This window comes from Streptomyces lanatus (genome assembly GCF_014655715.1).
Lineage (GTDB): Bacteria > Actinomycetota > Actinomycetes > Streptomycetales > Streptomycetaceae > Streptomyces > Streptomyces lanatus.
On record NZ_BNBM01000008.1, the window covers coordinates 115344 to 171609 of the forward strand.

Here is a 56266-nt window from a genome sequence, read left to right on the forward strand (position 1 = left end):
GCGCCGACGTACGGCGGCTGAGCCGGGAGCAGGCGCGGGAGTGGTGGCAGCGGCGGATCCCGGAACTGCCCAGCGCGCCCGAACTCCCGCTGGTGCCCGAGGCGGACCGCACGGACCCGACCCGGGTGACCCGCCGCCACCACTGGCTGCCGCCGCAGGAGAAGCGGCGCCTGACCGCCCGCGCCCACCAGCACGGGCTGACCCCGGCCATGGCCGTGGCGACCGCCTTCTCCGAGGTCCTGGCCGCCTGGAGCGGACAGCCCCGGTTCCTGCTGAACGTGCCGATGTTCGACCGCAGGGGCTCCCACCCCGACGTCGACCTCCTCGTCGGCGACTTCACCAGCTCGGTGCTGCTCGACGTCGACCTCGCCGGGGAGGGCTCCTTCACCGAGCACGCACGGCGTCTGCAGGACCGTATGCACACCGATGCCGCGCATGCCGACTACTCGGGCGTGGAGGTACTGCGCGACCTGTCCCGGCACAACGGCGAACAGGTCCTCGCCCCCGTCGTGTTCACCAGCGCCCTCAACCTCGGCGAGCTCTTCGACACGGGCGTACGGCAGTCCTTCGGCAAGCCCGTCTGGATCATCTCCCAGGGGCCGCAGGTGCTGCTCGACGCCCAGGTCACCGAGGTCGACGGCGGACTCCTCGTCAACTGGGACGTCCGCGAGGACGCCTTCCCGGCCGGCATGGTCGACGCGATGTTCGCCGCCTTCCACGGCCTCGTCACCCGGCTCGGCACCGACGACACGGTGTGGGAACGCCCGGTGCCGGCCCTGCTGCCGGCCGAGCAGTCGGCACTGCGCGCCAAGGTCAACGCCACCGAGGGCCCGCGCAGCCACCGGCTGCTGCACCAGGGCTTCTTCGCCCACGCCGCCGAACGGCCGGGCGCGCCCGCCCTGCTGTGGGGATCCGAAGGCGCCCTCTCCTACAGCGAGTTGGCCGACCGTGCGCTGCGCACGGCCGCGGCGCTGCGGGAGCGGGGCGTGCGCCCCGGCGACACGGTCGCGGTCAGCCTCCCCAAGGGGGCCGATCAGATCACCGCCGTACTGGGCGTGCTGGCCGCCGGTGCCACGTATGTGCCGATCGGCGTCGAGCAGCCGCCCGCCCGCCGCGACCGTATCCGCGCCACCGCCGGCTTCCGTGTCGCCCTGACCGACGGACGCCCCGTCGAGGGCCTCGACGCCCTGCCGGTCAGCGAGGCGGTACGCACCGCCCCGCTGCCGGATCCGGTGACGGTGGACGAGGAACAGCCCGCCTATGTGCTGTTCACCTCGGGCTCCACCGGGGAACCCAAGGGCGTCGAAGTGCCGCACCGGGCGGCCATGAACACCATCGACGACCTCAACGACCGTTATGGCGTGGGCAGTTCGGACCGCTGTCTCGCCCTGTCCGCGCTGGACTTCGACCTCTCCGTGTACGACGTCTTCGGGCTCCTTGGCGCGGGCGGCGCCGTCGTCCTCGTGGCCGACGACGACCGGCGTGAGGCGAGCGAGTGGGCCGACCTGGTGCGCACGCACGAGGTGACCCTCATCAACTGCGTGCCCCCGCTCCTCGACATGCTCCTCCTCGCCACCGCGCCCGGTGAACTACCCAGCGTGCGTGCGGTGTTGCTCGGCGGTGACTGGGTGGGCACCGACCTGCCGGGGCGGCTCGCGGAGCGGGCGCCGGGCTGCCGGTTCACCGGGCTGGGCGGGACCACGGAGACCGCGATCCACTCCACCGTCTGCGAGGTGCCTGGATCCGAAGTCCCGGCGCACTGGCGGTCGGTGCCCTACGGCACGCCGCTGCGCAACGTCCGTTGCCGAGTCGTCGACGCCCAGGGCCGGGACTGTCCGGACTGGGTGTCGGGGGAGCTGTGGATCGGCGGGGACGGGGTGGCGCTCGGCTACCGTGCCGATCCCTCGCGTACGGCCGAGAAGTTCACCGAGGCGGACGGGCTGCGCTGGTACCGCACCGGTGACCTCGCGCGGTACTGGCCCGACGGGACCCTGGAGTTCCTCGGGCGCCGGGACCACCAGGTCAAGGTGCGGGGCTTCCGGATCGAGCTGGGCGAGGTGGAGGCGGCCCTCGCCGGGCACCCCGCGGTACGGCGTGCCGTGGCGGGGCTGACCCGGGGGCAGGGCGTCCAGCTCGCCGCAGCGGTGGCCGCCGACGCCGGGACGGCCGAGGACGAGCTGCGGGAGTGGGCGCGCTCGGTGCTGCCGCCGCACATGGTCCCGGCCCGGATCGCCGTGGCCGCGGAACTGCCGCTCACCTCCAACGGCAAGCTCGACCGGCGTGCCGTACAGGAGCTGTGGCGGGTGGAGGGGGCGGACGGTCATCGGGCGCCCGGCACCGCCCTGGAGACGGTCGTGGCCGGTGTCTGGCGGGATGTCCTCGGCGTCGAACGCGTCGGCCTCGACGACGGCTTCTTCGCCCTCGGCGGCGACTCGGTCCTCGCCACCCTCATCGTGGGCCGGCTGCGTGAGGCGCTGGACACCTCCGAGGTGTCCGTGCGCTCGCTCTTCGCGACCCTCACGGCGGGCGGCATGGCGAAACGGCTGTCCGCCGAGGAGGAGACACCCGGGCGGCTCGAACAGGTCGCCGCGATCCAGCTGGAGATCGAGGGCATGTCGGCGGAGGAGATCGACTCCGCACTGCGCGACACCTGACAGAAGGAGGGGCGGGGTGCCCGAAGACGCCCTGCCCCTCCTGTCCGTTGCCCGTCAGTCGAGCTTCTTGAAACCGGGCTCCAGGTTGTTCAGCGCCCACGGGATGCCCAGCGCGGACGGGCTGCGCAGCTGGCTGATGGTCGCGACATCGGTGACGACATAGCGGCCGTCCTTCACCGCGGACATGTTCTTCACCAGGTCGCTGGCCTCGAACGCCTTCTTCAGGTCCGGCGTGGTGAACGCGATGACCGCGAGATCGGCGTCGAGCTTGTCCAACTGCTCGAAGGACAGCTCACCGGTCGGACTGCCGTTGACCGTCTTGATGTTCTTCACCGACGGGGTCAGGCTCATCCCGACCTGGCTCATCAGCTTGGCGGCGAAGTCCTTCTCCGAGGCGATGGTGAAGATCTTCGCCGGGGTGTTGCCGATGGACAGGCTGTACGTCTTGCCGTCGAGCTTGGGGTGCTTCTCCTTGACCGCGGCGATGCTGTCCTCGGTCTCCTTGACGACCTGCTCGCCCTGGTCCTCCTTGCCGACGGCCTGGGCGACCACCTGCACATGCTCCTGCCAGGTCTGCTGCCCCCACGCCGTCTCGTAGCCGATGGTGGGTGCCACCGCGGCGAGTTTCTTGTAGTCCTTGTCGAGGGTGAAGTCGGAGGTGGCGAGGATCAGATCGGGCTGGAGGGAGGCGACCTTCTCGTAGTCGACGGCCGTCAGCGTGTCGAGGAGTTCCGTCTTCTTCGTGTCGATCTTGCCCTTCAGCCACGGGTACACGCCGTCCGAGCTGAGGGAGTCCTTCGAGATGGCGACCGGGGTGACGCCGAGCGCGTAGAGCGCGTCGATGTCGTCCGTGCCGCCGTTGCCGATCACCACGATGCGTTCCGGTGCCTTGGCGATCTTCGTGGTGCCGAACTTGTGCTTGATGGACACCGGGAAGGCGGACGAGGAGTCCGCCTTCGCGTCACCGGAGGCGTCGGTGGAGGTGTTGGAGTCGTCCTCGACGGAGCCGCAGGCTGCCAGCGCAGCGACCAGAGTGGCGGTGAGAAGGGGGATGAGGAGCTTTCTCGACATGCGCGCCAGTAAAGCAAGGTAAGCCTTGCCTTAGCAATGTGTTTCGGACAACTTCTTTGCTTTTGACGGGAGTTGGCGATCTCTGATCACGGACGGGTGGTCAGATAGCCCCCCATCGTGCGGAAGTAGTCGGTCGCCGCGTACTCCGTGCCGTCGTCGGTGCGCAGCCGTCGGATCACCAGCCCCGGGTGCCGGCCGCTGTGGGCGTCCGCGCCCGCCACGATGACGATGCCGTCGCCCTCGCGGATGAAGATGCGGCCCGGAGTGCCGCCGTAGCGGCCCTCGGAGACGGCCGCCGAGACGATCCGGATCCGCTGCCCGCGATGGAACGTGTACGCGTTCGGATACGGGTCCGACTGGGCCCGCACGAGGCGCTCCAGGCGCTCCGCAGGCCAGCTCCAGTCGATGCGGCTGTCCTCCGCCGAGCGCTTGTGGAAGAAGCTCGCGCGGCTGCGGTCCTGCGGCTGCCACTGGGCGGCGTCCCTGCCGGACGCGATGAGGTCGAGGGACTCGCGCACGATGGGCGCGATGAGGTCGACGGTGCGGTGGAACAGGTCCGTCGCGGTGTCGGCCGGGCCGACCGCCACCGAGCGCTGCACCAGGATGTCCCCGGCGTCCAGGTCGGCGTTCATACGGTGCGCGGTGACCCCGACGCGCTCCTCGCCGTTGATGAGCGCCCAGATGATGGGCGAGAAACCGGCGTAGGACGGCAGCAGTGAGTCGTGGACGTTGAGCGTGCCGTGCGGTGGCAGGTCGAAGAGCTCCGGGGGCAGCCAGGTGCGCCAGTTGTTGGCGACGAGGATGTCGGGCCTCGACTCCCTTACGGCGTCCAGGAGTTCGGGGTCGTCGGGGCGGTTGCGCAGGAGGACGGGGACGCCGTTCTTCTCGGCCAGTTCGGCGACGGAGTCGTCCCAGATCTTCTCGTAGGCGTGGTCGCTCTTGGGGTGGGTGACCACGAGGACGACCTCGTGATCGGAGTCCAGCAAGGCCTGCAGTGTGCGGTGACCCCAGGTCTGGTAGCCGAACATGGCGACGCGCATGCGGTTCTCCCCTTCGGCGGGCTCCATTGCAAGGTAAGGCTAACCTTATCTAACATGTGGCTGCCTGAGGGAGGCGATGCCACGGTGAAGTCACCGCTCACGGGATCGGACACCACCCATGACGTCCTCGGAATAGGTTTCGGGCCGTCGAATCTCGCACTGGCCATAGCGATCGACGAACACAACGCAGGCCTTCCGGCCGACCGTCGGATCAACGCCCTTTTCCTGGAACGCCAGCCACGTTTCGGCTGGCACCGGGGCATGCTCATCGACGACGCCACCATGCAGGTGTCGTTCCTGAAGGACCTTGTCACGCTGCGCGATCCGGCCAGCGACTTCAGCTTCCTGTGCTTCCTGCGCGAGCGCGGCCGGCTGATCGACTTCCTGAACCAGAAGACCCTCTTCCCGCTCCGCGTCGAGTTCCACGAATACTTCGAGTGGGCCGCCGAGCGAGTGCGGCACCTCGTGGCGTACGACCATGTGGTCACCGCCATCGACCCGGTGCGCGACGACACCGGCACGGTGACCCACTTCGACGTGGTCTGCCGCGACCCCGAGCGCCCCGGCCGGACCGTCACCCGCCGAGCCCGCGACATCAGCGTGGCCGTCGGCCTGGAACCCCATGTGCCGCCCGGCGTCGAACTCTCCGAACGCGTCTGGCACAACAGCCAGTTACTGCCCCGCGTCACCGAACTCGCCGCCACCGGACGGCCCGTGCGCCGGGCGGTCGTCCTGGGCGCCGGGCAGAGCGCCGCCGAGACCGTCGACTATCTGCACCGCTCCTTCCCGGAGGCCGAGGTCTGCGCGGTGTTCGCCAAGTACGGCTACACGCCCGCCGACGACAGCCCCTTCGCCAACCGCATCTTCGACCCGGAGGCGGTGGATGTGTACTTCGAGGCGCCCTCCGAGGTGAAACAGTCCCTCTTCGACTACCACCGCTCCACCAACTACTCCGTGGTCGACATGGAGTTGATCGAGTCCCTGTACGCCACCGCGTACCAGGAGAAGGTCACCGGCCGGGAGCGGCTGCGGTTCCTCAATGTCTCCCGCATACGTGACGTCCGCCCGCGTGGCGACGGCCCTCTGGACGTCGCCGTGGAGTTCCTGCCCACCGGCGAGAAGCAGGTCCTGCGGGCCGACGTGCTCGTGCACGCCACCGGCTACCGGCCGCGTGACCTGGGCACCCTGCTCGGCGAGGCGGCGAAGGTCTGCCTCAGGGACGACGGCGACGCCATCCGGGTCTCGCGCGACCACCGGGTGGAGACGGCGCCCGACGTCGCCGCGGGGATCTATCTCCAGGGCAGTACCGAGCACACGCACGGGCTCACATCGAGTCTGCTGTCGACGACCGCGATCCGCGCGGGGGAGATCCACCGCTCGCTGCTGGCCCGCCGCACGGCATCCGTCTGAGCGGTCAGACCGCTTCCGCCGCGGGCACGGCGGGGCCGAAGACCGCCACCACCCGGTCCGTGGACGTCACCGCCCCGCATGTGTCCGCCACCCACTCCAGCGCGAACCCGTGGCTGCCGGAGGAGGCGTCGGCGATGGCGTCCGCGACGACGAACGGCTCCAGGTCCTGCACCCAGGCGTCGGCGGCGGTCATCAGCACCCCGACCCGGGCGAACAGCCCCGCGATCACGACCTGGTCCCGCTTCAGATCGCGCAGCCTGCTGTCCAGGCGGGTCCGGGCGAAGGCGCTGTGCTTGCGCGCGGTGAGCACGGCGTCCCCGGAGCGCGGCTCGACCTGCTCGGCGAACGCCTCGCCGTCCCGGTCGGCCGGCGCCGCGGGCCGCCGTACATACAGGGCGGGCCCGCGCTCCCCGGCGGGCACCGAGTGGATGACGGGCACGCCCGCGGCATGCGCGGCGCTCACCAACCGGCCGGTGTTCGCGAGGAGTTCGGCGACCGGCGCGCCCTCCTCCGCCAGGACGCGCACGAAGCGCCTCTGTAAGTTCAGGACCAGGACCGCCGCCCGGCCCGGGTCGAGGCTCCACCCCGTGGTGTCGTCGGGCAGCATCGCGGGGGTCGGCATGACGTACGGGAAGATCGAGCCAGGCGTCATCTCGGGTGCCCTTCGGGTGAGTTGGGAACCCTTATTAGGTTAGCCTCACCTAACTTCGATGTCTTGCCGATAACCCCTGCGAACCAGCCTCATCCCAGTGCACGGTCCAGATTGAACGCGGCACTGATCAGCGCCAGATGCGTGAACGCCTGCGGGAAGTTGCCCTGCTGCTCGCCGGTGTGGCTGATCTCCTCGGCGTACAGGCCCAGATGGTTGGCGTACGTCAGCATCTTCTCGAAGGCGAGCCGCGCCTCGTCGACCCGGCCCGCGCGGACCATGGCCTCGACATACCAGAACGAGCAGATGGAGAACGTGCCCTCGTCGCCGCGCAGTCCGTCGGGGCTCGCCTCCGGGTCGTAGCGGTAGACCAGCGAGTCGGACACCAGGTCCTGGGTGAGCGCGTCCAGGGTGGACAGCCACTTGGGGTCGGTCGGCGCGATGAACTTCGCCAGCGGCATCATCAGCACGGCCGCGTCCAGCACATCGTCGTCCTCGTGCTGGACGAACGCCTTGCGGGTCTCGGACCAGCCGCGCTTCATGATCCGCCGGTAGATCGTGTCCCGGCACGCCTGCCAGCGCGGCAGATCGGCGGGCAGACCGCGCCGGTTGGCCATCCGGATGCCCCGCTCGATCGCCACCCAGCACATGAGCCGCGAGTACAGGAAGTTCTTGCGGCCGCCGCGGGTCTCCCACACGCCCTCGTCGGGCTGGTCCCAGTGCTCGCACACCCAGTCCACCAGGGTGCAGACATCGTCCCACTGGGCGCTGGAGATGGGCTGCGCCCACTTGTCGTAGAGGTAGATGGAGTCGATCAGCGCGCCGTAGATGTCGAGCTGGAGCTGGTCGGAGGCCGCGTTGCCGATGCGCACGGGGGCGGAGCCCTGATGGCCCTCCAGGTGCGGGAGTTCGGTCTCGGTGAGGTCCGTGCGGCCGTCGATGCCGTACATCACCTGGAGCGGGGCGGAGTGGCCGTCGGCGCACGGACTGACGTACTGCGTCAGGAACTTCATGAACGCCTCGGCCTCTTCGGTGAAGCCGAGCCGCAGCATCGCGTAGACGCAGAAGGCGGCGTCGCGCACCCACACATACCGGTAGTCCCAGTTGCGTTCGCCGCCGAGCTGCTCGGGCAGGCTCGTCGTCGGCGCGGCGACGATCGCGCCGGTCGGCGCGTAGGTGAGCAGCTTCAGCGTGAGGGCCGAGCGGTGCACCATCTCCCGCCACCGGCCCCGGTACTTCGAGCGGGACAGCCAGCCGCGCCAGTACGCCACCGTCGTCGCGAACTGCTCCTCGGCCTCGGTCCGCGCACACCTGCGCGGCGACACCTCACCGCCGACCTGGTCCAGGGCGAACACCGCCGACTCGCCCTCGGACAGCTTGAAGTCGGCCCGGGTGTCCAGGCCGTCGACCTCCAGCGGGACGGTCGCGGTCAGCCCGAGCGACAGCGCCTCGGACTCGAACACCGCCACATCGCCGACCATGCGCACGGTGTGCGGCCGCCTGCCGTAGTCGAACCGCGGCGCGACACGGGTGCGGAAGGGAACCGAACCGCGCACGCACACCACCCGCCGGATCAGCCGATGCCGCTCGGCCTCCACCGACCCGCCGTCCACCGGCATGAAGTCCTGCACCTCGCCCACGCCGTCCTCGGTGAAGAACCGTGTGATCAGGACATTGGTGTCGGGGAAGTAGAACTGCTTGGTCCGCGCCGGCACCGACGCCGAAAGCTCGAAGCAGCCGCCCCGCTCCGCGTCCAGGATCGCGGCGAAGACGCTCGGGGCGTCGAAGGACGGGCAGCAGTACCAGTCGATGGTGCCCTCGGTGCCCACCAGGGCCACGCTGCGCAGATCGCCGATCAGCCCGTGCTCGGCGATCGGCACATAGCGCGTCGCCCCGGGTACGGCCGTCCCCGTCGGGGTTGTGCTCATCGCAGCCTCCCTGGCCCGCCATGCGCCTCGTTCCCCAGCCTAGGTGGAATCGGCGCGATGAGGGGGCGCATCGGAGCGCTGGCTCAGACCGTGACGACCCTCAGGCCCGCCTCCTCGAAGCCCCGCACCGTCTCCGGGTCCGCCGAGGCGTCCGTGACCAGGGTGTCCACCGCGTCGGTCGCGCAGATCCGGGCGAACGCGCGCCTGCCGAGCTTGCTGGAGTCGGCCGCCACGATCACCCGCTCGGCCCGCTCGCACAGCAGCCGGTTGATCGCCGCCTCCGCCTCGTCGTGCGCGGCGGCACCATGCGTCACATCGAAGCCGACGACGCCGAGGACCGCCACATCGATGGTGATCTGGCCCAGCACCCCGTCCGCGAGCGGCCCGATGAGCTCGTACGACTGGGGGCGCGCGACCCCGCCGGTGACCACGATCTTGAACTGCGGACGCACGGCCAGCTCATTGGCGATGTTGAGCGCGTTCGTGACGATCGTCAGCGCCGGCGAGCCGGACGCCAGATCACTGCGCACGGCCAGGGCGCGTGCCACCTCGGTGGTCGTGGTGCCGCCGGTCAGCCCGACCGCCTCGCCGGGCGCGACGAGACCGGCCACCGCCTTGGCCACCCGCTGCTTCTCGGAGGCGTGCCGGGCCGTCTTGTAGCGCAGCGGCAGTTCGTACGACACTCCGTGGACCACCGCGCCGCCCCGGGTGCGGACCAGCATCTGCTGCTCGGCGAGCTGGTCGAAGTCACGCCGGATCGTGGCGGCCGACACCGCCAGCTCGGCGGCCGCCTCCTCGACGTCCAGCCGGCCCCGCTCGACGAGCAGCTCCAGCAGCGCCTTCCAGCGGGCGTCGCGCGACATCCAGCGTCTCCATTCCTCGACCTTCGGCGACCCTAGCGCACCCAGATCCACCGGACTGCTTGATAATGCTCGAAAATCAGCGATATCTTGCAAGAAAGAGCATGAAGGTTGAATGGGAAGCCGGAGGGCGGCGGCATGACGCATGTCGAGGACGAACTGAACAGCCAGCCCGAGTGCTGGACCCGCGCCGCGGCCGAGGCGGCCGGCCTCGGCGGATCGCTGCCGGCGCCGGGGGAGCGGGTCGCGGTCGTCGGCTGCGGCACGTCGTACTTCATGGCGCAGGCCTTCGCCGCGCTGCGCGAGGGATCGGGCCAGGGGGAGACCGACGCCTTCGCCGCGTCCGAGTTCCCGCACGGGCGCACCTACGACCGCGTCCTCGCCCTCACCCGCTCCGGTACGACGACTGAGGTGCTCGACCTGCTCGGGCGGCAGAAGGGGCGTACCCGCACCGTCGCGATCACCGCCGACCCCGACACACCCGTGATCGCCGTCGCCGACGACCTCGTCGTCCTCGACTACGCGGACGAACGCTCCGTCGTGCAGACCCGCTTCGCGACCACCGCCCTCACCCTGCTCCGCACCCACCTGGGCCTGCACACCGACGCGGCGATCACCGACGCCCAAGACGCGCTCGTCGCCGAACTGCCCGAAGGGCTCGTGGAATGCGGGCAGTTCACCTTCCTCGGCGGCGGCTGGACCGTCGGACTCGCCAACGAGGCCGCGCTGAAGATGCGCGAGGCGTCGCTGTCCTGGACCGAGGCCTACCCGGCGATGGAGTACCGGCACGGCCCGATCAGCATCACCACTGACGGCACCGCGACCTGGATGTTCGGCGAGGCGCCGGAAGGCCTCGCCGCACAGGTCCGCGCCACCGGCGCCCTGTGGATCGAGGGCCGCCTCGACCCGCTCGCCGAACTGGTCCGCGCCCAGCGCCTCGCGGTCGCCGTCGCCGCGGCCCGCGACCTCGACCCGGACCGCCCGCGTCACCTCACCCGCTCGGTGATCCTCGCCCCCTGACCCGCCCCAGGAAGGAACAGGAGATGCCTCTCACGACCACCGGCGAGCTCATCACCCGTGCCGCCGCAGCCCGTTCAGCCGTCGCCGCCTTCAACGTCATCACCCTCGAACACATCGAGGCCGTCATCGCCGGTGCGGAATCGGTGAGTTCACCCGTCGTCCTCCAAGTCAGCGAGAACGCCGTCAAGTTCCGCTACGGACGGCTGCTGCCGCTCGCCCGCGCCGCCGTCGCCGCCGCCGAACGCGCCGCCGTGCCCGTCGCCCTGCACCTCGACCACATCCAGAGCGACGACCTGCTGCGCCAGGCGCCGGACGCCGGATTCAGCTCCGTGATGTACGACGCGGCCCGCCTGCCGTACCTGGACAACCTCGCCGCGACCAAGGCGGCCGCCGACTGGGCGCACGCCCAAGGCCTGTGGATCGAGGCCGAGTTGGGCCGCCTCGGCGGCAAGAACGGCGAGCCGCCGCTGGACGCCCACGCCCCGGGCGCCCGCACCGACCCGACCGAGGCCCACGCCTTCGTCGCCGACTCCGGGGTCGACGCCCTGGCCGTCGCCATCGGCAGCTCGCACGCCATGACGACCCGCACCGCGACCCTCGACCACGAACTCCTCAAGCGCCTCACCGCCACCCTGGACGTCCCCCTCGTCCTGCACGGCTCCTCTGGCGTCCCCGACGACGAACTGACCGCGGCCGTCGCGGGCGGCATCACCAAGGTCAACGTCGGCACGGCCCTCAACATCGCCATGACGGGCGCGATCCGCGACCATCTCGCCGCCCATCCGGAGGCCGTCGACTCCCGCACCTATCTGAGCGCGGGCCGTGAGGCGATGGTGCGGGCGGTGGCCGACATCATCGGGCTGCTCGGGGCTCCCTGACCGCCCTGAGCACCACGAACTTCGGGTCCCCGGCGACGAGTCGGCAGTTGCCGAACAGCCGCCGCAGCTTCACGTGGTACCCGAGATGCCGGTTCCCGATCACCCACAGCTCACCGCCCGGCTTGAGCGCACGCCGCGCACCCGTGAACATCCGCCAGGCCGTCTCGTCGGTCGTCGCCTGGTGCGAGTGGAACGGCGGATTGTTGAGCACGAGGTCGACACTCCCGGCCGGCACGCCCGCCATCCCGTCCCCGACCCGGAACTCGGCGTGCCCCGGCACCCCGTTCGCCCGGTACGTCGCCTCCGCCGAGGCCACGGCCTGGAACGACTCGTCCACGAACAGCACCTCGGCCTCCGGGTTCGCCAGCGCCACCGCCGTACCGACCACGCCATTGCCGCACCCGAGGTCGACCACCCGCCGCTCGCCGTTGACCTTCGGCAGATGGCCCAGGAAGAACCGTGTCCCGATGTCCAGCCGGTCGGCGCAGAAGACCCCGGCGTGATTGACGACCGTGCCCTTCGAGGCGGCGCCGATGCCGTCGGGGAGCGTGTAGGAGTACGGCCACGGGTTCGGGGGGCGCTTCAGCGACGGCTCGGGCGTGCACAGGATCAGCCGGGCCTTTTTCTCGGCGAGCGAGGTGCGGGTCGGGCCGATGATCCGCTCGAACAGCTGGAGCGTCGAGGTGTGGATCTCCTTCACCATGCCGGTGCCGACGACCACCGTGCCCTCGTGCACCGCGGGCGCCAGCCGCAGCAGCTGGTCCTCCAACAGCGCCAGGCTCTTCGGCACCCGCACGAGCAGGACGTCGACGCGGTCCGGCGGGGTGTCCTGCGTGGTGAGGAGCCGTACGGTGCCGGGCTCGACGCCGAGCCGGGCGAGGTTGGCCCGGGTCGCCTCCTGCGCCAGATGGGAGTCGGTGATCTGCGTCGGCCGGTGCGCCGCGAGCGCCGTGACCAGGGCGCCCCAGCGGTCACCGACGACCACGACCGTGCCGGCCAGCGGGATCTCGCTCTCCGCGAGGTGCCTGAGGAGGTACTCGTCGGAGGCGTCCCAGGCACGCAGCCTCTCGCGCGGGTCCTCGGGGAAACGGGTGAGCGCGAACTCGCCCCACGGCGTCGTCATACGGTCGTTCATGGTGCGTCCAGGCTAGCGGAACCGCAGCTCAGGGATGGTGGGGGAGGATGGGAGGTATGGACCGGGAGCTGTTCCCTCGGGAGCGTACGGAGGTCGCGCCGGGCGCGGTGCACGTACCCGACTGGCTGGACGCGGCGCGCCGGCGCGAGCTGCTAGCGGCCTGCCGCGAGTGGGCGCGCCCACCGGCAGGGCTGCGCACGGTCCGTACACCCGGCGGCGGCACGATGACCGCCCGCCAGGTCTGCCTCGGCTGGCACTGGTACCCGTACGCCTACGCCCGCACGGTCGTGGACGGCGACGGCGCCCGGGTGAAGCCGTTCCCGGGGTGGCTCGGCGAGCTGGGCCGCGAGGCGGTACGGGACGCGCTCGACGTGGCGGGGCCGGCGTACGACATCGCGCTGATCAACTTCTACGACGCCGAGGCCCGCATGGGCATGCACCGCGACAGCGACGAGAAGTCGGACGCGCCGGTCGTGTCCCTGAGCCTCGGCGACACCTGCGTCTTCCGCTTCGGCAACACCGAGACCCGGACCCGGCCGTACACGGACGTCGAACTGCGCGACGGCGACCTGTTCGTCTTCGGCGGCCCGTCCCGTCTCGCCTACCACGGCGTACCGAAGGTGTACCCGGGCACGGCACCGCCGGAGTTGGGGCTGACCGGGCGGTTGAACATCACGCTCAGGGTGAGCGGGCTGTAGGCCGCCGCATTCGCGGATCATGGGAGACTCGCCCTCATGAGCGGCAAGGCGGACCCCCGGCCGGCGGGGGAAGGGACCACCTCGAGGACGCGGTTGGACCGGGGGCGCGGTGCGCTCGGGCCCGCGTTGGAGCTCGTGCACACCGGGCGGGCGCCCACGCGTGCCGTCCTCACCGCGGAGCTAGGGGTGACCCGGGCCACGGCCGGCGCGGTCGCCGCCGAGCTGGAGGCGCTCGGACTGATCCGGGTCGACGCCCGGCCCGGCGCGGCGGCCGGTTCGCAGGGGCGGCCCTCGCACCGGCTGGCGGTCGCCGAGGACGGGCCCGTCGTCCTCGCCGCACAGGTCCACGCCGACGGGTTCCGGGCGGCGCTGGTCGGCCTCGGCGGCCGTATCGTCGCCACCGCGCCCGGCTGCGAGACGGTGGACGCCGATCCCGCGAAGGTCCTCGGCTCGGTCGTCGAGGCGGGCGCCGACCTGCTGCGTACGACGGGCCGCCGCTGCGTCGGCGCGGGCCTCGCCGTCCCGTCCGCCGTCGCGGAACCCGACGGTCTCGCCCTCAACCCCCTGCACCTGGCGTGGCCGGTGGGCGCCCCCGTCCGCCGCATCTTCACGGAGTGCGTGCGCGCGGCCGGGATCACCGGTCCCGCGTTCACCGGCAACGACGTCAACCTCGCCGCGCTCGCCGAGCACCGGCACGGCGCGGGGCGCGGCGCGCGCGATCTGCTGTGCGTGGCCACCGGGCACCGCGGCGTCGGCGGCGCCCTGGTCCTGGACGGCCGCCTGCACACCGGCAGTTCGGGCCTCGCCCTGGAGGTCGGACACCTCACCGTGAACCCCGAGGGCAGACCCTGCCACTGCGGCAGCCGCGGCTGCCTCGACGTCGAGACCGATCCGCTGGCCTTCCTCACGGCGGCGGGACGCGAACCGGGCCCCGAGGTCTCGCTGCTCCAGCAGTCCAAGGACCTGATCGCCGGCCACTACGACGACCCCACGATCCGCACCGCCACCGAGGCCCTCATCGACCGCCTCGGCCTGGGCCTGGCCGGCCTGGTCAACATCCTCAACCCGGACCGCATCATCCTCGGCGGCCTCCACTGCACCCTCCTCGACGCCGACCCCGAACGCCTGCGAGCCGTCGTCGCCGACCGCAGCCTCTGGGGCCAGAGCGGCAGCGTCCCCATCCTCGCGTGCACCCTCGACCACAACAGCCTGGTCGGCGCGGCGGAGTTGGCGTGGCAGCCGGTCCTGGACGATCCGCTGGGGGCGCTGGCCTAGAGGCTGCTCGGCGGGGGCAGGCGGAGCTCGCGGCGTACTGCGGGCGTGTCCTCGTACACCCGCCACTCGCTGACCAGCCCGTCGGTGACACGGGCGGTCCACAGGGCCGGACCGGCGAGTTCCGGGCGTGAGCAGAGGGAGTATCCGGACACGGTGACGACCTCGTTCCGTACGGACAGGTCGGTGAACACGTTGCGGTAGTCCGGGAACGCGGCGAAGAAGCCGCGCCATGCCTCCAGACACGCCCCCTTCCCCCGGACCGTGCCGCCCTCGGTGTCGATAAAGACGTGGTCCTCGGACATCAGCGGTTCCAGCTCTTGCAGGTCACGGGCGTTGATCGCGGCGTTGAAGCGCTGGACGACATCCCTTGCCTCGATCTGCCGGGTCGGCATGGCCTCTCCTCTGCTGCTGCGCGGCTCCCCTCCATGCTCGGTCGCGCGCCGGGCTTGCGCATGCCCCGTGGGGGGCTCGGTCGAGCCTGGGGCGGCGCATGCCCGGCGGTACGCTCGGAGCATGCGGATCTCCGTCTCCTCCGACATGGACGAACCCGTGGCCCGCCTCCTCGTCGCCGAGTTGCGCGAGCGCGGCCACGACGTGGCGACCCACGGCGCCCTGAGCCCCGGCGCCGACCGTCAGTGGGCGGCCTGCTCGGAGGCGGCAGCCCGCGAGGTCGCCGCCGGTACCGCGGACCAGGCCGTCGTGTGCTGCTGGACCGGCACGGGCGCCTCCATCGCCGCGAACAAGGTGCCTGGCGTACGGGCGGCCCTGTGCACGGACGCCTACACGGCGGACGGCGCCCGCCGCTGGAACGACGCCAATGTGCTCGCCCTCAGCCTGCGCCTGACTTCGGGGCCGCTGCTCAAGGAGATCCTCGACGCGTGGTTCACCGGCGAGGTGAGCGGGGACGCCGAGGACCGGGAGAACGTGGCGCGCGTGGGGCGGTTGGACGGCAGCGGGCGCTAGGTGTCTCGTCCAGCCCTGTCCCGTGCTCCGAGCGGGTCCGGTCCGAAGGGCCTGGCATAGGCTCACTCGGTGATCACCGACGACATGCCGCTCGATGAACTCGCCCGTGTCTGGGAGGAGATCCGGCAGGAGTACGACGACCCGCGCAATGACACATACGACCGGAGGGTCCTCGACTGTGCCGCGCGGCTGGCCGCCGATCCCGGCGGGGACTCGGCCTACGTCTGGACGATCGGTCTGCTGATGATGGCCCCCTACGTCGCCTGGGCGCCGGGCGACGGCGTAGTACCGGAGGCCAGAGCGGCGCTGGAGGCGGCCGACGGCGCCCTGCGCGACCGGCCCTGCGAACACGGGACGCACCCCTACCGGGAGCATGAGCCCGAACTCGACGAGGACCTCGCCCAGCAGCTGTGCGACCTCCCCGACCCGAACGCCGCATGGGACGAGAACCACCCCCGTGAGCAGTGGCTCTGTCCACGCAACGTCGCCGGACTCGCGCGGATCGCCCTCGACATCATCGAACCCGGCTCGGCACCGGACGTCCCACCCCGGCTGCCCGTGGGCGCCCAGGACGACATCGACTCGCTGTCCGCCCTGTTGCACGGCTACCCGGACCCGGGAACCGACATCAACGAGGAGATCACCCTCCAGGCGGAGGCACTGCGCTCCGCCGACCCGGCGGACCGCCCCGGACGTCTGCTGGTCGTCATGGCGGTCACCTGGTACGCCGTCTCCGACTTCGTACGGGACGCCTCCGTACTCGAGACACTGATCGCTGCGCTGGAGGCGACGCTCCCGGACCACGCCGCCGCGACTTGCGCACACGACGGCCACCCGACCCCACCCCGCAGCAGCCCGAGCGCCGCCGCACTCGGCATCAGGCTCAGCAGCCCCGGAGGACGCGCCCTCTACGAACACCACCGCACACGATCGGCTCCCCTGGAGCACCTGCTGTGCCCGGTAGCCCTGGCGGACATCACGAAGGACTCGCTGAGCGCTCTGGGCGCCCGACGCGAAGAACTCCTGGGCGGGTCCGGCCGCTAGGCCCCGTCCGTCAGGTCCCCCGCTCAGGGCGGCGGCGCCACGGTGGCGTACTGCGCCACCCCATCCCCGAACGACCAGTCGATCGGCTCGTTCTCCAGCAGATGCACGAACATGTTGCGCGGCTCGGTCCCCGCGTACGCGAGGGCGAGTTCGGCGATCCGCCGGTACAGGGCCTGCTTCTGCGCGGGGGTCCGCCCGGACCGCATGGTGATCGTGACGTGGACGAGGCCGTCGTCCCGGTGGATGCCGAGGTAATCGGCGTCGTAGCGCAGGGTGCTCCGGGTGCCGTCGTGGCCGGTCAGGATCTGGAAGCGGTCGTCCGGCGGGATCCCGATGGCGTCCACCAGGGCGTCGTGCACGGCACGACCGAGGGCGTCGAGCCGCTCGGGGTCGGCTCCCATGGCGTCGATGCGGACGAAGGGCATGCGTGAGGTCTCCTTGTCGTCTTGTCGTCACCTGCGGCGAGGTCTCGCGACCGGCTCGCCACCGCAGTCGGGGTGGATGTCTTCAGCCCGGCAATCGCTCCCGCCCCGGCTCGGACAGGTGCAGCACCTCGTACACATCGCCGTCGGCCGTGGGCGTGTCGTTCTCCCAGAGGGAGAAGTGGATCGACTCCCAACGGCTCGTGTCCACGGCGGAAGCGGCGAGAACCGCGCCCTCCTCGCAGGCCAGCCGCTCGGTCTCGCGCACCGCCTCCGCCGCGACGTCGGCCAACCGCACCCCGTCCGGCACCTGTTGGCGCCGCAGCACCGCGACCCGCGCGGGGGAGCCGCGGCCTTCCTCGTACGCCAACCCGGTCCACTGTCGGACTGACGGCCGCCCGAAGTCGTCGGCGATGCCTTGGAAGGGGCCGCCCCAGAGGAAGGAGTTCATGCCGGCCACGGTGTCCCAGAGGTAGAACGGCGCGTACTCGTTGACCGGCGAGCCGCGCACGCCGCGCTCGCGCATCAGGTACGCCTTGAGGCCCAACCCCTCCCAGCCGTCGAGCAGATGACCCTTGCCGGCGACGCGCCGACGGACGATCTCCATGTCGTAGTCGGCGGGCAAGGTGAGCCGGTACTGCATCGCATGCATCGGAGCCGCCTTCCTACCGAGCTTCCCGGCCCGGCGAGAGCAGCGAGAGCAACCCGCGCACGCCCGTGTCGAAGGCGGTGGGCGATCCGGAGGCCCGCGCCAGGACATAGCCGCCCTGCACGGTCGCGACGATCGTCGCCGCGATGGCCTCGGCGTCGAGCCCTGCTGCGAACTGCCCCTGTTCCTTGCCCTCCTCTACCAGCCCGGCGAGCCGCTCCCGCAGCCAGTCCAGCGTCTCGTCCACCGGTGCCCGCAGCTCGTCACTGGCGATGACGTCCGGGTCCATCGTCAGCCGCCCGACCGGACAGCCGCGCAGCACATCGCGCTCGCGTCGCAGATACGCCTCGATGCGCTCGTACGGCGATCCCGGCCCGTCGAGTACTCCCGCGGCGGTAGCCCGCATCTCCTCGGCGGTCCGCCGGATCGCGGCCAGCGCGAGATCCGGCTTCCCCTTGAAGTGGTGGTACATGCTGCCCTGTCCGGCGCCAGAGCGCTCCAGGATGGCTTTGGGGCTGGTGCCGACGTAGCCGCGCTCCCACAGCAGCTCGCGGGTGGACTCGATCAGTCGCTCCGAGGTGCTCATACCGTCACTGTACATACTAGTAGTTACAGAAGTCGAGTGCTTTCAGGAGCACCGCGATCGGCCCTGTCTACTCCCCGCGAGGTACGCCCACTGCCGCTGGCCGTACGACGACCCGGACCCCCCTCCGGCGCGACTCTCGAGACATCACCGGAAACAGTCCGAACCGACTCGGGAGATGACCCAAGATGCAGACCCTCGCACACTTCGCAGACGGCGGACCCGGCCCGTGGATCCTGCTGTTCCCGCTGATCTGGGCGGCAGTCGTGATCGGCGGCATCACCCTGTTGCGCCGAACGGTGTGGCGCGGACGCCGCGGCGGCCCCTGGCGCCCCGCCCAGGCCCCCGACGAGAACTCGCCCATCACCGTGCTCGGCCACCGCTTCGCCTCGGGCGAGATCGACGAGGACGAGTACTGGCGCCGGCTGTCCGTGCTGGACGAGCAGTTCGGCCGTAAGGACATGGGCAAGGGCGGTGCGGCATGACGACCACGACCGTCACGACGACCACGCCGACGGCCGCCCGGGTCGTCGACGCCGTGAAGGTGTACGGCAGCGGCGACACGAGCGTGAGGGCCCTGGACGGGGTGAGCGTCGACTTCCCGGTCGGCCGCTTCACCGCGATCATGGGGCCCTCGGGCTCCGGCAAGTCCACCCTGATGCACTGTGCGGCCGGCCTCGACACGCTCACCTCCGGCACCGCCCACATCGGCGACACCGAGCTGAGCAGCCTCGACGACCGCCGTCTGACCTTGCTGCGCCGGGACCGCGTGGGCTTCGTCTTCCAGTCGTTCAACCTGGTGCCGACGCTCACCGTCGCGGAGAACATCACGCTGCCGTTGGACCTCGCGGGCGGCAAGGGCGACCCGGAGTGGGTCGACGCGCTCATCGACGTCGTCGGCCTGCGCGACCGGCTCCACCACCGCCCCTCCGAACTCTCCGGCGGCCAGCAGCAACGCGTCGCCGTCGCCCGCGCCTTCGCCGGACAGCCCGACGTCGTCTTCGCCGACGAGCCGACCGGCAACCTCGACTCCCGCTCCGGCGGCGAGGTCCTCGGCCTCCTCGGCCGTACCGTCCGCCAGACCGCCCGCACGGTCGTCATGGTCACCCACGACCCGGTGGCCGCCGCCCACGCCGACGAGGTCGTCTTCCTCGCCGACGGACGCCTGGTCGACCGTATGGAATCCCCGACCGCCGACAAGGTCCTGGACCGCATGAAAGCCTTCGAGGTGCCGTCATGAACGCGTCCGTCCGCATCAGCGCGGCCTCCTTGCGCGCCCACAAGCGCCGTTTCGCCGGTACCTTCCTCGCGGTTTTCCTCGGTGTCGCCTTCCTCGCCGGGACCCTCGTCATGGGCGACACCCTGCGCGCCAGCTTCGACACCATGTTCGGCAATGCCACCAGCGGCACCGACGCCGTCGTCCGCAGCGCCGACGCCATCACCACGCCCGGCGAGAGCGAGGGCGTGCGCGCACCGGTCGCCACCGACCTGGTGAGCACGATCGAGCGGGCCCCCGGTGTCGCCGCCGCCGCGCCCAGCATCCAGGGAGCCGGCCAGCTCATCGCCAAGGACGGCGACCCCATCGGCGGCCAGGGCCCGCCCACCCTCGCCGGAAACTGGATCAGCGACCCGAAGCTCAACCCCTACCAGCTCGCCGAGGGCCACACCCCGCGGAAGTCCGGCGAGGTCGTCATCGACCGCGGCACCGCCGAGCGCGGCGACCTGAAGATCGGCGACACCACGACCCTGCGCACCCCGGACCCGGTCAAGGTGACCGTCGTGGGCCTCGCGACCTTCGGCGGCGAGGACGGCATGGCCCAGGTGACCTTCACCGGCATGACCCTGGCCGACGCGGAGAAGTACCTCACCGCGCGGCCCGGCGAGGCGGCGAGCATCCAGGTGCGGGCCGGACCCGGCGTCAGCCAGCAGCAGCTGGTGGACGAGCTGACTCCCGTACTGCCCAAGGGAGTCGAGGCCATCACCGGTCAGGAGTCGGCGCAGGAGAACACCGACATGATCTCCAGCCAGTTCCTGTCGATCTTCACCACCTTCCTGCTGGTGTTCTCCGGCGTGGCCCTCCTGGTGGCCACCTTCTCCATCCACAACACCTTCGCGATCGTGGTGGCCCAGCGCACCCGCGAGAACGCCCTTTTGCGCGCCCTGGGCGCCTCCCGCCGCCAGGTCACCGCGTCGACCCTGGTCGAGGCCACCGCTGTGGCGATCACCGCGTCGCTGGCCGGCCTCGCGGGCGGCATCGGCATCGCGGCGGGCCTCCAGGCCCTGTTCCCGGCGATCGGATTCCCCTTCCCCGAGGGCGACCTGGTGATCAGCGCGCTGTCCATGGCGCTGCCCCTCGCCGTCGGCATCGTGGTCTGCCTCGGCTCCGCGCTGCTGCCCGCCGTACGCGCCGGACGCACCGCGCCCCTGGCGGCCCTGCGGGAAACGGCGGTCGACACCTCCGGCGCCTCCCGCACCCGCGCCGTCACCGGCCTGGGACTCGGCGCCCTCGCGATCGCCGTCACCCTCACCGGCGTCCTGGTGTCCCCGTCCATCTGGCTGGCCGCGGGCGGCGCCGTCCTCGCCCTGGTCGCCTTCGTGGTCCTGGGTCCGGTGGCCTCCACGACGGCGGTACGGGTCCTAGGTGGCCCCCTCGACCGACTGCGCGGCGTCACCGGCGGCCTCGCCCGGCGCAACGCCCTGCGCAGCCCGAAGCGGACGGCGGCGACCGCCAGCGCCCTGATGATCGGCGTGGCCGTCGTGTCCCTGTTCACGGTCTTCGGCGCCTCGCTCAAGGCGACCATGGACCAGACCGTGTCCCGGTCCTTCGCGGGCGACGTCGCCATCAGCACCCCGTCGTTCGGCGCGGGCGGCAGCGGCCTGAGCCCCCGCCTTGCCGACGCGGTCCAGAAGCTCCCCGAGGTCGACACGGCCGTAGGCCTCGGCCGGGGCGTCGCCGAAGTCGACGGCAAGGGACGGGCGCTGACGGTCACCGACCCGGTCGCCCTGGAACGCACCTTCGACCTCGGCCAGATCCAGGGCTCCATGAGCAGCCTGAGCACCGACGGCATCGCCATCACCGAGAACGAGGCCGACAAGCAGCACCTGACGACCGGCGACAAGGCCCGCCTCACCTTCACCGACGGACGTACGCAGACCTTCACCGTCCGCGCGGTCTACGGCCAGTCCGAACTCGCCGGCGACTACGTCATCACCCGCGACGCCTGGGCCCCGCACCGCACCCAGGACGCCGACACCCTGGTCGCCGTGTCCTTCAAGGGCGGCGTGAGCACGGACGACGGCAAGGCGGCCGTCGAGAAGGTCGCCGCCCAGTACGGCAATCCCGAGGTGCAGACCCGGGACGAGTACGCGCAGTCCGCGGCGGGCGGCATCGACATGATGCTCACCCTCGTCTACGCGCTGCTCGCCCTCGCGGTGCTCATCGCGCTCCTCGGCATCGCCAACACGCTGACGCTGGCGATCCACGAGCGCACCCGAGAACTGGGCCTGCTGCGGGCCGTCGGTCAGACCCGTGCCCAGCTGCGCGCCATGGTCCGCTGGGAGTCGGTCCTGGTCGCCGCCTTCGGCACCGTCGGCGGCCTCGCCCTCGGCGGCTTCCTCGGCTGGGTGCTGGTCGAGGCCTCCGACGGCGCGAGCGACAGCGCGTTCGCCTTCGCGCTGCCGCCGCTGCAACTCGCCGTGGTGGCCCTGGTCGGCATCACCGCCGGAGCCCTGGCGGGACTGCGCCCGGCGCGCCGCGCGGCACGCCTGGACGTACTGCGGGCCATCGCCACGGAGTGACAGGGGCCCTCAACGCCCTCGGCACAGCCCCCTCACCGCCCGGTCAGCCGACAACGGCCGACCGGGCGGGAGCGTGTTCGGGCCTGCGCAGGTCGACCCGCTCACCGACCTCCGCGAACCGTCGCGCGGGCTTGTCCACCACCGCCCGCTGCAGCGGCCGCGCGGCCCCGGCCGGAACCGCGGCCAGGGGTGTCGGCAGCGTGAACCACACGACCTTCCCGGACTCGCCGTCCGGCCGCACACCCCAGCTCTCGCTGACCGCGGCCACCATCGCAAGACCGCGACCGCACGTGGCCAGCGTGTCGGCCTCCGCGACGTCCGCCATGACGGGCAGACGCGGGTCGTGGTCGCGCACCGAGACCATGAGCCGGTCGAGCAGCAGCTCGATCTCCACGGTGCACGTCTTGTCCGGCTGGGCGTGCTGGTGAACGTTGGTCAGCAGCTCGGTCACACCGAGTGCGGCGCGGTCTATCAAGGGATCAAGATGCCAGTAGCGCAAGTGTGCAGATACGATTCTGCGGACCTGACCGATCCGCGACGGCAGGGCTTGGAGCTCCACCGTGCAGTGCCTGCTTGGGTAACTGATCACGGCTGCGACTCCCCGACTGAAGAGGTCCGGAAGAACACGAAGTACGGATCCAGCAGGGTGCTTGAAGAAAACGGCCGCCTGCTGTCGTGGCCGGCGGGCTGGTTCGCAGCGTTATCGCCGGTAAACCCAGAGTGACGTGAGACCAGCGTGACGCAGGGGGTGCGGTACCGCAACTCGCAGTGACTCAGCCCTTACGCCCGGCGGCCTTCCGTACGGCCTCGATGAACCGGCGCGCCGCGGGCGGCCCGGGCTCTCCCGGAGCGGGGTCGTGCTCGCCCAACGTCAGTGAATAGCGGTTGCCGTTGAGGTCCGCGAGCGCCTTGTCGTCCGGGGCGAACCAGGGCTTGGACGCCCGTACCGCCTGCACCGGAGCGCTGTCGATCTCGCTGCCGTAGCTGGTGAGCAGCTGCACCCTGCCGTCGCTGATCCGTATCTGCCCGGCCCGGGTCAGCGAGCGCAGCCGCTTCCCGATCCGCACGCCCGTGGCCCTGAACTCCGGCTCAGCCATGCCCCGCCCCTTAGCGCCTCGGTGTGCCGGTCCGTCCCGTACGGGCCCGGCCGGCTCTGATCGTGATCCAGTGTGCCCCCGTTCGGGACCGCTGTCCCGTCCGGTGCAGTCTGCCCGCGTACCGCGTCGAGCACCAGTACGCACGTCACCCCTGGCCGGGGCGCCCGGAGCACTCGCCCGAATGCGCCCCCAAGGCCGCGGCGAAATCCTGGCCCAGGGATGCCTTTGAGGCGCTCAAAGGTGTGTTTATGCAGGTGAGAAGCGTGCGGAAGATGTTTATGCTCGAAGTGACGGCCGCGTGAGTCGCCGTTGCCGAAGAGCATGAGGAGCAGCGCCGTGAGCACCATCCAGCAGACCCCGTCCGGCGTGACCCTCGACGTCGACCACAGCGACGCCGCCTACCGCGTCTGGCTGAAAGAAGCCGTGCGCAAAGTCCAGGCCGACGCCAACCGCTCGGCCGACACACACCTGTTGCGCTTCCCGCTGCCGGAGCGATGGGGCATCGACCTGTATCTGAAGGACGAGTCGACCCACCCGACCGGCAGCCTCAAACACCGCCTCGCCCGCTCGCTGTTCCTCTACGGCCTGTGCAATGGCTGGATCCGGCCGGGCCGCCCCGTGATCGAGGCGTCCAGCGGCTCCACGGCCGTCTCCGAGGCGTACTTCGCGAAGCTGATCGGCGTCCCCTTCATCGCTGTCATGCCCCGCACGACCAGCGCCGAGAAGTGCCGCCTCATCGAGTTCCACGGCGGACAGTGCCACTTCGTGGACGACTCACGGAAGATGTACGAGGAATCGGCCCGTCTGGCGGTGGAGACCGGCGGCCACTACATGGACCAGTTCACCTACGCCGAACGGGCCACGGACTGGCGCGGCAACAACAACATCGCCGAATCCATCTTCCGCCAGCTGAAGCTGGAACGGTTCCCGGAGCCCGCGTGGATCGTCGCCACGGCCGGCACCGGCGGCACCTCCGCGACCCTCGCCCGGTACGTCCACTACATGCAGCACGACACCCGCATCTGTGTCGCCGATCCGGAGAACTCCTGCTTCTTCGAGGGCTGGACCACCGGCGATCCGGACGTCACCTGCGACTGCGGTTCCCGTATCGAGGGCATCGGCCGTCCGCGCATGGAGCCGAGCTTCGTGCCCGGCGCGATCGACCGCATGATGAAGGTGCCGGACGCGGCGAGCGTGGCCGCCGTACGCGCCCTGGAGCGGGCCATCGGCCGCAAGGCGGGCGGCTCCACGGGCACCGGGCTGTGGAGCGCCCTGAAGATCGTCGCCGAGATGGTCGCGGAGGGACGGCGGGGAAGCGTGGTGACGCTGCTGTGCGATCCGGGGGACCGGTACCTCGACAAGTACTACTCGGACGCGTGGCTGGCCGAGCAGGGCCTGGACATCGCCCCGTACGCGAGAGCCATCGAGCAGCTTCTGGAGACGGGTGTCTGGCCCGAGTGAACCTCAGGCCGTCAGCCGCCGGTCCAACGACGTCACCGCGTCCCGGAAGGCCCGGCGGAGGCCGACCCCCGCGAGGCCGAGCGCGAACCGGAAGGGTGCCGTGCCGTCCGCGGCGAACGTCCACTGGACCCGCGTGCCCGTGCCCGCCGGGGTGAGCCGCCACTCCTCGACCAGGGACCGGGCCCCCGGCACATTGGTGACGTCGACGCGGTAGGCGTACAGTTCGGGGCTCTTGGCCGCGAGGATCGTCTCCTCGAAGCGTGTGCCGCCCTTGAGCCGGATCTCGCGCCGGGCCCCGTCGTCCAGTGGGCGGGCCAGCGTCACCGCCGAGAACCACTGCGTCCAGCCCGGCACATCCTCGGCGAGCGCGTTGAACACCGCCTCCGGTGGAGCGGCGACCTCCCGCGCGTTGACATGCCGTACAGGCGCGATCCCGACGAAGTCGAGCCCCACCTCGCGCAGCAGGTGAGCCATGGACGAAACCCCCTATGCCGACACCGCTCCGGGCAGCGCCACCATAGCTGGCGCCCCGTCAGATGTCTGCACCCTCATCGGGCTCACCGGCCACGACCAGCCGCCGCAGATGCTCAGCGATCTCCGAGCGCGCCTCGGTCTCAAGACCGGCGTCCGTCACCAGCGTGTCGACCTGCTCCAGGGCCGCGAACGAACTCAGCCCCACCACACCCCACTTGGTGTGGTCGGCGACCACCACGACCCGCCGCGCCGACTGCACCAGGCGCCGGTTGGTCTCGGCCTCCGCGAGGTTCGGTGTGGACAGGCCGGCCTCGACCGATATGCCGTGCACACCGAGGAACAGCACATCGAAGTGGAGCGCCGCGATCGCCTGGTCGGCCACCGGACCCACCAGCGAGTCGGACGGCGTGCGCACCCCGCCGGTCAGCACGACCGTGGCCGCTCCCTGCCGGGGGCCCGTGGTGCGCAGCGCGGCATGGAAGACATCGGCCACCCGCACCGAGTTCGTGACCACCGTGAGGTCGGGGACATCGACCAGCTGATGCGCCAGCGCATACGTCGTCGTACCGCCCGACAGGGCGATCGCACTGCCCGGCGCGACCAGCTCGGACGCCGCGCGGGCGATGTCCTCCTTGGCCGTCAGCTCCAGACCCGACTTCGCCTCGAAACCCGGCTCGTGCGTGCTGGCCTCGACCACCGGGACCGCGCCGCCGTGCACCTTCTCCAGCACGCCCTGCCGGGCGAGCGCGTCGAGATCGCGGCGCACCGTCATGTCCGACACGCCGAGCTTCCGGGTCAGCTCATTGACGCGGACCCCGCCCCGACGCCGTACCTCGTCCAGGATCAGGGCGCGCCGCTGCTCTGCGAGGAGGTTCTGATTCTCGCTCACGTACGCTCCGATCCTTTCGCCTCAGGCTGTCCGACACGCCTCGCGCACCGGCTCCCACAAGGACATTCTCGCCCCTCCGGGTCCGCGGGGCGTCCCATCCTCGCACGGGTGGGTACCCCTCGCGCCACTGGCCGTCCCGACGCGCGCATGTCACCTCTGCATCTTCCGTTCCGCAGTACTTCACACGGATCGGGGAGATTCCGTGACGAGAGGTGTGCGGGAGCCTCTTCGGGGAGATCCTGTGCCCGCACCGACAGAAGCCACTGGCTCGTCACGGGGGAAGTGCGAGAGATGGACCGCGCGCAGGAACGCGTCACCACGAACGGGGCGGCAGGGCCGCCCGAGAACACGAGAATCGCCCTGGAACTCCTGGTCCACGGCGTCGGCGGCACCACACCCCAGGAGATGCTCGACGATCCGCGCACCGTGCGGATCACCGGCGACGACACCGCCGCCGTCTTCCGGCGGGCCGACGACGTCGACGCCGAGACCAGGCCGGACGACTACCGCGGCAAGCCGGTTCCCGAGGCGTACGTCTGGTGCAACCTCACCTCCGGCAACAGCGCACGCGCCCTGTGGCTGTTGCTGCTGCCGTTCATGGTGGTCAACCTCGCCCACTGGATGCGCCCCACCACCGAGGGCCGCGCCCGGACGGTGCGCCTGTACGGCCTGATCGTGCGGCTCGCCGGGCTGACCCTGACCGTGCTGCTCGTCGCCGCCGCCTGCGAGGTCGCCCTCGACCTGGCGGCCTGGCAGTGCGCGGGCACGCACGCGTGCACCGAGCGGCACAGCTGGCTGGGCTTCCTGTCGCCCGCGGACGGCGGCTGGTGGAGCCGCCCCGGCCGCAGGCTCGCCCTCGCGGCCCTCGTGCCCGCGGCGCTGACCGGCCTACTCTGGTACCTCTCCCGCCGCACCTGGAGCGCCTACGAGTCCCAGCAGCCCATGACCCGCGAGCCCGAGCCCGACGAGGAGACCGGCGGCACCTCGCTCGGCCGCCCCGGCTTCTGGTACGGCCGCCGACTCGTCGCCCGGCTGCGCGCCGCGCACACCGCCGCCGGCCTGCTCACGGTCGCCGCGGCGGTCGGCTCGGCCGCGGCCCGCTTCGACCGCGCGCCCGGCGGCCCCACGCTCCTCGACGCGCTGGGCTGGGCCCTGGACGCGGCACTCGTCACCTGCGCGGCCGTCGTGATCTGGGTGGTCTGCCGCCGCGGCCGCAGCGAGAACCGCCTCGACCAGGAACTCGACGAACATCTCGTACGACGCCTCCCGCTCGCCGCCCTCGCCCTGCTGGCGCTCACCCTCGTCTACGCCGGCTGGGACCGGCCGGGCTGGCAGTCCACCGGCCGCCTCCCGGGCGACCCCACCTTCGGCGCCATCGCCTTCCTCCAAGGCCTGCTCGTCATCGTCCTCGCCGTCGTCGCCCACCTCCTGCACCGCACCCGGCCCGACCCGCGCGCCGCCATGCGAGGCCTCGGCGGACCGGCCGTGGTGATGCTGGCCTGCGCCCTCGGCGGGCTGATGTCCGGCGGAGTCGCCCAACGGGTCGCCGACTGGCTCGACGGCACCGGCGCCTCGATCGTCGGCCCGCCGGTCCTGCTCACCTGGCAGGCGTCCGTGATCCCGCCCCTGCTGGTCCTCCTGCTGCTGCTCTGCGGCTGGCTGGCATGGCGCGCCTGGCGGCTGCGCCGCACCGAGCTGGGCACCGTGGAAGTCGACTACGCAGGCGAGCCCCGGGACACGGCACGCACCCGCCGTATCGCCAGCGTGCGCGCGATGGCGACGCTGACCGACCGCGCCCCTCTCGTGGTCGCCACCACCGCGACGGCGACTCTGCTGTTCGGTGCCGGAGCCCTCGTCGGCGCCCTCACCTCCGACGAGACCCCCAGCCAGGCCGCCGACGGGACATACGCCTTCGTGCACGGCGCCGCCCAGACCGCCCAGGCACTGGGCTCCTGGCTGATCGGCGTCGGCTTCATACTCTTCGTCACCTGGGGCAGGCGCGCCTATAAGGACGCCTCCGCCCGGCGCACCATCGGCATCCTCTGGGACGTCGGCACCTTCTGGCCGCGTGCCGCCCACCCCTTCGCCCCGCCCTGCTACGCCGAGCGGGCCGTGCCCGACCTGACCTGGCGGATGGTGACCTGGACGCGTGCCGAGGAGGGCCGACGGCTTGTCATCTCCGGGCACTCGCAGGGCAGCGTGCTCGCCGCCGCGGCGGCCTGGCAGCTGACGGCTGCCGATCGTAGGCGCGTTGCGCTGTTGACCTATGGCTCGCCGTTGGAGCGGCTGTACGGGCGCTGGTTTCCGGCGCACTTCGGGCCGGGCGCGCTTGCCTCGCTGCATGGTGAGGTCGACTGCTGGCGGAATCTGTATCGGGTTACCGATCCCATTGGCGGGCCGGTGCTTCTGCCGGGCGAGGGTGCGCATGCCGTGGATGGCGCGCCTCTCAAGGATCCGCTGGCGTACGGGCGTACGGCTGAGCATCCCTTGCCTGCGCCGATCCTTGGGCATGGGGACTATCAGGCGGATCCGGCGTTCGCGGAGGAGCGGGAGCGGTTGCTGGCGCGGCTGACGCCGGAGGTGCCGGGGCAGCGGGCGGGGGTGGAGTGATATTGCTCAGTTGGCTGGACAGTGCTTTTTGCAGCCGGCGTGCCGAATATCTGGTTCGGTCGCCTCCGGGGGCGCCACATGTCGGTGTCGAGAGGCCGATCGTGCTCGGCGCTTCGCGCCTCCGCGCGTTCGGCCTCTCGACACCGACGCGCCCCCTGCGGCTCTCTCACGGCCGGTGTCGTTGGCACGATGGCTGTTGGTGGGCACTTGCTGTTGGTCTTGGTGGTCTACGGCGATCTCGGTCTGTGGGGTCAGGGGAGGTCGGGTAGGTCCTCTGCGTACAGCAGGGTCAGGTCGTCCGTGCTGGGTTCGGCCAGCTGGGCTACGCGGCCCGCGTGTCGCTCCACCATCGCCTCGAAGGTCTGGCGTGCCGTACGGCCGTTGCCGAACGCCGGGCCCTTGGGGATCGCCGTGAAGTACTTCAGGAGGGCCTCGGAGACACCGGGGCCGAGCCGGTACTCGTGCTCCTCGGTCTGCTGCTCCACGATCCGCAGGAGTTCGTCGGGGCCGTAGTCGCTGAAGGTGATCGTTCGTGAGAAACGGGACGCCACACCGGGATTGACGGAGAGGAAGCGCTCCATCTCGGCGGTGTAGCCCGCCACGATCACCACGACCGCGTCCCGGTGGTCCTCCATCAGCTTCACCAGCGTGTCGATGGCCTCCTTGCCGAAGTCACGGCCCGAGTCCTCCGGCGACAGCGCGTACGCCTCGTCGATGAACAGCACCCCGCCGCGCGCCTTGTCGAACGCTTCCTGGGTGCGGATCGCGGTGGAGCCGATGTGTTCGCCGACCAGGTCGACACGGGACACCTCGACCAGATGGCCCTTGTCCAGGACACCGAGGGAGGCCAGGATCTCGCCGTAGAGGCGGGCGACCGTCGTCTTGCCGGTGCCGGGGGAGCCGGTGAAGACCAGATGGCGCTTGACGGACGCTGCTTTGAGGCCTGCCTGCTGTCGGCGCCGGCCCACCTCGATCATGTCGGTGAGGGCACGGACCTCGCGCTTGACGCTCTCCAGGCCCACCAGCGCGTCCAGTTCACCGAGGACGGCCTTGGAGGTGCGCGTCGGCTCCTGCTCGGCCTGCGCGGCGGCGACCAGCGGCTCCTGCTCGGTGGTGCGCTGGCCGGGGATGGCGCCGAGGAGGCCGGGGGACTGGTTCGCCGTCTGCACGGCGGGTTCCGGTGCCGGGGGCGGCTGCCTGAGGCCGGCGCTCTCGTCGCTGGTGCAGTCCTCGACGTCGGGGCCCACTCCGGAAGCCGCGTCCGGGCCGCCGTCCGCGAACTCGTAACCCCCGCGCGCGCACCGCTCCGTACGGCACTTCTTCAGCGTCGTACGGCAGCCGTCGATCACATGGAAGCCGTAGCCCGCGCTGCCCCGCACTCGGCAGTTCAAGAAGGTGCCACGGCCGCCTGCGGAGACGTAGAAGCCGGCCTCCGCCGGGGAGTCGACCGTGCAGCGTTCGATGACCGGGTCGGCGCCCTTGGTGACGATCACGCCAGTCTGCATGCCGTCCAGGGTGCAGTTGTTGAGCGTGCCGCCGCTGCCGTGGTCCCGGAACCAGGCACCCGTCGCCGCGTCCCGGATCCGGCAGTCGTCGAGCTGGGCGGTAGCGCCGTCGCTCACCGACACGGCGGTGTTGCGGACCTGGGAGAGGTCGCTGTCGACGACGTCCGCGCGGGAGCCGCGGTCGAGGACGAACAGCGCGTCCGGGACGTCGTGCACCCGGCAGGAGTCCAGTACGGCGGTCGCGCCGTCGCTGACCCACACCGCAGGGTAGTCGCCGGTGCTGTCGAAGATCTCGCACTGGTTGGCGTCCACGCGTGTGCCCGGGTCCCATACGGACAGGCCGTTGCGCCCGAACTGACGCACCGTCGTACGGGTGAGGGTGAGGACCGAGCGGGAGCGCAGGTCGACCGCGTTCTCCGGGATGTCGTGGATACGGCAGTCCGCCAGCGTCAGTACGGCGTCCGTGTCGAGGGTGACGCCGTCGGCCGTGGTGCGGTGCACGTCGCAGTCGGTGAGGTGGGCGGTGGCCCGGGCGGTGATCTGGACGCCTGAGCCTCGGACTTCGTAGACCTCGCAACCGACCGCTTCCAGGGCGGAGTTCTCGCCGGTCGCCGTCAGTCCCGAGCCGGCGGCGTGGTGCACTCGGCAGCGCTCCAGGCGCGGGTGGGCGCCGCCGCGTACGGCGATGCCCGCCTGGCCGGCCGCGACGACCTCGCACTCCTCGAACACGCCACCCCCGCCGTCGAGTACGGCGATGCCGATGCCCGCGGGATTGTCGACGGTGCAGCGCCGCACGGTCGGCCGCGCGCCGCCCCGCACCTCGATCCCGGCCGCCGACCGGGTGACGATCCGGACGTCCGTCAGCTCCGGAGCGCCCTCCTCGACGAGCAGCGCGGGCGCCGCCGCGTCCTGGCCCTCCACATGAAGGTCCTGGACCACGGCCGAGGCACGCACCGTCAGCGGCACACCGTCCACGGGCGCGATACGCACCGAACCCGGGGAGCCCTCGGGGCCGCGCAGGGTCACCGCCCGCTGGACGACGAGGTTCTCCCGGTAGGTGCCGGGCGCGACAGTGAGGACATCACCGTCGGCCGCGGCCTCCAGGGCGGCGGCGAGCGATGCGTACTCACCCGTGCGGCGCCGCCACCGCGAGGTGCCGGTGTGCGTCACCTGGACCGTGCCCTGTGCCATGGCGTTGATGTGCCCCCACCTCGTAGTACGCGGGTTCAGGCCCTGTCGTTTGGATCATGCCGGCGTCGCGGGGTCTGGTGCGCACATCTGCCGCGTTGTCGTCGGTCGCCGACGCTCCGCGTCGACTCCCTCCTCCGCCTTGCAGCTGCACGCACCGGACCCCGCTCGGCTCGGCCGAGAGGAACTGCGCCTCACAGCCGGCCTGATCCAAACGACAGGGCCTGACTGCCGAAGACTTCGGCCGGTCCACCGTAGCGTGCGCGCGGGTGGTGGGTTGACCAGAGCCGGAAGGCCGTCAGCTGCCGGTGCCGGTCCGGCCCCAGTCCGGGCCCGCTCTGTCCCAGGCCTGGTCCCAACGGTCGTATCTGCGACGGACCATGCGCCAGACGATGAGTCGTCTGCTGCCCTCGATGAGACCGGCCGCCAGCAGTGCCGCGCCGAAACCGGCGAGCACGGCATGCGTCGCCGCCGTCGCGGAGTCCAACGGGCGGGCCACGGTGCGGCCCTGTTCGTCCGTCCACATCCGGAACCGGTCGCCCGGCCGAGGGGTGTCGAGGCTCGCCATGACCCGGCCCTGGTGCACGGTGCCGTCCGGTGCGATCCAGTCGGCCACGACTCTGGTGCGCATATCCCGTCCGGTGGCCGCCTCGGGGTCGACGTCCAGCGAGGAGCCCTTCACCTTGCGGACCACGGTCGCCGTCACCAGATGCCGGGACGCGCGCTGTTCACGCACCGAGTCCTGCAACGCCCCCCGCGCGAGTCCGCCCACCAGGGAGCCCACCAGAGGTGTCACGACCAGGATCAGCAGCAGGGCCGAGAGGGCGATCCAGGCCTCGGCCAGATCGGTCGCACGGCGCAGCGGATTGTGCCGCCAGCGCCAGAGTCCGCTGATCGCCCGCATCGTCCCGCCACCCCCTTCCCGCTCCGTGATAACCCGTGGCGGAGCCATTCACCCGCGGGCCCCGCCGAAGAGAGAGCGAAATCACCTGCGCTCGGGGTCTGTCCTGCGGGACCTCTCATGAACTTCTCACGAAAGGCCCAACGCACGGGCCCCGGGCCGGGGTTCCCACCCGAAGGTGCGGAGGGGACGCCTTCTCGACCTCTCGGCGGAGGGGATCGTTCTCAGCCGAGATGCTGCTCAGTCGAGAACCGTGACCGGATCGCCGACCCGGATCGTGCCGGGCGACAGGGGCACCAGATTCTGGCCGAACAGCAGTCTTCCGCCCATGCGCCGGTGTCTGCCCAGGGTGACCAGGGGCTCCCTGCCGCGCTCGGCGGTGGCCTGGTCGGTGGTGGTCACCACACAGCGCCCGGACTTCCTGGCGACCCGGAAGGTGACCTCACCGATGGCGACGCGCGACCAGTCGTCCTCGACCCAGGCGGTGGTGCCCGACACGACGACGTTCGGGCGGAACCGGTTCATCGGCAGAGGGCCCTCATGCGCGTGATCACCCTGCTCGATCAGGGAATTGAGGGCGTCGAGGGAGGCGGTCGTGGTGATCAGCAAGGGATAGCCGTCGGCGAAGCTCACGGTCTCGCCGGGCAGTGCGTACTCCGGGTCGACGGGGCGGCAGGTGCCCGGGTCGGCCATGTGCACCAGGCGCGCACCGACGCCGAGATAGGTGCTGTACCAGGCGTGCGCGGCGTCGCCCTCGGCGAGGACCGCCTCGACCTTGTCCCGGAAGAGCTCCACCGGCATCTTGCCGACCGCGCTCGGTACGAGCACGGTCAGCGGGGCCATGCCGGGCGCGGTCAGCCGAACACCGCCGCCGGGCAACGGCTCGGCGGCGGCCTGCGCCAGGCGTGGCTGCTGGCGCTGTGTCACGACCTTTCCCCCGTCGTCGATCAGCATCCAACGACGGTCTCCGGCCAGCCCCCAGGGCTCCACGACGGCTTCCGGGAGCGCTGTGCCCCGGCATGCCTTGACCGGATGAACGTGGATCGACTGCAGTTGCGCATGCCCCATGAGGCCATCGTGCCAGGTGGCGCCGACAGCCCCGGGGGAACGGCTCAGTAGCCGCGGTACTGCTGGTTGTTGTACGGGTCCTGATACGGAGCGGCGGCGGGGCGGGGAGCCGCGGGGCGCATCGCCTCGTAGCCCATGCCACCGGGAGCCACCGGCCGGGGCTGCTGCGCCTGCGGACCCGGGTAGCCGCGCGGTGCTGCCGCCTGCTGCGGGATGTAGGCCGCGGGCGCCTGCTGCAGCGGGGAGGGCTGCTGCGCCTGCGGATAACCGTAGGAGGGCTGGGACGGGCCCGCCGGGAGGGCGGGCAGTGCCGACGGGAGCGCGGGCAGGTTGCTGCCCGGCATGTCGTACGCGGCGGGGACCCGGATCGGGGCGATCTGCGGGGTGCCCCGCTCGGCGACGAGCCTGTCGTAGATCGGGGTGTCCGGGAAGGAGGCGGAGTAGTAGCCGCCACCATAGGTGGAGCGGGGGGAGGTCATGGCACATAAGGTAAGCCCACGATGTGCTGGTTGGGGAGACCGATAAGAGGGTTGTTTTATGTGTCCGCAGTGACGCCGGATCCCCAATGCGAGCGAACTTGGCAAAAAGGGACGCCAATCGGCGTTGGGATCGTGTAAATGCCGAGTTCCGGGGCGGTTACCGGTGGTTGACCACCAGTGTTGCGCGCCCCCGATCGGAGTTCGATGTGGCGGGGAATAGGTTGGCCCTGTAGAGAGAACCCAAAGGGCGGCCGGGACATCCCAGGCGCGGTGATCAGGTGATGGGGGCGGACATGTCAATGCCGAAAGGTTCGAATGCGCCGGTGCCGACGACGGCACTGCGGGTCGAATTGGGCTGGCGCTCCGGACCGGGCGTGCCCGACGCGGACGCCTCGGCGCTGCTGCTGGTCGGCGGAAAGGTCCGCTCCGACGCGGACTTCGTCTTCTACAACCAGTCCGAGCACACCTCGGGCGCCGTCCGGTACGAGGGCAAGCAGAACGCCGGCGGACGGGTGACGGACAGCCTGCTCGTCGACCTCGCGCGCGTGGAGCCCGCCATCGAGACCGTCATCCTGGCCGCCTCCGCGGACGGAGGATCGTTCGGCCAGGTCCCCGACCTCTACATCGAGGTCAAGGACGCCGCCCAGGGCACCGTCGTCGCCCGCTTCGACAGCACCGGCGCCACCGTCGAAACCGCTTTCGTGCTCGGTGAGTTCTACCGCCGCCAGGGCGCCTGGAAGTTCCGCGCCGTCGGCCAGGGCTACGGCAGCGGCCTGGGGGGCCTCGCCACCGACTACGGCATCACGGTCGACGAACCCCAGCAGACGGCACCCGCCCCGACGCCCTCGGTGGCGCCGCCGGTGCCCGCCATGCCACCGGTTCCCCCGCCCGTGCCCCAGGCGTCGCCGGTCAGCCTCAGCAAGGTGACGCTCACCAAGGCGTCCCCCTCCGTCTCGCTGACCAAGCAGGGCGGCACCTCGGGCGCCATGCGCGTGAATCTCAACTGGCAGGTGCGCAAGCAGTTCTCCGGCTGGGCGAGCAAGCTGGGCCGCCCGGTCGCCATGCACAACGACCTCGACCTCGATCTGTGCGCCCTGTACGAGCTGGCCGACGGCAGGAAGGGAGTCATCCAGTCCCTCGGCAACGCCTACGGCGCCCTCCACCAGCCCCCGTACATCCACCTCGACGGCGACGACCGCACCGGAGCCGTGGCCAGTGGTGAGAACCTCACCATCAACCTCGATCACAAGCAGGCCTTCCGGCGCATCCTGATCTTCGTGACCATCTACGAGGGCGCGCGTTCCTTCGCGGACCTGCACGCCACGGTCACCCTCACCCCTCAGCACGGCGCCCCGGTCGACTTCTCCCTGGACGAGTGCACCGTCCCCTCCACGGTGTGCGCCCTCGCCCTCATCACCAACACGGGCGACGACCTGATCGTCCAGCGCGAGGCCCGCTACCTGGTGCCCGACCGCGGCGTGAGCCCGCAGCGCACCGTCGACTACGCCTACGGGTGGGGCATGAACTGGACGCCCGGCCGCAAGTAGTCAGCCCTCGTCGGGCACCGTGTCCGGACGCGCGTAGGTGCGGCCCTTCCAGGCCGCGCCGCGCCCCCTGTAGTGCTGCACCGCCGAATCGACCGTCATCAGGAGGTAGAGGAACGCGGTGAACGGCAGCAGAGGGGCGAGCCACAGCGGCTGGCGGTAGTAGCGGAGCATCGGTCCATACGTCCCCGTCATCACCAGCCATGCGAGAGCGCCGGTCACCGCCGTCGTCGTATCCCCGCCGACCAGACCCCCGACCACGGCCACGGGCGGCACCAGATACACGAGCGCGAGCCCGGCGACCGTTCCGGCCAGCACGAGTGGGTTGTGTCGCAGCTGGGCGTACGCGCTGCGCGAGACCATCCGCCACAGATCGGCAAGGCGCGGATACGGGCGCACGCTGTCCACCCGCTCCGCCAGCCCCAGCCAGATATGGCCACCGCCGCCCTTGACGGCCCGCGCGAGCGCCACGTCGTCGATGACGGCGTGGCGGATCGCGTCGGGAATCCGCGCGCGTTGCGCCGTTTCGGTCCGCATCAGGACACAGCCCCCCGCGGCGGCCGCCGTCCGGGTCCCCTTCTTACCGATCCTGCGGAACGGGTACAGCTGGGCGAAGAAGTACACGAAGGCCGGCACCACCAGCCGCTCCCACAGGCTCTCCACCCGCAGCCGCGCCATCTGGGAGACGACGTCGAACCCCCCGGTGTGTGCGGCTGCGACCAGCTCCCGCAGGCTGTCGGGCGCATGCGCGATGTCGGCGTCCGTCAGCAGGAGGTACTCGGGGTCACGCACGCGTGCCAGCTCGATGCCGTGACGCACCGCCCAGAGTTTGCCCGTCCAGCCGGCCGGGGGCTCGCCGGGGGAGGCCACCGTCAGCGGCAGGCCGCCGTGCCGTTGCGCCAGATCGCGCGCCAGGGCCCCGGTGCCGTCCGAGCTGCCGTCGTCGATCAGGAAGATCTCCGCGCGCCCCGGATAATCCTGCGCGAGCAGCGACGGCAGGCTCATGGGAAGCACCGCGGCCTCGTCGCGGGCCGGCACGACGACGCAGACCGACGGCCACTCGTCCGGCCGTGACCGCCGCGGGAGTCTGACATCGGTACGCCAGAAGAAGCCCTGGCACAGCAGCAGCCACAGCCAGGCGGCGAGTGATCCGGCGGCGATCCACGCGAAGGCGCTCACGCGCGCAGTCTGCCCCACCCGAGCGGCCCGCAAGGGCCCATCGACTATCGTGGCCGGGTGAAGATCGCGCTGATGGACTCCGGAATCGGCTTGTTGGCGGCCACCGCCGCGGTACGGCGGCTGCGACCCGACGCGGATCTCGTGCTCTCACTCGACCCCGACGGCATGCCCTGGGGTCCCAGGACCCCCGAAGACCTCACACAGCGCGCCGTGGCCGTCGCCGACGCCGCCGCCGCGCATCGGCCCGACGCCCTGATCATCGGCTGCAACACCGCGACCGTGCACGCGCTGCCCACCCTGCGCGCCCGCCTGGAACCCGGGATACCGGTCATCGGCACGGTCCCGGCGATCAAGCCGGCCGCGGCCGGTGGCGGACCCGTCGCGATCTGGGCCACGCCCGCCACGACCGGCAGCCCCTACCAGCGCGGACTGATCAAGGACTTCGCGGGCGGTGTGCCCGTCGCCGAGGTGCCCTGCTTCGGACTGGCCGAGGCGGTCGAGCACGCGGACGAGACGGCGATCGACGCCGCCGTCGCCGCGGCCGCCGCCCTCACCCCGGAGGATGTGACGACGGTCGTCCTGGGCTGCACCCACTACGAGCTCGTCGCCGAGCGCATCCGCACCGCCGTCCAGCGCCCCGGCCGCCCGCCGCTCGTCCTGCACGGCTCCGCCGGCGCCGTCGCCGCGCAGGCGTTTCGCAGGATCGGCGAGCTGCCCGCCCCCGAGGCCGCGGCGAGCGGCACCGTGACCGTGCTGCTGAGCGGCCGCGAGGGCAAGCTCCCCGAGCCCGCACTCACCTACGCGGAAGGCCGCCTTCTGCGGGCGGTCAGCCCCGCACAGTAGCGGACCGGCACAAAACGGACGGATGTGGTCCGCCGTGCTCCGCTCGGCGCAGTCACCCTCCGCGACGAGGTACCGGCGGTGCGAAACCTGAGTAACCTCATAGCCATGAGGGACCACCCCCACCGTAGGAAGCCGCACCCCGATGTCTGGACCGGGCGGGCGACCAACCGGGTCCAGTGGCTGCTGGCGCTGGTAGGCGCCGCATGTATGGCGCTCGGGGTCGAGCTGGCGGTCGACTCGCCATGGACGGACGGCGTCGCCCCGCTCGTGATGGCCGTCGTGGGCTGCATCGCGGCCGGGCTGCTGGTCCTCTTCGGCACACTGGCGTTCGTCCATGTCGCGCTCAAGGTCGACCAGGAGTGCCTCGAGGTGCGCTGCGGCCACATCGGTGTGCCGCGCCGCCGTATCCCGCTGTCCGAGGTCGTGGGTGCCGAGTTCGTCCCCCATGTGACACCGCGCCACTGGGGCGGCTGGGGCTACCGATGGCGCCCCGAGAAGGGCACCGCGGTCGTCGTACGACGTGGTGAGGGCCTGGTGCTGCGGCTGTGGGACGGCCATACGTTCACGATCACCGTGGACGACGCGGAGGCGGCCGTGAGCGTCATCAGGGAGCGGCTGCGGACTCGGGCGGCCGGGACGGCGCACTGAGGGGCGTAGCCGGAATCAGAGGGCTGGTACGAGCCCTGTGTCGTTGGAACCCATGTGTGTCCGCAACACTGACCGCCATGGAGTCATGGGGCGAGCCGATCTCCACGCGCCTGTGTGTCGTTCTCGCGCTGCGATGACTCGACGGTGATCCGGCGCGCCGTGGCGATCCCGGCCAGCAGGCCCGCGCCGACCGACACCGTGGTGAAGCTGAGCGCGTTGCCGACCGCGGCGATCGCCGCCAGAGCGGTGAGGGCCGCGCCCGCAGTGAGCGCGACCGGCGTGGGCCGCGCGGTGCGCCACAGCGCGAACAGCATCCAGCAGAACGCCGCCGCCAGCAGCAGCACACCGACGACTCCCTGCTCTGCGGCCAGCTGGAGGGGCGCCGAGTGCGGCTTGCCGTCGGACAGCAGCGTCTGGGTCGACGTCGTGCTGAGCTCCCCGAAGCGTCCCGGGCCCACGCCCAGCGCGAGGTCCTCGCGCGCCAGGTGCAGTGCGTCGCGCCACAGCTCGATCCGCTGCCCCGTGAGCTGCTCCCGAAGCCAGACGAGCAGGTCGCCGGGTATCGCGTCGCCGGCGACCGCCCAGGTCAGACCGGTGACCGAGGCCGCGGCGAGGGCCAGTCCCGCGATGCCGACACCGCGATGGTGGAGGTGGCCGGCGGCCAGCGAGCACACCAGGACAGCAGAACAGGTGACGAAACCACTGGTCGAGCCCAGGACGGCCGCGGTGACCGCGACTCCGGCCGCGAGCGCCCACATGGCCAGGCGCACGGCCGCGGCCGACGCCGCCCAGGCGGCGCAGCAGGCAGCACCGGCCGAAAGCGTCAGTACGGCGGCTGTGGCACCGGCGTGGCCCAGCGGGGCGACCATCTGCGGCCCGGGGGACAGCTGCGGAACGCTCAGTGTCAGGCCCACGCCCGCCAGAGCGCCCGCACAGGGCGCGGCCACGGGCAGCAGCGCCCCGCCGATCCGCCCGGCGGCGTAACCGGCGGCCACCGCGAGGATCGCGAGCAGCACACCCTCGGGCCGGCCGCCGTGCACGGCGGCCGAGATCAACGACCAGGCGGCACAGGTGCCCAGCACCACGACGCCCGCCGCGTCAGAAACGTTTCGTCTGTCGCCGTCCTCATCCGGACCTGCCGCAGACGTCATCCCCGCGACACCCACCCCGCCCCCCGAACCCGGTCCCCCGACCTGTGACGGGCCTCCGCCGCCCGGATCCGACCGGTCGATACGACTGAGGCTCCGGCATACCGTAACGGTTCATGGCCGAATTGTGGACGTGCCGTGCAGGAACGATGCGGCGCGGGCGCGTCAGGGACGCGTTGCCGGAGCGCCCGGGTGCGCGACGTCGCCGCTCCTCGGACCGCGCTGTCGGTGTCAAGGTCAACCGCCGTACACTCCCGGAGTGACCGTCACCGCAACCTCCGTGGACGGGTCGGACCAGCTGGAGCCGCAGATAGCGCCCGCCTCGCGCGCGTCACGGCTCGTGCGTCTGGTTCCGGCCCTCACCGCGGCGCTCTCCGGAGTGCTGCTCTACGTCAGCTTCCCGCCGCGCACCCTGTGGTGGCTGGCTGTGCCGGCCTTCGCCGTCTTCGGGTGGGTGCTGCGCGGCCGCGGTTGGAAGGCCGCCCTCGGCCTCGGCTACCTCTTCGGCCTCGGTTTCCTGCTTCCGCTGCTGGTGTGGACCGGTGTGGAGGTCGGCCCCGGCCCCTGGCTCGCGCTCGCCGCCATCGAGGCGGTCTTCGTCGCGCTGGTGGGCGTCGGCGTCGCCGCGGTGTCGAAGCTGCCCGGCTGGCCGGTGTGGGCCGCGGCGCTGTGGATCGCGGGCGAGGCGGCACGCGCGCGTGCGCCGTTCAACGGCTTCCCCTGGGGCAAGATCGCGTTCGGTCAGGCCGACGGTGTCTTCCTGCCGCTCGCCGCGGTCGGTGGCACACCGGTGCTGGGCTTCGCGGTCGTCCTGTGCGGCTTCGGCCTGTACGAGGCCGTCCGCCTGGTCGTGGAGCGGCGGCGTACCCGGGCCGTGCAGCGGTCCGCCGCTGCCGTGGCCCTGCTGAGCGTGGCCGTGCCCGTGGTGGGCGCCGTGGCCGCTCGGCCGCTGGTCAGCGACAAGGCCGAGGACGGCACCGCGACCGTCGCCGTCATCCAAGGCAACGTCCCGCGCGCGGGACTGGACTTCAACTCCCAGCGACGGGCCGTACTGGACTACCACGCGCGGGAGACCGAGCGCCTGGCCGCCGAGGTCAAGGCGGGCAAGGTCGAACGGCCCGACTTCGTGCTGTGGCCGGAGAACTCCTCCGACATCGACCCCTTCGCCAACGCCGACGCCCGCTCCGTCATCGACACGGCCGCCAAGGCGATCGGCGCCCCGATCTCGGTGGGCGGCGTCGTCGAACGGGACGGCAAGCTGCTCAACGAGCAGATCCTGTGGGACCCGGAGAAGGGCCCCGTCGACACGTACGACAAGCGGCAGATCCAGCCGTTCGGCGAGTACCTGCCGCTGCGCTCGATCGTCGGGGCGATCAACGAGAACTGGACCTCGATGGTCCGCAAGGACTTCAGCCGGGGCAGCGAGCCTGGCGTGTTCACCATGGACGGCGCCAAGGTCGGCCTGGTCACTTGCTACGAGGCGGCCTTCGACTGGGCGGTCCGCTCGGAGGTCACCGACGGCGCGCAGATGATCTCCGTGCCGAGCAACAACGCCACCTTCGACCGCAGCGAGATGACCTACCAGCAGCTCGCCATGTCCCGCGTGCGCGCCGTCGAGCACAGCCGGACCGTCACCGTGCCGGTCACCAGCGGCGTCAGCGCGATCATCATGCCGGACGGCGAAATCACCCAGCGCACGGGCATGTTCGTCGCCGACTCGCTGGTCCAGAAGGTCCCGCTGCGCTCCTCGGAGACACCCGCCACGCGGCTCGGCATCCTGCCGGAGATCGCCCTGGTGCTCGTCGCCGCCGGTGGTCTCGGCTGGGCGATCGGGGCCGGGATGCGCGCGCGGCGCGCCGGTGACGCGTAGCCGTACGCCCGTCGCACGCCCCCGGAACCCGCCGGGGGCGCCGCGACTGGCCCGTTAGGGTCGTGGACATGGCTACTCCTGACTTCATTCGTACGATCCGCGCCTCCGCCGGTCATCAGCTGCTGTGGCTCCCCGGGATCAGCGCCGTCGTCTTCGACGACGAGGGACGGGTCCTGCTGGGGCAGCGCGCGGACAACCTCAAGTGGACGGTGGTCAACGGCATCCCCGACCCGGGCGAGCAGCCCGCCGCCTGTGCGGTGCGCGAGGTGGAGGAGGAGACGGGCGTCCTGTGTGTCGCCGAACGGGTCGTCCTGGTCAGGTCCGGCAGCGAGGTCACCTATCCCAACGGCGACATGTGCCAGTTCATGGACATCACCTTCCGCTGCCGCGCCGTCGGCGGCGAGGCGCGTGTGAACGACGACGAGTCCGTACGGGTGGGCTGGTTCGAGGTGGATGCGCTGCCCGAGATGGACGAACGTCAGCTGTTTCGGATCAAGCAGGCACTGGCCGATGAACCCACATGGTTTGAGCCTATGACCTCGGACTGAAGTATGTGCGGTGACCATATGTGGCCTGACGTCGGTGCTGCCTAGGGTCGAGCCATGACCCCGCCCAGCATCCTCCCGGTGCAAGGTTCGCCCTTGCCCTCCCCGCTCGACCTCGGCGGCCGCAGCGCGCTGGTCACCGGCGCCGCCGGTGGCATCGGACGTGCCTGTGCGCTGCGGCTCGCGGCCGCCGGGGCCAAGGTCAGAGCGGTCGATCGGGACACCACTGGCCTGGAGGAGCTCGCCGAGCGGGCCCGGGGCCTCGCGGGCGCCGTGGAACCCCATGTCCTGGACCTCACCGACCTGGACGCCGCCGAACTCGCGGCCGCCGGCACCGACGTCCTGGTCAACAACGCCGGGCTGCAGCTGGTGCGCCCCATCGAGGAGTTCCCGCCCGACGTCTTCCACACGGTGCTCACCGTGATGCTGGAGGCGCCGTTCCGGCTCATCCGTGGTGCCCTGCCCCATATGTACGGGCAGGGCTGGGGCCGGATCGTCAATGTGTCCTCCGTCCATGGGCTGCGCGCCTCGGCTTTCAAGTCGGCCTATGTGGCCGCCAAACATGGCCTGGAGGGACTCTCCAAGACCGCCGCACTGGAGGGCGCCCCCCATGGCGTCACCTCGAACTGTGTGAACCCCGCCTATGTGCGCACCCCACTGGTCGAGAAACAGCTCGCCGACCAGGCCCAGGCGCACGGCATCCCCGAGGAACGGGTCCTCTCCGAGGTGCTGTTGCAGGACAGCGCGGTCAAACGGCTCATCGAACCGGAGGAGGTCGCGGAGGCCGTGGCATACCTTTGCGGTCCGCAGGCGTCCTTCGTGACCGGTACCTCACTCGTGCTCGATGGTGGCTGGACCGCGCACTGACCGGCCCGGGCCGGCGGGATTCCGAGTTATCCACAGGGCTGACGGGGTGACGGTGCGATGAGCAATCCTGTCGGCATGTCCCGCGATCACGTGCACCCCGACCAGCGTTCCGCCACCGATGCCGGAGCGCCCCTGAGCAGCGCCGAGACACCGTTCCTGGAGCTGCTGGCCCGGGGCGCGTCCGCCGACGCCTATGAGCAGCCGGTGCTGCTCGCCCGCGCCGAAGGCAGAGCAACCGAACAGATCGTCGCCCTCGAACAGGCCAAGCTGCTCGCGCTGGGTGTCCGCTCCGAGCTGGAGGGACGGCGCAGGCGTGAGGCCGAGCTGTCGGCGCTGTTCGAGACCGCCCACGACCTGGCCGGCCTGCGGGACCTGGACGCCGTACTGCAGGCGATCGTGCAGCGCGCCAGATCACTTCTGGGCACGGATGTCGCCTACCTCAGCCTGAACGACCCGGCCAGGGGCGACACCTATATGCGGGTGACCGAGGGCTCGGTCGCCGCCCGCTTCCAGCAGTTGCGGCTCGGCATGGGGGAGGGGCTCGGCGGGCTCGTCGCGCAGACCGCCCGCCCCTATGTCACCGACGACTACTTCAAGGACGGCCGCTTCCAGCACACCCTCGCCATCGACGCCGGAGTACGAGACGAAGGGCTGGTCGCCATCCTCGGGGTGCCGCTGACGCTCGGGCACCATGTCATCGGGGTCCTCTTCGCGGCGGACCGGCGGGCCCGGGTCTTCGAGAGGGAGCAGATCGCCCTGCTCGGCTCGTTCGCCGCTCTCGCCGCGGCGGCCATCGACACCGCCAACCTGCTCACGGAGACCCGCTCGGCACTCGCCGACCTGGAGCGGGCCAACGAGATCATCCGGGACCGCAGCGGAGTCATCGAGCGGGCCTCCGATGTACACGACCGGCTCGCCCAACTCGTGCTGCGCGGCGGCGGGGTGCACGACGTGGCCGCCGCCGTCTCCCAAGTCCTCGACGGCACGGTCGAGTTCACCGAGGCCGGCGCCACACCGGCCCAGGCCCTGGAGGCATCCCTCGCCGAGGGCCACGCGGTACGCCACGCCGACGACTGGATCGCCGCGGTGGTCGCGGGCGGTGAGCTCCTCGGCGCGCTGGTGCTGCGCGGCCATCCCGGTCTCGACCCCGTCGACCAGAGCACTCTGGAGCGGGCCGCGACGGTCACCTCGCTCCTGCTGCTCGCCCGGCGCTCCGCCGCCGAGGCCGAACAGCGCGTCCGGGGCGAGCTGTTGGACGACCTGCTCGACGCCCGCGACCGCGACCCGCGGCTGCTGCGCGAGCGTGCGGCACGGCTGTACGCCGACCTCGACGCCACCCACGTCGTGCTCGCCGCCCGCCTCGACGCCACGGCGGCCGACGCCGACCAGGAGGCGGCGGCACGCCGACGCCTGTGGTCCGCCGCATCCCACCTCGCCGCGACGCGGCACGGCCTGGCGGCCGCCCGCGACGGCGGCACCGTACTCCTCCTGCCGCTGCGGGCGGGAGAGACAGCCGCCGTGGTGGCCCGCCGCACCGCCCGCCACCTCGGCACGGCCGTCCATGAAGCCGTCACCGTCGGCGCCTCCGCTCCGGTCGAGGAACTGGCCAACCGCCCGGACACCGTGGCCGCCGCCTACGAGGAGAGCAGACGCTGCCTCGACGCGCTGCGACTGCTCGGCCGCTCCGGGGACGGCGCCGCCGCCGAGGACTTCGGGTTCCTGGGGCTGTTGCTGGCCGGCGACCGGGACATCGCGGGCTTCGTGGACCGTACGATCGGCCAGGTCGTCGCGTACGACGAACGACGCGGCACCGACCTGTTGCGCACCCTCGACGCGTACTTCGCCTGCGGAATGAGCCCGGCCCGCACCAAGGACGACCTCCACGTCCATGTGAACACCGTCGCCCAGCGCCTGGAGCGCGTCGGCCATCTCCTGGGCGCCGACTGGCAGAGCCCGGCCCGGGTCCTGGAGATCCAACTGGCCCTGCGACTGTACCAGTTGTCCGCACCGGCACAGCGCTGACCCCCGCACGCACGGGCGCACGGGGGTCGGCAGAACGAGGGGGCGGCCCTACGGAACAGGCCTCACACGATGTGCGGATCCGCCGCCCGGCTCACCGCGGGCTCCGCGTCCGCCGAGGGCCCGACGTCGGCCAGGTCACGGTGCCGGGTCTCCTTGGCGACACCGACCGCGATCAGCGTCAGGACGGCCGCGGCGATGACGTACAGGGCGATCGGGGTGGAGTCGTCGTAGGCGTCCAGCAGCGCGGTGGCGATCAGCGGTGCGGGCGCGCCTGCCGCGACCGAGGCGAACTGGGCCCCGATCGAGGCGCCGGAGTAGCGCATCCGGGTCGCGAACATCTCGGAGAAGAAGGCGGCCTGCGGCGCGTACATGGCGCCGTGCAGCACGAGACCCACGGTCACGGCGAGAAGCAGGTTGCCGAAGCCGCCCGTGTCGATGAGCCAGAAGAACGGGAACATCCACAGCCCGACCCCGGCCGCGCCCAGCAGATACACGGGCCGGCGACCGATCCGGTCCGACAGCGCGCCCCAGGCCGGGATGGCGGCGAAGTGCACGGCGGAGGCGATCAGTACGGCATTGAGGGCGGTCTGCTTGGAGAGGCCGGCGGACGTGGTGGCGTACACGAGGATGAAGGCGGTGATGACGTAGTAGCTGATGTTCTCCGCCATACGGGCGCCCATCGCGACCAGCACATCACGCCAGTGGTGCCGCAGCACGGAGACGAGCGGCAGTTTCTCGACGTCGCCACCGGCACCGGCCGCCGTCGCGCGGGCGGCCTTCCGCGCCTCCGCATGGGCCAACGCCTGCTTGAAGACAGGCGATTCATCGACAGACAGACGAATCCACAAACCGACGATCACCAGCACACCGGAGAGCAGGAACGGGATCCGCCAGCCCCAACTGCCGAAGGCGCTGTCGGACAGCACGGCCGTCAGCACCGACAGCACACCGGTCGCCAGCAACTGGCCCGCGGGCGCGCCCGTCTGCGGCCACGACGCCCAGAACCCACGCCGCCGCGCGTCCCCGTGCTCCGACACCAGCAGCACGGCCCCGCCCCACTCACCACCGAGCGCGAAGCCCTGCACCAGCCGCAGCACGGTCAGCAGCACGGGCGCCGCGGATCCGATGGTCGCGTGTGTCGGCAGCAACCCGATCGCGAAGGTCGCCCCACCCATCATCAGCAGGCTCAACACCAGCAGTTTCTTACGTCCGAGCCGGTCCCCGTAATGCCCGAAGACCAACGCGCCCAGCGGCCGTGCCGCGAAGCCGACGGCGTAGGTCAGGAACGACAGCAGAGTGCCGACGACCGGGTCGGAGTCCGGAAAGAACAGCTTGTTGAAGACGAGGGCGGCGGCCGACCCGTAGAGGAAGAAGTCGTACCACTCGATGGTGGTGCCGATGAGGCTGGCGGCGACGATGCGCTTGAGGTTGCCGGGTGGTGGGGGAGCGGTGGTTGCGGAGGCCATGTGCGCCACTTCCTCGTGTGCGGTGGGGACGGGTAGGTGTTCGCACACCGTAGGAAGGTGCAGGTCAGGGGCACATGTGGCGGGGCCACATAGTTCGGGACATGGCTATGCGTTCGGCCGCCATGCAGCGGGAGGGTAAGACGGTCGATGCGGCCCGGTCTCTGTTCGGGTGGGCCCGGTGCCGGGAATTCACTGCGGGGCCCGCGCGTCCCAGCAGGTACGGCGTTCACCGGCGTCTGGTACGGGAGGCACTGTCCTCGCCGGTGTCGAAGCCAAGCAAGCGCGTGGCGCGGACCTCGCCGCGGATGGAGCCGTACGAGAAGACGGTCGACGAGTGGCTGAGGGCGGATCTGGAGGCGCCGCGCAAGCAGCGGCACATGGCGAAGCGGATCGGTACGCGGCTTCAGGAGGAGTTCGGCGTCATTCTCCCCTACACCACGGTGCGTGACTTCGGCACCGCCCGCCGCCGGGCGAAGGCTTCCTGGTCCGGCACAACCCACCCGGGGCGGATGCCGAGGTGGACTTCGGGGAGGTCTGGGTCGACCTGGCCGGGCAGCGGGTGAAGTACTACCTGTTCGCCTTCCGGCTGGCGTACTCGGGCCGGGCCGTGCACCGCATCTCGCGCTCATGCGGCCAGCCGGCGTTCTTCGAGGGACATGTGCACGCCCTGTCCGTGCTGGGTGGGTTCCGGCGGGGCAGGTCCGTTATGACAATTTGACCCCAGCCGTTCACAAGGTCATCTTCCGCAGCCGACTGCGGGAGGAGAACCCCAAGTGGACCGCGCTGCATGCGTTCTACGGCTTCACCCCCTTCCACTGCGAGCCGGGACTGCGTGGCGCCCACGAGAAGGGCGGAGTGGAAGGGCAGGTCGGCTACTTCCGCCGCAACTACCTCACCCCTGTCCCGCGGGTGGAGACGCTGGAGGACCTCAACCGGCGGATCACCGTGTTCGAGGAGCGGGAGCTGGAGCTGGAGCGGCGGATCGGCTCGCGGATCCGCACCATCGGCCAGGACTTCGCGCGGGAGACGCCGCACCTGCTGCCGCTGCCGGCGGAGGCGTTCGAGACGGCGATGGCCTTCGAACAAGACCGGGACGCGCTGAGAAATCCTCGAGAGCGATCACCGAAGGAAGGGGTCAGCTCCTGCTGTGGAGCGCGTCGAGAACACGGGGCCATGCGGCCCTTCCCAACAGCCCGTCAGCCTCGGGTGTGCCTCCGTACTGGAAGCGCGGGGATGCTGACGCCAGGTTCTCACCAGGAAAACGTGGGCGGTGGCCGGCATCGTGGCGGGCGATCAGACGCACCGTCGCCCCGACCGAGCGTCGGCGTTGCGCCAGTTGCTCGGCGAAGGCAAGAGATGGCCACATCGCGTCGTCGCCGCCGGCCACCAGCAGGAGGTCGGCCCGCGCCTTCTCAACGGGGATTTCCGCCGAAGGGAGCAGGCGAGCGAAGGTCCGCTCGCTCAGTTCATACCATCCGCGGATGGCGACTGGCCCACCGTCCGACTCTGCCGGAGTCCAGGAATCGTCCATCGGGACGAAAGGCACTGCCTGCCCTCGCCAGGTCCAAGACGATCGATAACTGTGGTGGGCCCCGTCGCGTCCCGGCCCGACGTTGCACCAGACCCGAGACGTGGGCGACATCGCGATCACCACCTCGACGCGCGGATCGTGCACTGCCGTGAGCAGCGCCGCCTCAGCCCCCTTGGATGTGCCCAGAACGCCAATGCGTCGTGCTCCGTTCAACTGCAGGAGGTCAACGGCAGCGGTGAAGGTCTCCAGGGGGATCTCGCAGATCCCCGGGGACTGCCCCGGACCGCCGAACCAGCGAATCGACACGGCTGTCATGCCCTGCTGGGCAAGGAGACGCGCTCTGTCCCGTTCGACGCGCCCACTGGAACCCGCCAGGACCAGAACACCGATGCCGCTGTCCGCGGCCGTCGAAGCGAACAGAACACCTTCCCAGGGTTCGGTCAACTCTCGCTCAACGACATCCACGTGGCCCCCGGCGATCCGCATCAACTGTTACTACAGCCTAATCGGCGTTGCCGTTGCGCTCGAAAGGACCGCACCCGCCCGCACATCCAGCGTCGGTGTCAATCCCGTGGTCCCAAATGGACGCGCCCCGCGGGGCCGCTTCGAAACGCCTGATCTTCACGAACCATCCAGCTACTGGGGCCAGTTGGAGTCGCCCCGGGTGGAGCCAAATAGCGCCGCCCTGACCACCCGTAGCGGCAGGCCCGTTCGCTTGTTCAGGGGTACGCGCGGATTATGACAGCTCACCGGTTACAAACCACTGCCAGAGCGGCTTGCACAGTGACCGAATGGGCCTCGACGTGCAGCGCAAGTGCGGCAGGGGCAGCCTCTACAGGGCCAATCACCCGGTACCGTCGACTGCGTGGACGAACAGTCACTGGAGCGGGTCAGAGAGGCGGTATCAGAGTGGGCTGCCGGATGGGGGAACGGGTACCGCGCAACATCCTGATGGAGGAACTCGGCAAGAAGGCGCAGAAACAGGGCGGTTGGGTCGGTGTATTCGACGGCCTCGCCAGGCGACCGGTGTAGTTCCTCGTGCAGGACGCCACGGCGGATGTCGTCCTTGCTGGTGACATGGAGGTTCCTCTGCTGGCCCGTCGGCCACAGCGGCCTCGTTAGTGAGGAGTTGACGGACGGTCACCTCGCTGAACGGCCAGTCCTGCGCTTCGGGCCGGAAGGTGGTCTTGGGTGGGGGCAGGAAGCCTGCTCGGAGTACCATCCCGGCGAGGTTCTCCGGTCGGTGCTCCGCAATTCCCGCAGGGGTGCAGTCGTATGGGGGGCATCCGTGTAGAGAGGGCAGCGGAGAATGAGTGTGGCGGAGAGCTGGTCCCGCGTGATGAATCTCCTTCGGCAGCACGCCCCGGCCGATCACGCGGATCTGCCGGGGCCCGGTACGGAACAGATGCTCGCGGCCGCCGAGGAACGGATGGGTATCCCCCTCCCTCAGGATCTGCGGGCGTGGCTGCTGCAGAACAATCTTGATCTCCCCGAGGAAGATGTGGACCCCGATGTGGCATGTTGCGGCTTCGCCGGGTTCCCGGATGAGGGAAGCTTCTTTCTGGGTATCCGGGCCATGGAGAAGCTCTACGCGAACCACTTCATGCCCGGTGGATTCGACCCTCCGGACCAGCCGGACAATCCGTTCTGGCGCAATGAGTGGATCCCGTTCCTGTCGGACCAGGACGGCTGGACGGGGAAGTTCATCGACGCGCGGGACGGGCGCGTCGGCAGATGGTTTGTGGGTGAGCTCACGATCACGGGCGAGTACGAATCGCTGGCTCACTATTTCGACTCCGTGGCAGAGATGCTGACGAAGATCGCCGATGGAGAGTATCCGGTCTGTGAGGTCGCCGAAGGGCGACTCGTCTGGTCGTGAAACAAAAGATCCCTCGTCAGTCGCAACTGGAGGATCGTCATCGCAAAGCCGTCCTCATCCTGGAGAGGCAACGGTGAAAAAGGATCTTCAGCCGAACCGGCTCCGGGCTCTGAATCCACGCCTGCGCATTGAGGCCACGAGTCGGACAGAAGCAGGGCGGGAATCAACTCGCAGTGAACTCCGGAGGTTTGGGCGCATCACGCCATCGTGCGGGTTCATTAACCGGGGGGGCTCATGATGTCTGGCCCGATCGTGTCCCAGCGATGAGACGGTCTGGAGGGCCGTCACTACGGCCTTCGCGCCACGCCACCGAAGCTGTCGACCTCGGCTGGTGCTTCCGAACTGGTTGCTGAGGGGCGCCACCGGGAGACTGAAACAACGCCGGGTTCCAGGAGGTCCAGCCCGTCGAAGAAGCGGGCGAGTTGGTCCGGGCTGCGGTTGATGCGGGGGTTGTCGCTCGCCTCGTTCCACTGCTCCACCATGGCGCGCTGCTGCTCGGGGTGGACGACTTCGGTGCTGTCGCAGAACACGAGGTAGCTGCCGGACGGCAGGGCGCCGACGAGGCGGCCGGCGATGTCGTAGACGGAGTCGTCGGTGATGTGCGCAGCGATGCCCAGCAGGATCAGCGCCACGGGCTGGGTGAGGTCGAGTGTCTTGGCGGCCTGTTCCAGGATCGCGTCGGGGTCTCGAAGGTCGGCGTCGATGTAGGCCGTGGCCCCCTCGGGTGTGCTGGTGAGCAGCGCCTCCGCGTGGGCCAGCACGATCGGGTCGTGATCGACATAGACGATCCGGGTCTCGGGGGCGAGGCGCTGGGCGACCTCGTGGGTGTTGTTCGCGGTGGGCAGGCCGGTGCCCACGTCCAGGAACTGGCGGACGCCGGTCTCGGCGATGAGGTACTCCACGGCACGGACGAGGAACGCCCGCTGCGCCCGCGCGATGTCGCGGATGGCCGGGTTCGTCTCGGCGATCTGGTCACCGACCTGCCGGTCGATCGCATAGCAGTCCTTGCCGCCGAGCCAGTAGTTCCAGATGCGGGCGGAGTGCGGCACGCTGCTGTTGATGAGCGGACGTTCAACTGACATGAGATCTCCACGCGTTGGCCTGAGGTTATGCAATCTAGCCGCATCGCCCGGCAGGTGTAGGGGAGGGCATGGATCTTCGTCGATCACCGGCCTGTGATCGCTGCGCCCGGCGCCCCTCCCCTTCACCGGACGGCCGGTGCATGATGCGGTGGGGCGCGGTGCCGCGGTCCACGGGGGCGGCGCAATGACCGCATGGACCAAGCGCACTGGCAGGACGCGGTCGAGCGGGCGGATCGGATGGTCCGGTACGGCAGGCATACGGCCGCCTCTTGGGACGAACGTGTGGTCCGCGGCGTTCTGGCCGTCGCTCTCGCCGGGCTCGCGGCGCGGGAGAGCTGCCCGGTCGCGGAGGTCGGCACCGGCAGTGTGCTGTGGCACCTGGATCAAGGGTAGGCGGCCGTGCACGAATTCGGCCGCGAACTGGGACTCGCGGGGGACGCCCCGAAACCCGCTGAGGCCGGCGCGGCGTGGCCACGGCGTGCCTCCCGCCGAACCGGACTTGACGCTTTCGCTGTCATCCGGCTCTCCAGTGATCACGGCGTGAATGTTCTGGCCGCCATGGCCGCGCCCGCCGGGCGGGGTGCGCTGCCGCTGGTCGACACCACGGTGGCGACCGCGAAGGGTTCGGCCCGCAGGCTCCAGTCGTGCAGTGCCTCGGCTGCGATGTCCAGCACCTTCTCCTCCAGGGGATCGGCCTCGTCCGGGCTGTGCCCGGAGGTCACATGCGGGGGTCCAGGAGTTTGTCGGGTGTGATCGGGAGGTCCCGCACCCGCCGTCCCGTCGCGTCGAACACCGCGTTGGCGACCGCTGAAGTGACCGAACCGGGCGGGGCTTCGACGCTTGATCTCGGCACCGGCTTCGTTGACGTGCCGGTTACTCGGACCGAGGCCGGCCCAGGGTCTCCGCCGCGGCCTCGGCGAAGTCGTGGATGAGGGGGGAGCGTCGGGACGCCACCCACGCCAGCGCCACCTCGTTGAGCCCGATGTCCTCCACGGGCAGCGGAAGCACATCGGGGCGGGTGTAGAAGTTGGCGGTGGACAAGGGGAGTACGCAGATGCCCGCGCCGGAGGCGACCAGCTCCAGCTTCTCCTCCACCTGGTGGATCGCCGGTACCTCGGGGCGTCGCCGGTCACGCAACTCCAGTGCCACGTCACGCCATTCGGGTACGGCATCCGGGTCCTGGAGCAGATGCTCGGAGGCGAGGTCGCGGACGGTCACCGACGCACGGTCCGCCAGGCGGTGCCCCATCGGCAGCATGACGACCCGGGGCTCCTTGAACAGGGGACGCACCTGAAGGCCGTGCTGGTCGATGGGCAGCCGTACGACGCCGATGTCGGCCCGGCCGTCCAGCAGTACCTCCACCTGGTCGTCCCAACTGGTACGCAACAGACGTACGTTGACGCCGGGCCGGACCGTGGAGAAGACGGCCATGGCCGGGGTGACCGTGATGCCGGGCATGAAGCCGACGGTCAGCGTGGGCGTGCCCTGCGCCGCCGCCTTCGCCCTCCGCAGCAGCGCCTGCGCCGAGGCGAGCAGCGGGGCCGCGTCCTCCAGCAGCTGCTGCCCGGCCGGAGTGAGCAGCGTGCCGCGCCGGTCACGGTCGAAGACCTCGACGCCCAGATCGTCCTCCAGGCTCCGGATCTGCCGGGACAGCACCGGCTGCGCGATGTGCAGCCGCTCCGCCGCGCGTCCGAAGTGGAGTTCCTCGGCCACGGCCACGAAGTACCGCAGCTTTCGCAGGTCAAGATCCACCCGGACTCACCGCTCACTTTCGCCGAATTCACCGACTTCGTGCCCCTGCCGGCCCCTGGGACGAGCGGGGCAGTTGGTCACAAAGCTACCCGTCTGGCCCTCGCGAGCCGCCCCAGCCGGCGCACTCCGCTCCCCACCCGCGTCACTCGCCCCCGGCGAGTACGGCCAGCGGGTCGGTGTGCGCGGGGATCCACCCCAGCTCGGCCTCGGCACGCGCCGGGGTCAGCTGCTGGTCCAGCGCGAAGGCGTCCGCGATCGGACCCATCTGCCCGCGGGCCTGCTCCAGTGTGAGGGAGACGACCTCGCCGTCGAGACCGACGGCCCGTGCGACGGCCAGCGAGCACTCCTTGGCGGTCGGGTTCACCCCGCCCACACCCGCGTACACCGCACCGGGACTCGCCTTCAGGGCGGCGACGTACAGCTCCGCGATGTCGTCGATGTGCACCAGCGCCCAGCGGTTCGCACCGTCTCCGATGTAGGGGACGGCCCCCGCCTCCTTGCCCGGAGTGCCGTAGAAGATGTCGATCAGGCGGTTCTCGCCGCCGTACAGCAGACCGGGCTGCACCACGACGGGCCGGCCGCCCTGCTGTGCACGCCGCAGGACGGCCTCCTCGACGGGCTTGCGCCAGGCGACCAGGGACGGAGGGTTCCAGGGGGCGGTCTCGTCCACGACCCCGTGTGTGTCGCCGTAGACCCAGGTGCCGCCGGTGTGCACATAGGTGCCGGTGCCGATGGCGTCCTGCATGGCGGTGGCGGCCGCGAGGTCCTCATCACCGGTCTCGGCCTGCGCCAGGTGGACGACCGCCTCCGCACGGGCCGCGGCCGCGTTCAACACTCCCAGATCCCCCAGCCCGCCACGCACCGGAATCGCCCCGAGGGCGCCGACGGTCTCGGCGGCGCGGTCGTTGCGGGCCAGCGCCGCCACGGTGTGGCCGTGGCGGACCAGCGCGCCGATCGTGGCCTTGCCGATGTATCCGGATCCACCGGTGAGGAAGATCTTCATGGTCATGGCTCCTGTCTTTCGTAGGCTGCCGACTTCGCTGACCAGCCTGCGTCCAGGGGTGGACCTCCGTCCAAGACCTCTTTCGACGTTTCTGATACCCGAAGGGCATCAAGCGGGACCGGATGCGCACCACGACAACTGCTCCCGCACACCCCGACCTCACGCGCGCCATGACTTTGCTGCTGGCGGTGGCCACCGGTGCGGTCGCCGCCAACCTGTACTACGCCCAGCCCCTCCCGGCCGTGATCGCGCGCTTCCTCGGCACCTCCACGCAGGCCGCCGGTGTCATCGTCACCGTCACCCAACTCCGCTTCGCCGCCGGTCTGGTGCTCGTGCTTCAGCTGGCGGACATCGTCAGGCGGCGGTCCCTGCTGACCGTTCTGCTGGTCCTCGACGCCGCCGCGCTCGCCGCGGTCGGCCTCGCCCCCGGACTGGTCGTCGCCCTACGACGTCGACGCGGCGGCCCGCAACCGGGTCAACAACATCTACATGACGTTCTACTTCGTCGGCGGCGCCCTCGGTTCCGCCGCCGCGTCCGTCATGTGGTCGAGGGCAGGCTGGACCGGCGCCTGTCCGACCGGCCTCGCCGTCACCGCGCTCGCGGCGCTGCTGTGGGTCCGCACCTCCGCCGTACGGGCGCGGCGCGAGCTGTAGCACAGCGTTACGCTGACACACCACGAGTGACGATCCTTTGCGCGGGAGAGCCGTGAAGCAGCAGGTGCAGCCGAAGGCCGTCCCGGAACGGCCACTGCGGATCGCCGTCGTGCTGCTGGTGGCAGCCTCCGGAGCCCTGGAAGCCGTCTCCTTCCTCGCCCTCGACCGGGTCTTCGCGGGAGTCATGACCAGCAATCTCGCCCTGCTCGGCATGGCCGCGGGCCGCGGCGAGTCGGTCGACGCGACGGCGGCCGCGCTGGCGCTCGCCGGCTTCGGTGCGGGCGCGCTGGTCGCGGCACGGTACACCCGCGAATGCGTCCCGGCCGCCACCCACTGGGCACCGCGCATCATGCTCGTCCTCGGCGTCGAGGCGTTCCTGCTGGCCGTGGGCGCGCTGATCTGGGGACTCATCGACGGCACACCCGACCGGGTGACCCGGGACGTCATGCAGTTCGGGGCCGCGCTCCTGATGGGGGCGCAGTCCGCCGCCATGGTGGCCGCAGGACGGGCCGCCGCGCCCACCACCTATCTGACCGGCACCCTGGCAACCTACGTGGTCAAGGGCGTCGGCACCGGCCGCCCGGGCATCTGGGTGCCGCTGCGCTTCCTGGGCCTCATCGCGGGCGCCGCCGTCTCCGCCGCACTGCTGAAACACGCGCGCGCCTGGGCGGCGCTGCCACCCGTCGTCCTGCTGCTGTGCGCGGTCGCCGCCGCCTGCGTACCGCTCGCGGCACGGCGTCACCCCGCCACCGAGCCGTCCTGATCGACAGCACCCGGATCCCAAGGCAGCGGAAAGCGCCGTCATCCTTCGGCGCCATGCCCAGTCACATGACTGATGTGCGATTTGTCCCTTCTGTCCACGCTGGGACATGAGGAGAGACCACGGGCGGTACTCCGACCCGCCCCGACACGGACAAGGAGTTCGACATGGCGGAGAGCAACGTACACACCCCTGCGACCCCGGACGTACTGACAGACCCGCTGCGCAACCACGGAGTGGGCTTCACCGAAGCCGAACGCAAGGCGCTCGACCTGACCGGACGTCTGCCGGCCGCCGTGCTCACACTGGAGCAGCAGGCGCAGCGCGCCTACCGGCAGCTACAGGCCCAGGGCAGCGACCTCGCCAAGAACGTCTTCCTCGAACAGCTCCGAGACCGCAACGAAACCCTCTACTTCAAGGTGCTCCGCGACCACCTGCCGGAGCTGCTGCCCGTCGTCTACGACCCCACGGTGGGCAAGGCCATCGAGCGGTACTCCCACGAGTACCGCGGCCCGAGGGGAGTGTTCCTCTCCATCGACGAGCCGGACGCGGTGGAGCAGGCGTTCGCCGGCCTCGGGCTCGGTCCGCGGGATGTGGACCTGATCGTCTGCTCCGATGCCGAGCAGATTCTCGGCATCGGCGACTGGGGCGTGGGCGGCATCGAGATCGCCCTCGGCAAGCTGGCCGTGTACACCGCCGCCGCCGGAATCGACCCCAGGCGTGTCGTAGCCGTGTCCCTGGACGTGGGCACAGACCGGGAATCGCTGCTGAAGGACCCGCTCTACCTGGGCAACCGCTTCCCCCGCGTGCGCGGCGCCGCGTACGACGCCTTCATCGGCAGGTACCTGCGCACCGCGTCCTCCCTGTTCCCGGACGCCCTGCTGCACTTCGAGGACTTCGGCCCGAGCAACGCCCGCCGCATCCTGGAGGCGTACCGGGACCAGTACCGGATCTTCAACGACGACGTGCAGGGAACCGGCGCGATCACCCTGGCCGCCGTCCTCGCCGCGGTGAAGGTGAGCGGCGTACCCATGCGCGACCAGCGACTGGTCGTCTTCGGCTCCGGTAGCGCGGGCGTGGGCATCGCCGACCAGCTGCGCGACGCCATGGTCCGCGACGGCGCGAGCGAGGAACGGGCCACCGCGCAGGTCTGGCTCATCGACAAACAGGGCCTTCTCACCCGTGACATGCAGAACCTGCGTGACTTCCAGCAGCGCTACGCCCGCGACCCCGGCGAGGTCGACGGCTGGGCGGACGGCGACGACGGCATCTCCCTGCTGGAGACCGTGCGCCGGGTCAGGCCCACCATCCTTCTCGGCACCTCGACCGTGCCCGGCGCCTTCACCCAGGACGTCATCGAAGCCATGGCCGCCGGCACCGAGCGTCCCGTCGTCCTTCCGCTGTCCAACCCGACGTCGCAGATCGAGGCCATGCCCGCCGACGTCCTCGCCTGGGCCAAGGGCAAGGCGCTGGTTGCCACCGGCATCCCGGTGGACCCCGTCGAGTACGGCGGCGTGACCCACCGGATCGGCCAGGCCAACAACGCCCTGCTCTACCCCGGGCTCGGGCTCGGCACCGTCGTCGCGAACGCCGCCCGGGTGACCGACGGCATGCTGCGCGCCGCCGCACAGGCCGTGGCCGACCAGGTCGACCCGTCACAGCCGGGCGCAGCCCTGTTGCCGCCGGTCGAGGACCTGTGGGAGTCGTCCGCCCGCACCGCCACC

Annotated in this window: 51 protein-coding genes and 1 pseudogene (2 of these 52 only partly in view); 26 read left to right on the plus strand and 26 right to left on the minus strand. The window is 70.9% G+C overall.

Features of this window, described 5'->3' with window-relative positions:
- Positions 1 to 2654, plus strand: partial view of a non-ribosomal peptide synthetase gene (locus IE325_RS22270; protein ID WP_190071766.1) — the 3' portion only. The gene continues 805 nt to the left of window position 1, outside the view; only the last 2654 of its 3459 coding nucleotides appear in the window; its start codon lies off the left edge, out of view; it ends in the stop codon at positions 2652 to 2654.
- A gap of 54 nt (positions 2655 to 2708) precedes the next feature.
- Here the strand turns inward: IE325_RS22270 and IE325_RS22275 are convergent, their stop codons facing one another.
- Both IE325_RS22275 and IE325_RS22280 read right to left on the minus strand, forming a co-directional pair.
- Positions 2709 to 3725 (minus strand): iron-siderophore ABC transporter substrate-binding protein, encoded by a 1017-nt coding sequence (locus IE325_RS22275; protein WP_190071767.1) that lies wholly within the window; start codon positions 3723 to 3725, stop codon positions 2709 to 2711.
- Positions 3726 to 3811: 86 nt separating this feature from the next.
- Positions 3812 to 4765 (minus strand): methionyl-tRNA formyltransferase, encoded by a 954-nt coding sequence (locus tag IE325_RS22280; protein ID WP_190071768.1) that lies wholly within the window; start codon positions 4763 to 4765, stop codon positions 3812 to 3814.
- Between the two features lie 84 nt (positions 4766 to 4849).
- On the opposite strand from IE325_RS22280, the gene IE325_RS22285 reads away from it, so the two are divergent.
- Entirely contained in the window at positions 4850 to 6175 is a 1326-nt protein-coding gene (locus IE325_RS22285) for a lysine N(6)-hydroxylase/L-ornithine N(5)-oxygenase family protein (protein ID WP_190071769.1), read from the plus strand.
- Positions 6176 to 6179: 4 nt separating this feature from the next.
- Here IE325_RS22285 and IE325_RS22290 read toward each other — a convergent pair whose 3' ends face one another.
- From IE325_RS22290 to IE325_RS22300, 3 genes are all read right to left on the minus strand, one after another.
- Positions 6180 to 6827, minus strand: coding sequence for an isochorismatase family protein (locus IE325_RS22290; protein ID WP_190071770.1), 648 nt, complete (start codon positions 6825 to 6827; stop codon positions 6180 to 6182).
- 89 nt (positions 6828 to 6916) lie between these two features.
- Positions 6917 to 8752: a glycoside hydrolase family 15 protein gene (locus tag IE325_RS22295; RefSeq protein ID WP_190071771.1), complete on the minus strand. Its 1836-nt coding sequence runs from the start codon at positions 8750 to 8752 to the stop codon at positions 6917 to 6919.
- 83 nt (positions 8753 to 8835) lie between these two features.
- Positions 8836 to 9615: a DeoR/GlpR family DNA-binding transcription regulator gene (locus IE325_RS22300; protein WP_190071772.1), complete on the minus strand. Its 780-nt coding sequence runs from the start codon at positions 9613 to 9615 to the stop codon at positions 8836 to 8838.
- A gap of 135 nt (positions 9616 to 9750) precedes the next feature.
- On the opposite strand from IE325_RS22300, the gene IE325_RS22305 reads away from it, so the two are divergent.
- Together IE325_RS22305 and IE325_RS22310 are read left to right on the plus strand one after the other, a co-directional pair.
- A complete protein-coding gene (locus IE325_RS22305) occupies positions 9751 to 10632 on the plus strand; it encodes an SIS domain-containing protein (RefSeq protein ID WP_190071773.1) in 882 nt (293 codons plus the stop codon).
- Between the two features lie 23 nt (positions 10633 to 10655).
- Entirely contained in the window at positions 10656 to 11510 is an 855-nt protein-coding gene (locus tag IE325_RS22310; RefSeq protein WP_190071774.1) for a class II fructose-bisphosphate aldolase, read from the plus strand.
- Here the strand turns inward: IE325_RS22310 and IE325_RS22315 are convergent.
- Entirely contained in the window at positions 11485 to 12633 is a 1149-nt protein-coding gene (locus tag IE325_RS22315; protein ID WP_190071985.1) for a methyltransferase, read from the minus strand. The genes IE325_RS22310 and IE325_RS22315 overlap by 26 nt on opposite strands.
- Positions 12634 to 12701: 68 nt before the next feature.
- Between IE325_RS22315 and IE325_RS22320 the strand changes: the two genes are divergently transcribed.
- Both IE325_RS22320 and IE325_RS22325 read left to right on the plus strand, forming a co-directional pair.
- Positions 12702 to 13343, plus strand: coding sequence for an alpha-ketoglutarate-dependent dioxygenase AlkB family protein (locus tag IE325_RS22320; RefSeq protein WP_190071775.1), 642 nt, complete (start codon positions 12702 to 12704; stop codon positions 13341 to 13343).
- Positions 13344 to 13379: 36 nt separating this feature from the next.
- Positions 13380 to 14618 (plus strand): ROK family protein, encoded by a 1239-nt coding sequence (locus IE325_RS22325; RefSeq protein ID WP_190071776.1) that lies wholly within the window; start codon positions 13380 to 13382, stop codon positions 14616 to 14618.
- On the opposite strand, the gene IE325_RS22330 is transcribed toward IE325_RS22325, so the two are convergent.
- Positions 14615 to 15010 carry a nuclear transport factor 2 family protein gene (locus tag IE325_RS22330; RefSeq protein WP_190071777.1) on the minus strand — a complete coding sequence of 132 codons (396 nt, stop codon included), beginning with the start codon at positions 15008 to 15010 and terminating at the stop codon, positions 14615 to 14617. The two genes, IE325_RS22325 and IE325_RS22330, sit on opposite strands and share 4 nt — an antisense overlap.
- Positions 15011 to 15131: 121 nt before the next feature.
- Between IE325_RS22330 and IE325_RS22335 the strand changes: the two genes are divergently transcribed.
- Complete coding sequence (locus tag IE325_RS22335) at positions 15132 to 15581, plus strand: RpiB/LacA/LacB family sugar-phosphate isomerase (RefSeq protein WP_190071778.1); 450 nt, start codon at positions 15132 to 15134, stop codon at positions 15579 to 15581.
- 69 nt (positions 15582 to 15650) lie between these two features.
- On the plus strand, positions 15651 to 16625 hold the full coding sequence (locus IE325_RS22340; protein WP_190071779.1) for a hypothetical protein: 975 nt from the start codon (positions 15651 to 15653) through the stop codon (positions 16623 to 16625).
- 23 nt (positions 16626 to 16648) lie between these two features.
- Here IE325_RS22340 and IE325_RS22345 read toward each other — a convergent pair whose 3' ends face one another.
- The 3 genes from IE325_RS22345 to IE325_RS22355 form a co-directional block, all read right to left on the minus strand.
- Positions 16649 to 17050, minus strand: coding sequence for a tautomerase family protein (locus IE325_RS22345; RefSeq protein WP_190071780.1), 402 nt, complete (start codon positions 17048 to 17050; stop codon positions 16649 to 16651).
- Positions 17051 to 17132: 82 nt separating this feature from the next.
- Complete coding sequence (locus IE325_RS22350; protein ID WP_190071781.1) at positions 17133 to 17699, minus strand: DUF4865 family protein; 567 nt, start codon at positions 17697 to 17699, stop codon at positions 17133 to 17135.
- A gap of 13 nt (positions 17700 to 17712) precedes the next feature.
- Positions 17713 to 18282 carry a TetR/AcrR family transcriptional regulator gene (locus tag IE325_RS22355; protein ID WP_190071782.1) on the minus strand — a complete coding sequence of 190 codons (570 nt, stop codon included), beginning with the start codon at positions 18280 to 18282 and terminating at the stop codon, positions 17713 to 17715.
- 185 nt (positions 18283 to 18467) lie between these two features.
- On the opposite strand from IE325_RS22355, the gene IE325_RS22360 reads away from it, so the two are divergent.
- From IE325_RS22360 to IE325_RS22370, 3 genes are read left to right on the plus strand one after another with little or no spacing between them, the layout of a single operon-like run.
- Positions 18468 to 18764: an SHOCT domain-containing protein gene (locus IE325_RS22360; RefSeq protein WP_190071783.1), complete on the plus strand. Its 297-nt coding sequence runs from the start codon at positions 18468 to 18470 to the stop codon at positions 18762 to 18764.
- Positions 18761 to 19519 carry an ABC transporter ATP-binding protein gene (locus tag IE325_RS22365; RefSeq protein WP_190071784.1) on the plus strand — a complete coding sequence of 253 codons (759 nt, stop codon included), beginning with the start codon at positions 18761 to 18763 and terminating at the stop codon, positions 19517 to 19519. Before IE325_RS22360 ends, IE325_RS22365 begins: the two co-directional genes overlap by 4 nt.
- On the plus strand, positions 19516 to 22077 hold the full coding sequence (locus IE325_RS22370) for an ABC transporter permease (RefSeq protein ID WP_190071785.1): 2562 nt from the start codon (positions 19516 to 19518) through the stop codon (positions 22075 to 22077). Before IE325_RS22365 ends, IE325_RS22370 begins: the two co-directional genes overlap by 4 nt.
- Before the next feature lie 43 nt (positions 22078 to 22120).
- On the opposite strand, the gene IE325_RS22375 is transcribed toward IE325_RS22370, so the two are convergent.
- Positions 22121 to 22666, minus strand: a complete 546-nt coding sequence (locus IE325_RS22375; RefSeq protein ID WP_190071786.1) for an ATP-binding protein — start codon at positions 22664 to 22666, stop codon at positions 22121 to 22123.
- A 184-nt stretch (positions 22667 to 22850) separates the two neighbouring features.
- Positions 22851 to 23174: a hypothetical protein gene (locus tag IE325_RS22380; RefSeq protein WP_190071787.1), complete on the minus strand. Its 324-nt coding sequence runs from the start codon at positions 23172 to 23174 to the stop codon at positions 22851 to 22853.
- A gap of 321 nt (positions 23175 to 23495) precedes the next feature.
- Here IE325_RS22380 and cds1 point away from each other — a divergent pair, with 321 nt between their 5' ends.
- The gene (gene cds1, locus IE325_RS22385) at positions 23496 to 24635 is read left to right on the plus strand and encodes an L-cysteine desulfhydrase Cds1 (protein WP_190071788.1); all 1140 of its coding nucleotides are present in this window, start codon (positions 23496 to 23498) and stop codon (positions 24633 to 24635) included.
- 3 nt (positions 24636 to 24638) lie between these two features.
- On the opposite strand, the gene IE325_RS22390 is transcribed toward cds1, so the two are convergent.
- Both IE325_RS22390 and IE325_RS22395 read right to left on the minus strand, forming a co-directional pair.
- Entirely contained in the window at positions 24639 to 25109 is a 471-nt protein-coding gene (locus IE325_RS22390) for an SRPBCC family protein (RefSeq protein WP_190071789.1), read from the minus strand.
- 58 nt (positions 25110 to 25167) lie between these two features.
- Positions 25168 to 25998: a DeoR/GlpR family DNA-binding transcription regulator gene (locus IE325_RS22395; RefSeq protein ID WP_190071790.1), complete on the minus strand. Its 831-nt coding sequence runs from the start codon at positions 25996 to 25998 to the stop codon at positions 25168 to 25170.
- A 291-nt stretch (positions 25999 to 26289) separates the two neighbouring features.
- On the opposite strand from IE325_RS22395, the gene IE325_RS22400 reads away from it, so the two are divergent.
- Positions 26290 to 28608, plus strand: coding sequence for a hypothetical protein (locus IE325_RS22400; protein WP_190071791.1), 2319 nt, complete (start codon positions 26290 to 26292; stop codon positions 28606 to 28608).
- 251 nt (positions 28609 to 28859) lie between these two features.
- Here IE325_RS22400 and IE325_RS22405 read toward each other — a convergent pair whose 3' ends face one another.
- From IE325_RS22405 to IE325_RS22420, 4 genes are all read right to left on the minus strand, one after another.
- Positions 28860 to 31304: a right-handed parallel beta-helix repeat-containing protein gene (locus IE325_RS22405; RefSeq protein WP_190071792.1), complete on the minus strand. Its 2445-nt coding sequence runs from the start codon at positions 31302 to 31304 to the stop codon at positions 28860 to 28862.
- A gap of 295 nt (positions 31305 to 31599) precedes the next feature.
- Positions 31600 to 32205, minus strand: a complete 606-nt coding sequence (locus IE325_RS22410) for an Rv1733c family protein (protein ID WP_190071793.1) — start codon at positions 32203 to 32205, stop codon at positions 31600 to 31602.
- Between the two features lie 237 nt (positions 32206 to 32442).
- Positions 32443 to 33270, minus strand: a complete 828-nt coding sequence (locus tag IE325_RS22415) for an MOSC domain-containing protein (RefSeq protein WP_190071794.1) — start codon at positions 33268 to 33270, stop codon at positions 32443 to 32445.
- 44 nt (positions 33271 to 33314) lie between these two features.
- A complete protein-coding gene (locus IE325_RS22420) occupies positions 33315 to 33749 on the minus strand; it encodes a DUF6643 family protein (protein ID WP_190071795.1) in 435 nt (144 codons plus the stop codon).
- Positions 33750 to 34048: 299 nt separating this feature from the next.
- Between IE325_RS22420 and IE325_RS22425 the strand changes: the two genes are divergently transcribed.
- The gene (locus IE325_RS22425) at positions 34049 to 35296 is read left to right on the plus strand and encodes a TerD family protein (protein WP_190071986.1); all 1248 of its coding nucleotides are present in this window, start codon (positions 34049 to 34051) and stop codon (positions 35294 to 35296) included.
- Here the strand turns inward: IE325_RS22425 and IE325_RS22430 are convergent, their stop codons facing one another.
- Positions 35297 to 36490 (minus strand): glycosyltransferase, encoded by a 1194-nt coding sequence (locus IE325_RS22430; protein ID WP_190071796.1) that lies wholly within the window; start codon positions 36488 to 36490, stop codon positions 35297 to 35299.
- 39 nt (positions 36491 to 36529) lie between these two features.
- Between IE325_RS22430 and IE325_RS22435 the strand changes: the two genes are divergently transcribed.
- Complete coding sequence (locus IE325_RS22435) at positions 36530 to 37315, plus strand: glutamate racemase (protein WP_190071797.1); 786 nt, start codon at positions 36530 to 36532, stop codon at positions 37313 to 37315.
- 105 nt (positions 37316 to 37420) lie between these two features.
- On the plus strand, positions 37421 to 37963 hold the full coding sequence (locus IE325_RS22440) for a hypothetical protein (protein WP_190071798.1): 543 nt from the start codon (positions 37421 to 37423) through the stop codon (positions 37961 to 37963).
- An 83-nt stretch (positions 37964 to 38046) separates the two neighbouring features.
- On the opposite strand, the gene IE325_RS22445 is transcribed toward IE325_RS22440, so the two are convergent.
- Entirely contained in the window at positions 38047 to 39114 is a 1068-nt protein-coding gene (locus IE325_RS22445; RefSeq protein WP_190071799.1) for an O-antigen ligase family protein, read from the minus strand.
- Positions 39115 to 39370: 256 nt separating this feature from the next.
- Here IE325_RS22445 and lnt point away from each other — a divergent pair, with 256 nt between their 5' ends.
- From lnt to IE325_RS22465, 4 genes are all read left to right on the plus strand, one after another.
- Positions 39371 to 40981, plus strand: a complete 1611-nt coding sequence (lnt, locus tag IE325_RS22450; RefSeq protein WP_190071800.1) for an apolipoprotein N-acyltransferase — start codon at positions 39371 to 39373, stop codon at positions 40979 to 40981.
- 68 nt (positions 40982 to 41049) lie between these two features.
- Positions 41050 to 41529, plus strand: a complete 480-nt coding sequence (locus IE325_RS22455) for an NUDIX hydrolase (protein WP_190071801.1) — start codon at positions 41050 to 41052, stop codon at positions 41527 to 41529.
- Positions 41530 to 41583: 54 nt separating this feature from the next.
- Positions 41584 to 42393, plus strand: coding sequence for a 3-hydroxybutyrate dehydrogenase (locus IE325_RS22460; RefSeq protein ID WP_190071802.1), 810 nt, complete (start codon positions 41584 to 41586; stop codon positions 42391 to 42393).
- A 75-nt stretch (positions 42394 to 42468) separates the two neighbouring features.
- Complete coding sequence (locus IE325_RS22465) at positions 42469 to 44415, plus strand: helix-turn-helix domain-containing protein (RefSeq protein WP_190071803.1); 1947 nt, start codon at positions 42469 to 42471, stop codon at positions 44413 to 44415.
- Positions 44416 to 44477: 62 nt separating this feature from the next.
- On the opposite strand, the gene IE325_RS22470 is transcribed toward IE325_RS22465, so the two are convergent.
- Positions 44478 to 45881, minus strand: a complete 1404-nt coding sequence (locus IE325_RS22470) for an MFS transporter (RefSeq protein WP_190071804.1) — start codon at positions 45879 to 45881, stop codon at positions 44478 to 44480.
- A gap of 263 nt (positions 45882 to 46144) precedes the next feature.
- Between IE325_RS22470 and IE325_RS22475 the strand changes: the two genes are divergently transcribed.
- The gene (locus IE325_RS22475; RefSeq protein ID WP_190071805.1) at positions 46145 to 46444 is read left to right on the plus strand and encodes a hypothetical protein; all 300 of its coding nucleotides are present in this window, start codon (positions 46145 to 46147) and stop codon (positions 46442 to 46444) included.
- Positions 46445 to 47016: 572 nt separating this feature from the next.
- Here IE325_RS22475 and IE325_RS22480 read toward each other — a convergent pair.
- Positions 47017 to 47898 carry an acyl-CoA thioester hydrolase/BAAT C-terminal domain-containing protein gene (locus tag IE325_RS22480; protein ID WP_190071806.1) on the minus strand — a complete coding sequence of 294 codons (882 nt, stop codon included), beginning with the start codon at positions 47896 to 47898 and terminating at the stop codon, positions 47017 to 47019.
- A gap of 823 nt (positions 47899 to 48721) precedes the next feature.
- Here IE325_RS22480 and IE325_RS22485 point away from each other — a divergent pair.
- On the plus strand, positions 48722 to 49291 hold the full coding sequence (locus IE325_RS22485; RefSeq protein WP_190071807.1) for an SMI1/KNR4 family protein: 570 nt from the start codon (positions 48722 to 48724) through the stop codon (positions 49289 to 49291).
- A 287-nt stretch (positions 49292 to 49578) separates the two neighbouring features.
- On the opposite strand, the gene IE325_RS22490 is transcribed toward IE325_RS22485, so the two are convergent.
- Entirely contained in the window at positions 49579 to 50373 is a 795-nt protein-coding gene (locus IE325_RS22490; RefSeq protein WP_190071808.1) for an SAM-dependent methyltransferase, read from the minus strand.
- A 192-nt stretch (positions 50374 to 50565) separates the two neighbouring features.
- On the opposite strand from IE325_RS22490, the gene IE325_RS22495 reads away from it, so the two are divergent.
- Positions 50566 to 50766 (plus strand): hypothetical protein, encoded by a 201-nt coding sequence (locus IE325_RS22495; protein ID WP_190071809.1) that lies wholly within the window; start codon positions 50566 to 50568, stop codon positions 50764 to 50766.
- Positions 50767 to 50927: 161 nt separating this feature from the next.
- Here IE325_RS22495 and IE325_RS22500 read toward each other — a convergent pair.
- From IE325_RS22500 to IE325_RS22510, 3 genes and pseudogenes are all read right to left on the minus strand, one after another.
- Positions 50928 to 51047: pseudogene (locus tag IE325_RS22500) on the minus strand (XdhC family protein); the annotation flags it as partial.
- Positions 51048 to 51246: 199 nt separating this feature from the next.
- Complete coding sequence (locus tag IE325_RS22505; protein ID WP_190071810.1) at positions 51247 to 52125, minus strand: LysR family transcriptional regulator; 879 nt, start codon at positions 52123 to 52125, stop codon at positions 51247 to 51249.
- 142 nt (positions 52126 to 52267) lie between these two features.
- Positions 52268 to 53128: an NAD-dependent epimerase/dehydratase family protein gene (locus tag IE325_RS22510; RefSeq protein WP_190071988.1), complete on the minus strand. Its 861-nt coding sequence runs from the start codon at positions 53126 to 53128 to the stop codon at positions 52268 to 52270.
- Positions 53129 to 53617: 489 nt separating this feature from the next.
- Here IE325_RS22510 and IE325_RS22515 point away from each other — a divergent pair, with 489 nt between their 5' ends.
- The 3 genes from IE325_RS22515 to IE325_RS22525 all read left to right on the plus strand — a co-directional run.
- Positions 53618 to 53782: a hypothetical protein gene (locus tag IE325_RS22515; RefSeq protein ID WP_190071811.1), complete on the plus strand. Its 165-nt coding sequence runs from the start codon at positions 53618 to 53620 to the stop codon at positions 53780 to 53782.
- 52 nt (positions 53783 to 53834) lie between these two features.
- Positions 53835 to 54545 (plus strand): YoaK family protein, encoded by a 711-nt coding sequence (locus IE325_RS22520; RefSeq protein WP_190071812.1) that lies wholly within the window; start codon positions 53835 to 53837, stop codon positions 54543 to 54545.
- 164 nt (positions 54546 to 54709) lie between these two features.
- A protein-coding gene (locus IE325_RS22525) for an NAD-dependent malic enzyme (protein ID WP_190071813.1) crosses the window boundary here: on the plus strand, positions 54710 to 56266 show its 5' portion. It continues 123 nt past the right edge of the window; the window shows 1557 of its 1680 coding nt (coding positions 1-1557); its start codon is at positions 54710 to 54712; the stop codon falls past the right edge of the window.

Excerpts from the sequence above, each read along its gene's own strand:
- IE325_RS22275 (WP_190071767.1), bottom strand. The coding sequence starts at position 3,725 with ATGTCGAGAAAGCTCCTCATCCCCCTTCTCACCGCCACTCTGGTCGCT.
- IE325_RS22280 (WP_190071768.1), bottom strand. The coding sequence starts at position 4,765 with ATGCGCGTCGCCATGTTCGGCTACCAGACCTGGGGTCACCGCACACTG.
- IE325_RS22290 (WP_190071770.1), bottom strand. The coding sequence starts at position 6,827 with ATGACGCCTGGCTCGATCTTCCCGTACGTCATGCCGACCCCCGCGATG.
- IE325_RS22295 (WP_190071771.1), bottom strand. The coding sequence starts at position 8,752 with ATGAGCACAACCCCGACGGGGACGGCCGTACCCGGGGCGACGCGCTAT.
- IE325_RS22300 (WP_190071772.1), bottom strand. The coding sequence starts at position 9,615 with ATGTCGCGCGACGCCCGCTGGAAGGCGCTGCTGGAGCTGCTCGTCGAG.
- IE325_RS22305 (WP_190071773.1), top strand. The coding sequence starts at position 9,751 with ATGACGCATGTCGAGGACGAACTGAACAGCCAGCCCGAGTGCTGGACC.
- IE325_RS22310 (WP_190071774.1), top strand. The coding sequence starts at position 10,656 with ATGCCTCTCACGACCACCGGCGAGCTCATCACCCGTGCCGCCGCAGCC.
- IE325_RS22315 (WP_190071985.1), bottom strand. The coding sequence starts at position 12,633 with ATGACGACGCCGTGGGGCGAGTTCGCGCTCACCCGTTTCCCCGAGGAC.
- IE325_RS22320 (WP_190071775.1), top strand. The coding sequence starts at position 12,702 with ATGGACCGGGAGCTGTTCCCTCGGGAGCGTACGGAGGTCGCGCCGGGC.
- IE325_RS22325 (WP_190071776.1), top strand. The coding sequence starts at position 13,380 with ATGAGCGGCAAGGCGGACCCCCGGCCGGCGGGGGAAGGGACCACCTCG.
- IE325_RS22330 (WP_190071777.1), bottom strand. The coding sequence starts at position 15,010 with ATGCCGACCCGGCAGATCGAGGCAAGGGATGTCGTCCAGCGCTTCAAC.
- IE325_RS22335 (WP_190071778.1), top strand. The coding sequence starts at position 15,132 with ATGCGGATCTCCGTCTCCTCCGACATGGACGAACCCGTGGCCCGCCTC.
- IE325_RS22345 (WP_190071780.1), bottom strand. The coding sequence starts at position 17,050 with ATGCCCTTCGTCCGCATCGACGCCATGGGAGCCGACCCCGAGCGGCTC.
- IE325_RS22350 (WP_190071781.1), bottom strand. The coding sequence starts at position 17,699 with ATGCATGCGATGCAGTACCGGCTCACCTTGCCCGCCGACTACGACATG.
- IE325_RS22355 (WP_190071782.1), bottom strand. The coding sequence starts at position 18,282 with ATGAGCACCTCGGAGCGACTGATCGAGTCCACCCGCGAGCTGCTGTGG.
- IE325_RS22360 (WP_190071783.1), top strand. The coding sequence starts at position 18,468 with ATGCAGACCCTCGCACACTTCGCAGACGGCGGACCCGGCCCGTGGATC.
- IE325_RS22365 (WP_190071784.1), top strand. The coding sequence starts at position 18,761 with ATGACGACCACGACCGTCACGACGACCACGCCGACGGCCGCCCGGGTC.
- IE325_RS22370 (WP_190071785.1), top strand. The coding sequence starts at position 19,516 with ATGAACGCGTCCGTCCGCATCAGCGCGGCCTCCTTGCGCGCCCACAAG.
- IE325_RS22380 (WP_190071787.1), bottom strand. The coding sequence starts at position 23,174 with ATGGCTGAGCCGGAGTTCAGGGCCACGGGCGTGCGGATCGGGAAGCGG.
- cds1 (WP_190071788.1), top strand. The coding sequence starts at position 23,496 with ATGAGGAGCAGCGCCGTGAGCACCATCCAGCAGACCCCGTCCGGCGTG.
- IE325_RS22390 (WP_190071789.1), bottom strand. The coding sequence starts at position 25,109 with ATGGCTCACCTGCTGCGCGAGGTGGGGCTCGACTTCGTCGGGATCGCG.
- IE325_RS22400 (WP_190071791.1), top strand. The coding sequence starts at position 26,290 with ATGGACCGCGCGCAGGAACGCGTCACCACGAACGGGGCGGCAGGGCCG.
- IE325_RS22405 (WP_190071792.1), bottom strand. The coding sequence starts at position 31,304 with ATGGCACAGGGCACGGTCCAGGTGACGCACACCGGCACCTCGCGGTGG.
- IE325_RS22410 (WP_190071793.1), bottom strand. The coding sequence starts at position 32,205 with ATGCGGGCGATCAGCGGACTCTGGCGCTGGCGGCACAATCCGCTGCGC.
- IE325_RS22415 (WP_190071794.1), bottom strand. The coding sequence starts at position 33,270 with ATGGGGCATGCGCAACTGCAGTCGATCCACGTTCATCCGGTCAAGGCA.
- IE325_RS22420 (WP_190071795.1), bottom strand. The coding sequence starts at position 33,749 with ATGACCTCCCCCCGCTCCACCTATGGTGGCGGCTACTACTCCGCCTCC.
- IE325_RS22425 (WP_190071986.1), top strand. The coding sequence starts at position 34,049 with ATGCCGAAAGGTTCGAATGCGCCGGTGCCGACGACGGCACTGCGGGTC.
- IE325_RS22440 (WP_190071798.1), top strand. The coding sequence starts at position 37,421 with ATGAGGGACCACCCCCACCGTAGGAAGCCGCACCCCGATGTCTGGACC.
- IE325_RS22445 (WP_190071799.1), bottom strand. The coding sequence starts at position 39,114 with ATGACGTCTGCGGCAGGTCCGGATGAGGACGGCGACAGACGAAACGTT.
- IE325_RS22455 (WP_190071801.1), top strand. The coding sequence starts at position 41,050 with ATGGCTACTCCTGACTTCATTCGTACGATCCGCGCCTCCGCCGGTCAT.
- IE325_RS22460 (WP_190071802.1), top strand. The coding sequence starts at position 41,584 with ATGACCCCGCCCAGCATCCTCCCGGTGCAAGGTTCGCCCTTGCCCTCC.
- IE325_RS22465 (WP_190071803.1), top strand. The coding sequence starts at position 42,469 with ATGTCCCGCGATCACGTGCACCCCGACCAGCGTTCCGCCACCGATGCC.
- IE325_RS22470 (WP_190071804.1), bottom strand. The coding sequence starts at position 45,881 with ATGGCCTCCGCAACCACCGCTCCCCCACCACCCGGCAACCTCAAGCGC.
- IE325_RS22480 (WP_190071806.1), bottom strand. The coding sequence starts at position 47,898 with ATGCGGATCGCCGGGGGCCACGTGGATGTCGTTGAGCGAGAGTTGACC.
- IE325_RS22485 (WP_190071807.1), top strand. The coding sequence starts at position 48,722 with ATGAGTGTGGCGGAGAGCTGGTCCCGCGTGATGAATCTCCTTCGGCAG.
- IE325_RS22490 (WP_190071808.1), bottom strand. The coding sequence starts at position 50,373 with ATGTCAGTTGAACGTCCGCTCATCAACAGCAGCGTGCCGCACTCCGCC.
- IE325_RS22495 (WP_190071809.1), top strand. The coding sequence starts at position 50,566 with ATGGACCAAGCGCACTGGCAGGACGCGGTCGAGCGGGCGGATCGGATG.
- IE325_RS22510 (WP_190071988.1), bottom strand. The coding sequence starts at position 53,128 with ATGAAGATCTTCCTCACCGGTGGATCCGGATACATCGGCAAGGCCACG.
- IE325_RS22515 (WP_190071811.1), top strand. The coding sequence starts at position 53,618 with ATGACGTTCTACTTCGTCGGCGGCGCCCTCGGTTCCGCCGCCGCGTCC.